This window comes from Cypionkella sp., assembly GCF_030652235.1.
Lineage (GTDB): Bacteria > Pseudomonadota > Alphaproteobacteria > Rhodobacterales > Rhodobacteraceae > Cypionkella.
In genome coordinates, this window is sequence record NZ_JAUSBA010000022.1 from 1 (window position 1) to 57,671 (window position 57,671).

Below are 57,671 nucleotides of genomic sequence, written 5' to 3' on the forward strand. Positions count from 1 at the left end.
AAAGGACGCGTTACTCATGCCGTGCGCGCGGCACAACTCGGCCACCGGCATCCCGCCTTCAGCCTGACGCAGGATCGCGAGGATCTGCGCCTCAGTGTATCTGCTTGTCTTCATTCGGAATCTCCTCATGCATCTTGCCGAGAAAATTCTACTTATGCAGCCCCTTACTTTCGGGGGGGATTACCGGATAACAAGAGCTTGGTCCATCACTCTGACCGCCCCTCTCACGGTTTGAAGGCAAACCGTTGCCGGGCAACGGGATCACAATACCTGTCGATCAAGTATACCGAGCGTCTGGCCGAGGCAGAAATCGACCTTTCAGTCGGCACCGTCGGTGACGCCTATGACAACGCCTTGGCCGAATGCGTCATCGGTATCTTCAGAACTGAGGTCATCAACCAGATCGGCCCCTGGAAATCAACGCGCGAAGTCGAATGGGAGACCCTCAAATGGGTCGATTAAGCCGTTTCCTAGAAAACGGCTCTGTATAACAACCGCCGACTTCTTGGCCCCATCGGATACATCCCGCCCGCAGAAGCAGAGGAGGCGTTCTATGCAAACCTGAACTCAATCGATATGGTCGCTTAGTCGTTGAACAAACCACCCTCCGGCAAACCCGGGTCGGTTCATAACTGCTGGGCGGACTGCGGATCGACAGGCCCAACCAGGTCTGGTGTGCCGACATCACTTACCTGCCGATGCGGAAAGGCTTCCTCTATCTGGTGGCCATCCTTAGGCCGGTAGGCGATTGCCTTCAATCGCCGTAAGACATGGACTGGTTCACCCGCAAGGTGCTGGCCTGACGCATCTCCAACACGCTGGAGGCCGAGTTCTGCCTCGAGGCGCTGAACGAGGCGATCCACAAGTTCGGCCCGCCCGAGATCATGAACACCGACCAGGGCAGTCAGTTCACTTCCTTCGACTGGACCGACCGGCTGAAGCGGGCCAAGACCAAGATCTCCATGGACTGCAAAGCCCGATACCTCGACAACCCTCGGGTATTCACTCGGACCAATGGCGATCATGCCCTCGACATGTCACGTCTCTGGCGGTCGCTGAAGTATGAATGCGTCTACCTGCGCGTCTGGGAAACCGGGTCACAGGCCAAGGCCGGCGTCGGGCGCTGGATCACCTTCTACAACCACTTGCGGCCCCACGCTGCCCATGGCGGACAACCACCCGCCGTGGGCAACTTCAACAACATCGAAACCGATCAGCAGGTGCAGGCAGTAGCTTAAATCACCCGGAAATCTGTCCAAGAGTTGGGGAGTAGCTCAGTACAAACGACATTTTGTAATCCATTAATTTCATTGACGTTAGAAAGCAATTGGCAGAACATGCACATATGCGTGCCGCATGTCTATCAGATGGCGGCTTTGGCAACTCTGGACTGTGTAGAGGGGAAGCAGGCTAATCGTGCGGCCCGTGCCGAGCAGCGTCGGCTGATGCTGGAAGGTCTGCCGCTTGCGGGGCACGATAAGATCGCACCCCTGAATAGGATGCCCTACATCTATGCCGATGTCAGCGATTTCACCGATGATACTTTGGGTTTTGCACGCGATGTTCTGCACATGGCCGGGGTGGCGGTGACCCAAGGGTTGAATTTTGAGCCAGTGCAGCGCACGCAGACCTTGCGGTGTTCCTATGCAAGCGGCACGGCGGATATTGTCGAAGGGCCGGAGCGATTGGCCGCGTATTGGGCGCCGTTGGGCTTAAAAAGAGCCTCCGGCGGGAGTATTTAGGCCAAGATGAAAGCGCTTTTTAGTCTTGTTTTAGTGATCTGCGCACTTGCCTTCGCTGGGCAAGGCCGGGCGCAGCAATTGTCGGGTTTGGCGAAATTTAATCCCGGTGCGTCTGAAATTGTCGACGCGGGATCAGGCGTGCAGATTGATCTGGGCCTGTCGCAAGCGGTGCCATGGCGGGTGCGGGTGCTGGATGATCCGGCGCGGCTTGTGGTGGATTTCCGCGAGGTCGATTGGACCGGGCTGGCCGATATGCCCTTGGACAGCGAAGCGGTTGTGGCCTTGCGCGCCGGGGTGTTTCGCCCCGGCTGGTCGCGCTTGGTGATCGAACTTTCGGGGCCGATGCAGGTGGCGTCTGCCGAGATGCGCACCAGTGATGGGGTCGGTGTGCATCTGCTGTTGGAGCCCGCGACCCAAACAGCCTTTGCGGCATTGGCCGCGCTGCCAGAGCCTGCAGATTGGACCTTGCTAAAGCCGGTCGACGTGCCCGCAGCGCCTGTGAAAAAGGCTGGCAAGCTGGTGGTGGTGCTGGACCCCGGCCACGGCGGCATTGATCCGGGGGCCGAGAGCGACGGGCAGAACGAGAAAACCTTGGTGCTGAGGTTCGCGCGAGAGTTGAAAGAGTCGCTGCTGCGCGATGGCGGTTTTGCGGTGGTGATGACGCGCGACGCGGATGTGTTTGTGCCGTTGGAAACCCGGATTTCGATTGCGCATCAGGCGGGTGCAGATGTGTTCCTCTCGCTGCACGCTGATGCGATTGCGCAAGGAGATGCGGTGGGGGCGACGATCTATAGCCTGTCTGCGGATGCCAGCGATGCGGCCTCGGCGGCTTTGGCCGAACGTCATGACCGCGATGATTTGCTGGCTGGTGTTGATCTGACGCAAGCTGATGATCTGGTGGCCGAAGTGCTGATGGATATGGCGCGCACCGACACCAGCCCCCGCACCGAGCGGTTGGCGATGGCGTTGGAGGTGGCGATCAAAGCGCAGGGGCTGAAAATGCACCGCCATCCCCGGCAGCAGGCGAGCTTTTCGGTGCTGAAGTCGGCGGATATCCCGTCAGTTTTGTTGGAGCTGGGGTTTTTGTCGTCCGAGCGTGATCTGAAACGGTTGAACGACCCAGCATGGCGGGCGAAGATGGCAGAGGCTTTGGTCTCGGCGTTGAAGACTTGGGCCAAGCAGGATGCGGGCTTGCAGGCTTTGCCGCTGAAGTGACGGCAGCACTTCGCCCGGTTTGAAAAATCGCAGCGGAGTGTTTTGACCTTTCCGCCCACCCGCGTGTATAAGCGCGCGTGCGCTGGCAAAGGGTCGGACGCTTTGACGGGAATGACAGGCGTGCTCAGGTTTATCGGCTCTTTCCTTGGGGGCATTTTCACGACGATCACGCTTGGTCTGTTGTTCGGCGCTTTGACGTTGGGCGCGGTGTTCTGGATGTATTCGGCGGACCTGCCGAGCCATGAGAGCCTTGCGCGCTATTCGCCGCCCACGATCAGCCGAATTTATTCCGGTGAGGGCCGGATTATTGACGAATTCGCCAAAGAACGCCGCTTGTTCGTGCCGATCGAGGATATTCCAGTGCTGGTGCGCGATGCGTTCATCTCGGCGGAAGACAAACATTTCTACACCCATCGCGGCTATGACGTGCAGGGTATGATTTCGGCGGCGTGGGATGCGATCAAGTCGCGCGGCAAGAACACCCGGGGCGCGTCGACCATCACCCAGCAGGTGATGAAGAACTTCCTGCTGGATGGCTCTCGATCTGTCGAGCGTAAGGTCAAGGAATTGATTCTGGCCTCGCGGTTGGAGCAGACTTTGTCCAAGGATAAGATCCTTGAGTTGTACATGAACGAGATTTTTCTGGGGCAGAACAGCTATGGCGTGGCCGCTGCTGCGCAGACCTATTTCAACAAATCGCTGGATCAGCTGAGCCCTGCTGAGGCCGCAACTTTGGCTTCGATGCCGAAGGCGCCCAGCGATTACAATCCGGTGACGCAGAAAGAACGCCTGACCGCGCGGCGGAACTATGTGCTGAATGAGATGTTCCAGAACGGTTATATTGACGAGCCGACCTTTATTGCCGCCAAGGATGAGCCGCTGAAATCGGTACAGAACGGTGATTATCCGGCGTTCCGCGAGGCCCTGCCGCCGCGCGATTACTTCACCGATGAGATAAGGCGTCAGTTGTCGGGCACCTTCGGCGAGGAAGAATTCTTCGGCGGCGGTCTGTCGATCCGCGCCACCGCTGACCCCGAATTGCAGGAAATCGCCGCCGTGGCTTTGCGCCGCGGCCTCGAGAAATACGACCGCAGTCAGGGCGTTTGGCGTGGCACTGGCAAAGTGCTGCCGATCGAGGTTCTGGGCAATGAGGCCGCATGGCGCAAGGCGCTGTCCGAGGTCAAGGACATGCCGCGCGATGTGTCAGGTTGGCATGTGGCCGTTGTGCTGGCCTTGGGCGATAAGACCGCCGAGGTCGGGATTGAAAGCGTAGATGGCACGCAGGAAATTCCCGCTACGGACGTGACTTGGGCGCGCAAGCGGCTTGAGGGCGGCAAGCTGGGCAAGAAAGCCCGCGTGCCTGCCGACCTGGTTTCTGTCGGCGATGTGGTTCTGGTGCGCCAGATCACCGATGACAAAACCAATGAATTCGTCCGCTGGTCGCTGCGGCAAATACCGGAAGTACAGGGCGGTTTCATGGCGATGGACGTGACCACGGGCCGCGTCATGGCGATGCAGGGCGGGTTCAGCTATCAATCTTCGGTGTTCAACCGCGCCACCCAAGCCACCCGCCAGCCGGGGTCTTCGTTCAAGCCGTTTGTCTATGCCGCCGCCTTGGATTCGGGCTTTACCCCCGCCACGATCATCGTCGATGCGCCGATTGAGGTCGAAACCCCGCAAGGGCTGTGGACGCCGAAGAACGCGACCAACAAATTCTACGGCCCTACGCCGATGCGGACGGGGATCGAGCAATCGCGCAACCTGATGACGGTGCGGATCGCACAGGAAATCGGCATGCCGCTGGTCGCGACTTATGCCGAGAAATTTGGTGTCTACAAACCGATGCAGCCCTTCCTCGCCAATGCGTTGGGCGCGCAGGAAACCACGCTGTACAAGATGGTTGCGGCCTATGCGATGTTCGCCAACGGCGGCGAGCGCGTCGAACCCACGCTGGTTGACCGCGTGCAAGACCGCTACGGTAAGACCATCTACCGCCACGATCAGCGCAAATGCGAGGATTGCAACTCTCCGCGCCTGCCGCAAGGCGACGGTGTGAAAATTGACAGCAACCGCGAACGCGTGATGGATGCGATCACGGCCTATCAGCTGACCTCAATGATGCAGGGCGTGATCCAACGTGGCTCTGGCACCGGGGTCAAACTGCCGGTGCCTGTGGCGGGCAAGACCGGCACCACCAACGATGCGAAAGATGTGTGGTTTATTGGCTATACCTCGAACACCGTGGCGGGTTGCTATATGGGCTTTGATCAGCCGCGCACACTGGGGCCGGGGGCGTTTGGCGGCACCCTCTGCGTGCCAATTTTTCAGGAATTTATGAAAGAAGTCGTCAAGCGCCGCGGTGGCACCACCTTCAAAGTGCCGCCGGGCGGCTATTTCCAGAATATCGACCGCTTTACCGGCGCATTGCTGGGCCCCGATGCCTCGGGCGCCAATGTGGTCGCTGAATACTTCCGCGAGGGTGTGGACTCTCTGTTTGCCTTGGGGGAAATCATCGACGGCGGCTTTGCGATGGGCTCGAACCTGCCGCTGTTTGCCAATGGCGAAAGCGATGGCGGCGGGACGGATACGGTGATCACCTCGGATGGCCAACAGAAATCGGTGCCGAAGAAGGCGAACTTCGGCACGCTTTCCTCGGGCGGGCTGTATTAGCGGCGCTTGCCGCTTGCCGCTGACCGCGCTATCACCGCCGCCAAATGACGATCTGTTAGGGACTCCGCCTCATGCGCACCGAGACGCAATACAATGTCGATGCCATCACCAAATCTCTGCGCCTTTTGGGCCAGCGGATGGATTGGGAGACGGCTGCGCATCGGTTGGAAGAATTCGACGCGATGATTGAGGCCCCCGATCTGTGGAACGATCCCGCCCGCGCGCAAAAGCTGATGCGCGCGCGGCAGGGGCTGTTGGACCAGATGTCAACCTACCGCTTGATTGAGCAGGGCTTGCGCGACAATGTCGAGTTGATTGAACTGGGTGAGGCCGAGGCCGATGAGGAAATCATCACCGAGGCCGAGGAGGCTTTGAAGGCGCTGGTAGAGCTTTCGGGCGCGAAAGAGTTGGAGGCTTTGCTGAATGGCGAGGCCGATGGCAACGACACATTCTTGGAGATCAACGCGGGCGCGGGCGGTACCGAGTCGTGCGATTGGGCCTCGATGCTGGCGCGGATGTATGTGCGGTGGGCCGAGAAGAAGGGCTACAAGGTTGAATTGCAGTCGGAATCGGCAGGCGATGAAACCGGGATCAAATCGGCGGGTTACAAGATTTCCGGTCTGAACGCCTATGGCTGGCTGAAATCTGAATCCGGTGTGCATCGCTTGGTGCGGATCAGCCCTTATGGGTCGGCTGACAAACGGCAAACCTCATTTGCCTCGGTCTGGGTCTATCCAGTGGTCGATGACAATATCGAAATCGACATCCCCGACCGCGATATCCGCATCGACACCTATCGGTCTTCCGGCGCGGGCGGCCAGCACGTCAACACCACCGACTCGGCGGTGCGGATCACCCACTTGCCGACCAATATCGTGGTAACCTCGTCGATGAAATCGCAGCACCAGAACCGCGAGGCCTGCATGAACGCTTTGCGTTCGCGGCTGTATCAGGTGGAACTCGACAAGCGCAACGCCAGCATCAACGCGCAGCACGATGCCAAGGGCGATGCGGGCTGGGGCAACCAGATCCGGTCCTATGTGTTGCAGCCCTATCAAATGGTGAAAGATCTGCGCACCGGGCATGAAACCAGCGATACCGGCGGTGTGCTGGATGGCGATCTGGACAAGTTCATGGCCGCGACCTTGGCGATGGACGTAGCCGGGAAATCCCGTGCAGAGGCAAATGCCGAGGATTAAGGCCTGATCTTCTCAGGTTAAGATCGACGCTTAATGCCCTGTCAAAAATACATCTTTCTTAAAATGACCTTCCCCGCATAGGCTGCTTAAAAAGCAGGGGAGACGCATGGAACAGCTGCCAGCCGACAGGCCAGAGGTGATGCATGTGGAACTCAGTGATCTGAGGGCCGCCTTGCGCGCGGGTTGGCGGGATTTTTTGGCTGCTCCGCAGTATGGGCTGCTATTTGCCGGTATCTATGTGATCGGCGGCTGGCTGATCTATTTCGCGCTGACCGGAACGGGCCAGTTGTGGTGGACGCTTGCTGCCGCCGCAGGCTTCCCGATTCTGGGGCCGTTCATCGCCTGTGGGCTTTACGATGTGTCGCGCAGGCTCGAGGCGGGGCTGCCGATGGATCGACACGCGACCTTGCTGGTGATCTTCCGGCAGAAAGATCGGCAAATCCCCTCGATGGCGGCGGTGATTGTGGTGTTCTTTCTGTTTTGGAATTTCCTATCGCATATGATCTTCGCACTATTTTTGGGCACTGCGGTGATGACCAATGTGTCGTCGTCGCTGGCGGTGTTTGCCACGCCTGCAGGGCTGACCATGCTGGCTGTGGGCACGAGCGTCGGGGCGGTGTTCTCGACTTTGCTGTTCAGCCTGACGGTGGTCAGCCTGCCGATGCTGCTGGAGCGCGAGGTCGATTTTGTCACCGCGATGCTGACCTCGTTTGCGGTGGTGATGGAAAGTCCGCTGGTGATGCTGGGCTGGGGCGCGTTCATTGCGGTGGCGCTGTTTGTGGCGATGTTGCCGGGGTTTCTGGGGTTGTTTGTGGTGCTGCCTGTGCTTGGCCATGCCAGTTGGCATCTCTATCGCAGCGCGGTCAGTTGGAACGTCTGAGACCCCAAGCCGACACAAGCGCCGAGGCAAGAGAGGCTACGGCGGCCAGCGCTGAGAGACGCGCAAAGCCCACGCTGGTCGCCGCGATATGCGCAGGGCCGTGGGCTATCACGCCAAAGCCCGGGGTCTCTGCCCCAATCGCGCCATAGCCCGCCGCAGCCATCCGCCCCATCAAGGCAATCGCCAGCAGGCTCGCCGCGCGTGCGACGGCATTGTTGATCCCCGAGGCAGCGCCCTGATCGGCGTCACTGGCCGAGGTCATCACCACGGTGGTCAATGGGGCCACCAGCAGCGCCATCCCAAAACCAGACAGCCACATCAGCGGCACAGCGCGGGTCCAATACAAAGCTTCATGCGCGGTGATCGCCAAGCCGGCTTGCGCCAAGCCCACCAGCACCGCGCCCCAAATCAGAAACGGCGCAGGGCCGATGCGATCCGCCAGTTTGCCCATCCGCGTGGACAAAGTGGCGATCATCAGCGCCCCCGGCAGGAACGCCGCCACCATTGCCAAAGCATCCGCGCCCCAGGCTGAAACGGCGGTCATTGGCAGATAAAATCCGATGCCGGTCACCGCGAAATACAACAGGAAGGTTGCAAGGTTGATGGTGGAAAACCTGCGCACCCGGAACATGCTCAACTGGATCATCGGGGCAGGGCAGCGGGCCTCCCATGCCAGAAAACCCGCCAGAACAACAAATCCCGTCGTCATCAGTGCCAGCGATTCTCCGGTCTCGGCGCTGAGACCATAGGCGACCAATCCGAAACCTAATGTTGCCAGAGCAGCCCCGATGAAATCAATCGGCACGCCGGGGCGACCATGATCTGCCAGCGCAAAGCGGGCGAGCAACCACAGCGACACGCCACCCAGGGGCAGGTTCAAAGCGAAAATCCAGCGCCACCCCGACAACGGGTCAACCATCAAACACAGCCCCGCGAGGATCGGCCCCGCCGAAGCGGTGGCGATGGAGGCCGCCGCCCAAAGCCCCAGCGCCGCGCCACGTTCCTCGCGCGGGAAGGCGCGACCGATGATTGCCATCGAGCCCGGCACCATCAGCGCCGCCGCCACGCCTTGCAAGCCCCGCGCCACGATCATCCCCATCGGGCTGAACGCCAAAGCGCAGCCTAACGAACTGACCACAAACAAAATAATCCCCAAGCCAAAGCCGCGCGCGGTGCCAAAACGGTCGCCCAACGCGCCACCGACCAAGATCAGCGAGGTCAGCGCCAACAAGTAAATCCCGCTGAACCATTGCGCCTGTGGCAACGATGCCGCCAAAGACGCGCGCATCGCGGGCAGGGCGTTGGCGGTGACTGATGAGTCAATAAACCCCATCGACGAGGCCAAAATCGCCGCCCATAAAATCGCGCGTCGATGTTCAGGCGCACAAATGGCAACGGGCACCAAGGTTTCCCCCGATGCCCGTGCTGTCATTTCCGTCTTGGACACTTGTGCGAAAACTTAGGAGTCTTCGCTGGAGGCCGGAGCCTGCACGATCCGACTGGTCGGGGTCGCAACCCGCCCGGTCGACAACGGATCATCCTGACGCTGCACCGAGCCTTCAAAATGCGCGCCCGACTCGATTGCGATGGTCTTGTGAATGATGTCGCCTTCCACCTTGGCGGTCGAGGTCAGGCGCACTTTCAAACCACGCACCCGGCCAATCACCCGGCCATTGACGACGATATCGTCAGCGACGATCTCACCACGGATCGTCGCGGTTTCGCCCACGGTCAACAGATGTGCGCGGATATCGCCTTCAACCGTGCCTTCGACCTGAATATCACCGGTGGTGCGCAGATTGCCCACCACGGTCAGATCGGCGGACAGCACCGAGGCCGCCACTTTGCCCTTCGGCGCCGAAGGGGTGAATTCCATCGAGGGTTTGCTCACAGGGGCCTCCGGGGCTTTGGGTTTATCGCTCTCGCCAGCCTTGGGGCCCGGTTCGTTGATGCGGCTTTTAGAAAACATTGGTCGCTGCCTTTATGAAGGTCATCGGATTTATCGCAGATCCACCGATGCGGATCTCGTAGTGAAGATGTGTGCCAGTCGAGCGGCCCGAGTTGCCCATATCACCGATCCGGTCGCCGCGCGATACCTTTTGGCCGACTTCAACGCGGATCTGCGACATATGAGCGTAACGGGTTTCAATACCAAAGGCATGCTGTACCTTGACCAGCCGACCATAGCCGTTTGACCAGCCAGCAAAAGTCACAACGCCGTCAGCAGTGGAATAAATTGGCGCGCCGTAGTCGCCCGCCAAATCTTGACCCTCATGCATCCGCGGGCCTCGGCCCAAGGGATCATCCCGCCCGCCAAATCCCGAAGTGTAGCGCACAGTGGTTTTCACTGGCATCCCGAACGGCGCTTTGAAAGCGGCAATGCGGTATATGTTCATGTTATCAAGGCTTTTCAGAATAGCATTGGCGCGCAGTTCATCCATCGACGCCGTTTGCCCCGAGGTCGACAGCGAGATCGGCATCAGCGGACCACCTTGGCCACTATAGCCTTTGCGCACGTCTGAGAGCAGCTTGTCAGGCGACAGCCCCGCGTCACGGAACATCTTGTCCAGAGGCTCTACGGAAACCGTCAGTGCTTGTTCCAAAGAAGCAAAAATTACATCATTGCTGGCTTGAAGCTGTTGTTTTTCTTGGGTCACCTTCGCTGTGCGCGCGTCGGCTTTCTCGGCTTCGGTCTGCATCACATCGCGGGCTTGCGCGGTTTCACCCAAGCTGGCGGTCATCATTTCCAGCGTGGCATCGGCATCTGCCAGCTTTTCTGCCTCAGTCCGGCCCGCTGTGGGGGCAGTGGACAAGGAGGCTACCTGATCGCGTGCAGAATCGCGTTCCTTGATCACGCCGCGCAGGGTGTTTTGGATGACGTCGATGCCGGTTTCCAACTCGCGCCGGCGATCTTCCGAGGCCAGCAGTCGCGCCTGCATCTGGGACACTTGTGCAAGAGCCAGATTGAACCGCCCTTGGGCAGAGGCCGCTTCATCCGCGCGCAGATCGCGGTCGGCCGACAGATCATTCAGGCGTTGTTCGTAAAGCCCCTGCTGGCGTGCCACTTGCTGCCGCGAGGTGCCGGCCGAAATGGAATCCAGCAGCAGAACAGCGGTTGCCAATATCGTCCAAGCCAAGGCCAGCGAGCCGAACACCAAAGCGATCGCTTGCGTGCTGGGGCGCAACCGGATGAAACGCGTCTCGGTTTCCGATTTCAGGAACAGACGTTGTTCCGGAAGATACCGCTCCAACGTGGTGTGAATCCGATAGGTGAGGCGTGTCAGCACAGCGGCATGTTCCGGTTCTTTAGGCACAAAGGGCGGTGGGGTGCCCATTTGCCGGGCTCATGCCTGATTAGCCAGCGCTTGGGTCCCTCGCAACAAATTTGACCTAATCGCTGGGAACCGGGGCGGAATCTCGCCAATCTCGGCGAGATTCCGCCGATAACTCTTACGCCTAATCGACGAGGGGCCAATAGAAATCAGGCGGCAATCCGGCCTCGGCGCGCTTTTCTTCGTTGAACGGCGGCTTCAGATTGCCGTGGAAGTACTTGCGTACAAGCGTGTGGAATACCTCCTTAGGATCATCGCCGGCGCGGCCGCACAGCCAGTTGAACCATTTCGCGCCATAAGCCACGTGTGCCACTTCCTCGGCGTAGATCGTGTTCAGCGCCGCGATGGCTTGAGTTTCTTTGGCTTGAGTGAACAACGCGATCATCCCTGGCGTCACATCCAGCCCGCGCGCCTCCAGCACCATCGGCACCACGGCGAGGCGGCCCAGCAGATCAGCGGCGGTATCCTCGGCGGCTTGCCACATGAAAGCATGCGCGGGCATCGCGCCATAATGGCTGCCCATCGTTTCAAGACAATCACACAGCAGATTAAAATGCTTCGATTCGTCATCCGCCGCCTGCACCCAATCGTCATAAAAGCCCAAGGGCATCACGGTGTCGGTGAAGCGGGCAATGATATCCCAATGCAGATCAACGGCGTTCAACTCAATATGCGCCACCGCATGCAGCAAAGCGATGCGACCCAAGGGCGAGCCGGGACGGCGGCGCGGCACTTCGCGCGGGTCAAGAAGATCCGGCTTTTCGGGGCGGGCAGGGCGCTGCGGTGGGCTGGCTTGCCCGACGGCCAAAGGCGCACCCGCCGCCCGTGCAGTCCGCCAACGCGCGGCATGGGCATGGGACAAAGCGGTTTTCGCGCGCCCGTCAGCGGTGGTCAAAACCTCGACCGCCATCTCGGCCAAAGTCATCACAGCGCCCGCACCGCCGTCAGAACCGCATCGGCATGCCCCTTGACCGAAACCTTGTTCCAGACCTGCGACACCTGACCTGCGCCGTCGATCAGCACCGTGGTCCGCTCAATCCCCATATAGGTCTTGCCGTACATGCTTTTTTCCAGCCAAACGCCATAATCTTCGCAGGTGGTCCCCGCCTCATCTGACGCCAGCACAATCGACAGCCCATGCTTTTTGCAGAACTTGTCATGCGCCTTCACCGAATCCTTGGAAATCCCGATCACGGTGCAGCCCGCAGCGGTGAAATCCGCCAGATGCGCGTTGAAATCCTGCGCTTCCAGCGTGCAACCCGGCGTGTCGTCTTTGGGATAGAAATACAGCACCACTTTGCTGGGGCGCAGGCCCGATAGCGTCACGTTGCCACCGCCATCGCGCGGCAAGATGAAATCGGGGGCGGTTTGGCCAGAGGTTATCATGCGCGGCTCCTTGCTATTTGAATATCAACCCTTTGCGATCTAGTTGCCTTTGGGCAAAGATAAAGGCAAGCCCCAGCGAAGGAACGGCCAGCATCCGCATCGGCGGTATGGGTCGGCATTGGGAAAGGCAGCGGCAACGATGACGACCGATCAGCAGAGCGAGGCTGCCCCCGATCCGGGTCATGCTTCTGTTGTGTCGGATGTACCGGCCACTGCAACCGCCGCAGCCAAGGAAACCAAAAAACGCCACCGCACCGGCCTTGGCGCGCGGCTGTTCAGTCTGGCGCTGATCTTCGGGGTTATTTTTGGCATCTTCGCGCTCTCTGGCAAACCCATCCCGATGCCGACCTGGGTGGTGGCCGAGATCGAGCAGCGCGCCAACAAATCCCTCGCCAAGGCCCTGCCGGAAGCCGCTATCGCTATTGGCGGGGTTGAGATCACCGTCGAAGATTGGGTGCCCCGCCTGCGCCTGGACGATCTGCGCTTGCTGAAAACCAACAACCAAGCGCTGCTGACCCTGCCAGATCTGCGCGTCACACTGGACCCCGGCGCTTTGCTGCACGGCCAATTCCGCGCCCGCAGCCTGAAAATCGTCGGAGCACACCTGCAAGTCATCCGCGACCGCGATGGCAATTTTGATCTGTCGCTGGGCGGCACCGAAATGCAGCCGAACATTCGCAGCCTACCGGAACTTTTCGATGCGGTGGACCGCGCCTTCGCCAGCCCCGTCGCCGCCCACTTGACCACGATTGAGGCCGAGGCGCTGACCCTCACATTGCAAGACCAAAAGTCGGGCCGGCAGTTTGATCTGGGCGATGGCCGCTTGCAGTTGGAAAACCGCGCCACGGAAGTTGCAGCAGAGGTCAGCCTGTCGCTGATCAGCAGTGCGACGCCTGCGCGCGCGGTGCTGACCATCGTGTCACAAAAGACCGATGATCAGGCGCGGATTTCGGCGCAGATTGACGGTGTGGCCGCCAAGGATGTCGCAGCCCTTGCCGCCCCCTTTGCCTTTGCCGGGGTACTGGATGCGCCAATCTCGGGCGAGATTCACACCACTCTGCGCGCCGAAGGCATCTCGGCGCTGGAGGCCAGCTTAAGCTTTGGCAAGGGCGCTTTGCAGCCCAACCCGGAAGCCCGCCCGATCGCCTTTGACAGTGCCAGCATGGCGATGCGCTTTGTGCCCGACCAAGGTCGGATGGATCTGACAGCACTTTCGGTGCAAAGCCCGACGTTGCGGGTGAAAGCCTCGGGCCACAGCTATCTGATCCGCGCCGATGGCAGCCGCATCTTTGGCGCTTTGGCGCGTGAGGTGCCGGACGCATATCTCACTCAGTTGGAATTCAGCCAAGTGATGATTGACCCCGAAGGTTTGTTCCAAGAACCTGTTGAGTTCAGCCATGGCGCGCTGGACACGCGGATGCGCTTGCAGCCGTTCTCGGTCGAGATCGGCCAACTGGCGCTGACCGAAGCCGGGCGGCGGCTGACGGCTTCGGGGAAGATTGGTGCCGATCAGCAGGGCTGGCGCGCGGCGATTGATCTGGCGCTGAACGAGATCCAGCATGATCGACTGGTGGCACTGTGGCCGGTGACTTTGCTGCCAAACACCCGGCTTTGGGTCGACAAGAACGTGCTCAGCGGCTCGCTGACCGACGTGCGCGCGGCGTTGCGGATCGAGCCAGGCCAAGCCCCGCGCCTGCATCTGGGCTATAATTTCAATGACGCCGATGTGCGGTTTCTGGCGACGTTGCCGCCGATCAAGGCGGGCGATGGCTATGCTTCGGTTGACGGGCAAACCTACACGATGGTGATGTCGAGCGGCACGGTGGCCCCGCCCGAGGGGGGAGAGATCAATGTCGCAGGCTCGGTTTTTGCCATCCCCGATGTGACACAACGCCCTGCCACGGCTGAAATCACCCTGAAAACCCAATCCAGCCTGACCGCCGCTTTGTCGCTGCTGGATCAGCCGCCGTTTCACTTCATGTCAAAAGCCGACCAGCCGGTGACCTTGGGGCAGGGCACCGCCGCGATCGAGACTCATCTGAAGATGCCATTGCAAAAGAAAATCGCGCTGAAAGATGTGCAATATCAGGTGGCGGGCACGGTTTCGGGGTTTTCCTCGGACACCGTCGTGCCGGGGCGCAAGATCACCGCCGATAGTTTGGCCGTCTCGGCCGATACCACCGGACTGACCATCGCAGGCGCGGGGTTGATTGGGGCGGTGCCATTTGACGTGACTTACCGTCAAGGCTTCGCGCTCGATCAGAAGGGCAAGGCGCGGATCGAAGGCGCTGTCACGCTGTCGCAGAAAACCGCGTCAGAGTTCGGTCTGGGCCTGCCGGATGGCATGGTGTCGGGGCAGGGCCGCGGTCAGGTCAAGATTGACCTCGTGCGCGGCCAACCGGGGCATCTGTCGCTGGTGTCCGATCTGACCAATATCGGTCTGACCATCCCCGAGGTGGGCTGGTCGAAGCCGAAAGCCGCCAAGGGCCAGTTGACCGCCGAAGTCCGCTTGGGCAAGCCGCCTTTGGTGGAAAGCATCAGCCTGAAAGCATCTGGCTTGGATGCGACGGGTTCTGTGACACTGAAAGCCGGGGGCGGCTTGGATGTGGCGAAGTTCAACCGGGTGCGCTTGGGGGGGTGGCTGGATGCGCCGGTGGAAATTCGCGGACGCGGGCAGGGCAATTCCGTGGGCTTGGCGGTGACGGGGGGATCGGTGGATATGCGCCGGATGCCTTCGGCGTCCGAGCGTAAATCAAGCGGCAAATCCGGCGGCAGCCCGCTTGCACTGCGGCTGGACAGTTTGCAGGTGTCGCAGAGCATCGCTTTGACCAATTTTCGCGGCGATTTTTCGCTGACAGGTGGCCTGAACGGCAATTTCATCGCGGCGGTCAATGGCACAGCGCAGGTGAAAGGCACGGTCGTACCTGCCCGCAACGGCACGGCGGTGCGGCTGGTGTCAGAGGATGCGGGGGCGGTGATGGCGGCGTCAGGCATTTTCGCCTCGGCGCGGGGCGGGTCTTTGGATCTGACGCTGCAACCCCGACCCGAGGCGGGCAACTATGACGGCGTGGTGAAAATGGGCGCTCTGCGGGTGCGCAACACCAATGTTCTGGCCGAGCTTTTGAACGCCATCTCGGTGGTGGGGATACTGGAGCAGCTCAATGGCGAGGGGCTGTTGTTCAACAACGTCGAGGCTGCCTTCCTGCTGACGCCAAATGCGATACAGGTGCACAATGGATCGGCAATTGGTGCCTCCTTGGGGGTGTCGATGGCGGGGGTCTACAAAAGCGCCAGCGCCGAGTTGTTCATGCAGGGCACGATCTCGCCGATCTATCTTCTAAACGGCATTGGATCTGTGCTGACCCGGCGCGGCGAGGGGCTGTTTGGCTTCAACTATGCACTCAGCGGCACCGCCGCCGATCCGCAGGTCAGTGTAAACCCGCTGTCGATCTTGACGCCGGGGATGTTCCGCGAGATTTTCCGCAGCCCCGCGCCGGTGATCGGCAGCAAAAACACAGAAGGAAATGGCGGATGAAGCTGTCGGATTTTGACTTTGATCTGCCTGAAGCTCTGATCGCCACCCGCCCGGCACGCCCGCGCACGGCGGCGCGGTTGCTGCTGGCGCAAGGTGATCAGATCACGGACCTGCATGTCGCTGATCTGATCGACATCTTCCGCCCCGGTGATCGCATGGTGCTGAACAACACCCGCGTAATCCCGGCGCGTCTGTTCGGGCACAGACAGCGCGGCGAGGCGGTGGCCAAAGTCGAAATCACCCTGCTGGAACCACAAGCGCAGGGCTGGCGTGCGCTTGCCAAACCTCTGCGCAAGGTCAATATTGGCGAGGTGATCCGGTTTTCCGATCAGCTTTCCGCAACTGTCGCCGCCAAATCCGAAACCGATCTGCGGCTGGAATTCAACCTGACCGGCGATGACTTCGACGCCGCCTTGAACGCCGCCGGAGCCATGCCGCTGCCGCCCTATATCGCCGCCAAACGTCCCGCCGATGCGCAGGATAACACCGATTATCAAACCGTTTTCGCCCGCCATGCCGGGGCCGTCGCCGCCCCCACCGCAAGCCTGCATTTCGACGCAGAGTTGCTGGCAGCTTTAGCAGCGAAAGGTGTGGCGTTCACCGAAGTCACCCTGCATGTCGGCGCAGGCACCTTCCTGCCCGTCAAAGTTGAAGACGTCACCACCCATAAAATGCACGCCGAATGGGGTCAGGTCAGCCCGCAGGCGGCCTCTGAGATCAACGCCACCAAAGCCGCAGGCGGTCGGGTGATCCCGGTCGGCACCACCGCGCTGCGGCTGATTGAATCGGCAGCGGTGACGGGCCGGGTTGAGGCGTGGGAAGGCACCACCGACATTTTCATCTATCCCGGCTACCAATTCCGCGTCACCGATGCGCTGATGACCAACTTCCATCTGCCGAAATCGACGCTGCTGATGCTGGTTTCGGCGCTGATGGGCAAGGCGCGGATGGACCGGATCTATGCCCATGCCGTGACCCATGAGTATCGTTTCTTTTCCTACGGCGATGCTTCGCTGTTGATACCGTAGCGGTGCACGCAAGCGCACCCTACACATTGTCACGCTGTCGCAAATCAATCACTCAGCACGGTTTACTATGCTAACCTTGTCCCAGACACCCGGAGCCTCTGAATGCTAAAAGTTCTCGCCCATTCCTGGCCCTTGCTGCTGGGCGTCATGCTGCTGATGGTTGGCAATGGCGTGCAAAGCTCGCTGCTTGGTATCCGGGGCGCGCTGGAAGGCTTTAGCACCTTCCAGCTTTCTATCGTGATGTCGGCCTATTTTCTCGGCTTCCTCGGGGGCTCTCGGCTTGCGCCCGAAATGATCCGTCGCGTCGGCCATGTCAGGGTGTTTTCCGCCCTAGGTTCGATGATTTCCGCCGTGCTTGTGCTGTATCCGCTGATGCTGGATTGGCAGGCTTGGGCGGTGATGCGGGTGCTGATCGGGTTTTGTTTCTCGGGCATCTATGTGACTTCTGAAAGCTGGCTGAACAACACCGCCAGCAATGAAACCCGTGGTCAGACCCTATCCGCCTATATGATCGTGCAAATGCTCGGCATCATCGCGTCGCAGGGGCTTTTGGCGATGGGCGACCCCAACGGATTTGGGCTCTTCATCATCCCATCCGTCCTCGTCTCGCTGGCTTTCATGCCAATCCTGTTGGCCGACACCCCCGCGCCCACCTTCGCCACCATCAATGCCATGAGTTTTACGCAACTGTTCCGCATCTCACCGCTTGGCTGCGCCGGGATGCTGCTGACGGGCGGCGTGTTCGCCGCGATGTTTGGCATGGCCTCGGTTTATGGTGCGATGTCGTCGATGAGCCTCGGCCAGATCGCCATTTTCGTCGCCGCGATGTATGTTGGCGGCCTTGTGCTGCAATACCCGGTTGGCTGGCTGTCTGATCGCGTCGACCGCCGCGTGCTGATCTTGTGGATGTCCACCGCCGGGGCTGTGGTGATGGCCGTCGCCGCCGCCACGCCCTTGCCCTTCACGCTGGAGGTGCTGGTGGCAGCCCTGCTGGGCGGCATCATCAACCCTTTGTATTCGCTGCTGATTGCCCACACCAATGACTTCCTAAGCAAAGAAGACATGCCCGGTGCATCGGCTGGCCTGATCTTCCTCAACGGGTTCGGCGCAATCTTTGGCCCGCTTTTGGCAGGCTGGCTGATGAGCGTGATCGGCCCGGAAGGCTATTTCCTGATCATCGGCGGCTTTTTCGCGGCCCTTGCTGGCTATGCCGCTTACCGGATGACCAAGCGCGACGCCCCGGTGCACACCAACACCTACGCAGGCCTGACGCCGACCGCTTCGGCGCTGACGGTGGATGCGGTGCTGCAGGAAGAGCCGCGCCGCTGAAGGTTTCCAAAGCGGTTGCGGGGACTGTGTGAACCTGCCACCTTGCTGCAAAGAGGGATGCTTATGTCTGATCCGATTGAGATTCTTGACTTCTGGCTGGGCGAGATCGGCCCCGAAGGCTGGTATGCGGGCGGCGACGAGATTGACGCCAGCATCCGCGAGCGTTTCGCTGAAATTTGGCAAGCCGCCTTCGATGGCGGGCTGGAACATTGGGTCGAAGGCACCGTAGGCTCTCTGGCCTATTTGATCCTATGCGACCAATTCTCGCGCAACATGCACCGCGATACGGCGAAGGCCTTCGCGACCGATCCGCAAGCACTGGCTGCCGCAAAAAAGGCGGTCGCAGAGGGCTGGGATCTGGATGCTCCCGAACCCGAGCGCCAATTTTTTTACATGCCGTTTGAACATGCCGAGGATATCGCCGATCAAGACCGCGCGGTAGAACTGCTGACCGAGCGCATGGCGTCAGATCCCGAAATGGCGCTGCACGCTGAAGCCCACCGCGAAATCATCACGCGCTTTGGCCGTTTTCCCAACCGCAACGCTGCTATGGGCCGGGAAAATACCGCAGAGGAGGCTGAATTTCTGGCTGTTGGCGGCTATGGCGCGGTGGTCACCGCGCTGAAAGCCAGCCATGCAGCCAGCGCATAGGCCCGCAGCGCTGCCAATGTTGCTTGAGTTTTGAAAATAGTTTAATGGCAAACTACTTTTTCTGAGGAGGGAAAGATGGCTGCTCAAAATTTTGACGTGATCGTAATCGGCGCAGGTCCGGGGGGCTATGTTGCCGCCATAAGGGCCAGCCAGCTTGGCCTGAAAGTGGCGATCATCGAGCGTGAAAACCTCGGCGGCATCTGCCTGAACTGGGGCTGTATCCCGACCAAGGCGCTGCTGCGCAGCGCAGAAGTGTTCCACCTGATGCACCGTGCCAAGGAATTTGGCCTGTCGGTGACCGGGTTGGATTTCGACTTGAACGCCGTGGTCGCGCGCTCGCGTGGGGTCGCCAAACAGCTGTCGGGCGGCATCGGCCATCTGATGAAGAAGAACAAAGTCACCGTGTTTATGGGGGCTGCGACGCTGCCGAAAGCCGGAACCGTGACGGTGAAAACCGATAAAGGCACCGATGAGTTGACCGCCAAGTCGATCATCCTTGCCACGGGTGCGCGCGCCCGCGAACTGCCGGGGTTGGAGGCGGACGGCGATCTGGTCTGGACCTACCGCCATGCTTTGCAGCCAAAACGGATGCCGAAAAAGCTGCTGGTGATTGGATCTGGGGCCATTGGTATCGAATTTGCAAGCTTCTTCAACACCTTGGGCGCGGATACCACTGTCGTTGAAGTGATGGACCGCGTGCTGCCCGTAGAAGATGCCGAGGTTTCCGCCTTCGCCAAGAAAGCCTTCGTCAAGCAAGGCATGAAGATTCTCGAAAACACCACGGTGAAGAAACTTGATCGCTCTCCGGGTAAAGTTGTCGCCCATCTGGAAGACGCCAAAGGCACCACCACCCAAGAATTTGACACTGTGATTTCTGCCGTTGGCATCATTGGCAATATCGAAAACCTGGGCCTTGAAGCCTTGGGTGTGAAAATCGACCGCACTCATGTCGTCACAGACGAATTTTGCCGCACCGGAGTCTCCGGCCTTTACGCCATCGGCGACATCGCAGGCGCGCCATGGCTTGCGCACAAAGCCAGCCATGAAGGCGTGATGGTGGCCGAACTCATCGCGGGCAAACACCCGCATCCGATCAAGCCGAATTCTATCGCGGGTTGCACCTATTGTTACCCGCAAGTTGCCTCCGTTGGTCTGACCGAAGCCAAAGCCAAAGAGGCGGGTTTTGAAATCAAAGTCGGCCGCTTCCCCTTTATCGGCAACGGCAAAGCGATTGCTTTGGGCGAGGCCGAGGGTTTCATCAAGACCATCTTCGACGCCAAAACCGGCGAGATGCTGGGCGCGCATATGATCGGTGCCGAAGTCACCGAACTGATCCAAGGCTATGTCGTGGCACGCGGGCTCGAGTCCACTGAGGAAGACCTGATGAACACCGTCTTCCCGCATCCGACCCTGTCGGAAATGATGCACGAATCCGTACTGGACGCCTATGGGCGCGCTTTGCATATGTAAGAGCGATCTCTTGCGAACAATCAGGGGGGCTTCTGCCCCCCTCGGCTTGGCCCAACGCCCTGAGGATATTTGGGCACAAAGGATGACCGATGCGCGCCATATTAACCGTTCTGGCGCTTTGGGCGGCAGGTCTTGGGGCGGCGGCGCAGTTCGGTAAAATTTCCGTTCTCTATCAAACGCTTCAAACCACCTACGCCGCCCATGCGGGCGTCGGCATTGGGCTTATGGTATCCATCGTTGGCATCGTTGGGCTGATCTTTGGCACCACGGCGGGTCTGCTGGTGGCCAAAATCGGCCCGCGCCGTGCCATCCTGTCGGCCTTGGCTTTGGGCGCTGCGGTCAGCCTGATCCAATCGAGTTTTCCCAGCTATCCGCTGATGATGCTGACCCGCGTGCTAGAGGGCGTGTCGCATTTGACCATCGTCGTCGTCGGCCCCACCGCGATTGCGGGCGTGACGTCACAGCGGCATCAAGGCTTGGCGATGACTTTGTGGTCGTCATTTTTCGGTGTGACCTATGCGGCGCTGGCGTTTTTCGCGCCCAGTTTGATCGCATTGCATGGCCCGGGCGCGCTGTTTCAACTGCATGGGCTATGGATGCTGCTGTGCTTTGGTGCCCTGTTTGCCCTGCTCCCGCCTGACCCCTCGCACCGTCCAACACCGGGTCAGGGCAACCTGCTGGCCCAGCACGCGGCGATCTATGCCTCACCCTATCTCGCAGCGCCAGCGATGGGTTTCGTATGCTATACAGTGACTTACGTCGCGGTGCTGACCCTGTTGCCCGCCGCCGTCACGCCCGGTTGGGGCCCGTTCATCGGCATTTTCATGCCCTTGGTGTCGATCACCGTCTCGCTGACCCTCGGCGTCTGGCTGCTGTCGAAAATCGCGGCCTTCCGTCTTGTGCAAGCGGGTTTTGCGGTGGCCATGCTCGCCAGCCTCGGCCTTTGGGCAACATGGGGGCAGGGCGCGCCAGAGGCCGCGTTTGCGCTGTTGATGGCTGCCGCTTTGGGCGTGGTGCAGGGCGCAAGTTTCGCCAGCCTTGCGCAGATCAACCCCTCGGCTGAAGATCGTGCGCGTGGCGCCGGGGCAATTGCGCAACTGGGCAATCTCGGCACCACCACTGGCACGCCCTTGCTGGCGCTGATCATGGTGCAGGCGGGAGCTGCGGGTTTTGCGCTGTTTCTGATCGGATTTTCGGCTTTGGGCATCGCGATCCATGCGTGGCAGGCCCGTCGCAGGCAGCAACAACCGCGTTAACCCTAGAAAATATGCTGCACCCCGGCGATTGTTCACACTTCGTTCACATTTTGCAGTTGGAGACCCACCACATTCACACTATCTATACGGCGTTAATTGAGGTGGGTCATGGCCGAACATAAGTTTATCGAAGTGCGCGGCGCGCGCGAGCATAACCTGAAAAATGTCGATGTGGATATTCCGCGCGACCAGTTCGTGGTGATCACCGGGCTGTCGGGTTCGGGCAAATCCAGTCTGGCGTTTGATACGATCTATGCCGAGGGCCAGCGCCGCTATGTCGAAAGCCTGTCGGCCTATGCGCGGCAATTCCTTGATATGGCAGGGAAACCTGATGTGGATCACATCAGCGGCCTCAGCCCCGCGATTTCCATCGAGCAGAAAACCACCTCGAAAAACCCGCGTTCCACCGTCGGCACCGTGACCGAGATTTACGATTATCTGCGCCTGCTGTTCGCCCGCGTCGGCACGCCGTTCAGCCCCGCCACAGGCCTGCCGATCACCGCGATGCAGGTGCAGGATATGGTCGATGCGGTGATGGCGATGCCCGAGGGCAGCCGGGCTTACCTGCTTGCCCCGATCATCCGCGACCGCAAGGGTGAATACAAGAAAGAATTTATCGACCTGCGCAAGCAAGGCTTCCAGCGCATTAAGGTAAACGGCGAGTTTTATGAATTGGAAGAGCCGCCAACCCTCGACAAGAAATTCCGCCACAATATCGACGTGGTGGTTGATCGCATCGTGGTGCGCGAAGGCCTTGAAACCCGTCTGGCCGACAGCTTCCGTACCGCCTTGAACCTTGCCGATGGTATCGCGGTGATTGAAACTGCCCCTGCCGAGGGCGAAGGCGACCCGCAGCGCATCACCTATTCCGAGAAATTCGCCTGCCCGGTGTCCGGTTTCACCATCGCCGAAATCGAACCCCGGTTGTTCTCGTTCAACGCCCCCTATGGCGCGTGTCCGGTCTGCGATGGCTTGGGGATGGAGCTGTTTTTCGATGAACGCTTGGTCGTGCCTGACCAATCGTTAACCTTGCTGGGTGGTGCCATCGCGCCGTGGTCCAAATCGAAAAGCCCGTATTTCACCCAGACCATCGAGGCGATCTCAAAGCACTACGCCTTTGATAAGAAGACCAAATGGAAAGATCTGCCCGAAAACGTCAAGCAGGTGTTTTTGCGCGGCTCGGGTGGCGATGAGATCTTGTTCCGTTATGACGAAGGTGGCCGGGTTTACCAAGTCTCGCGCGTGTTTGAAGGCGTCATCCCCAATATGGAACGCCGCTACCGCGAAACCGACAGCTCGTGGAGCCGTGAGGAAATGGAGCGGTTTCAGAACAACCGGCCCTGCGGCGCTTGCGGCGGTTACCGTCTGAAACCCGAGGCCCTCGCGGTGAAAATAGGCGGCTTGCACGCGGGGCAGGTGGTGCAGATGTCGATCTCGGAAGCGCATGATTGGATCAGCACCGCCCCCGAACATCTGACCAAACAAAAGAATGAAATCGCCAAGGCGATCCTCAAGGAAATCCGCGAGCGTTTGGGTTTCTTGGTGAACGTCGGGTTGAACTACCTCACACTGTCGCGCAATGCGGGCACGCTTTCGGGCGGCGAAAGCCAGCGAATTCGCTTGGCCTCGCAGATCGGCTCTGGCCTGACAGGTGTGCTCTATGTTCTGGATGAACCCTCTATCGGTCTGCACCAACGCGACAATGACCGCTTGCTCACCACGCTGAAAAACCTGCGCGATGCAGGCAATACGGTGCTGGTTGTCGAGCATGACGAAGATGCCATCCGCGAGGCCGATTACGTGTTTGACATGGGGCCAGGGGCCGGCGTGCACGGCGGTTTTGTCGTCAGCCACGGCACTCCGGCGCAGGTGGCCGCCGACCCTAACAGCCTGACAGGCCAGTATCTTTCCGGCGCGCGCGAGGTCCGTGTGCCCAAAGCCCGCCGCAAGGGCAATGGCAAGAAACTGACCGTTGTCGGCGCTACCGGCAACAATCTGAAAAACGTCACCGCCGAATTTCCGCTGGGGATGTTCGTCTGCGTGACAGGCGTTTCGGGCGGCGGTAAATCCACTCTGACGATTGAGACGCTGTTCAAAACGGCTGCTACCCGCCTCAACGGTGCGCATGAAACGCCGGCACCTTGCGAGACGATCAAGGGCTTTGAGCATCTCGACAAGGTGATCGACATCGACCAGCGCGCGATTGGCCGCACGCCGCGTTCCAACCCCGCGACCTATACCGGCGCGTTTACGCCGATCCGCGATTGGTTTGCCGGTCTGCCCGAAGCCAAAGCCCGCGGCTATCTGCCCGGTCGTTTCAGCTTTAATGTCAAAGGCGGGCGCTGCGAGGCGTGTCAAGGCGACGGCGTTCTCAAGATTGAAATGAACTTCCTGCCGGATGTGTATGTGACGTGCGAGACATGCAAAGGCGCGCGCTATAACCGCGAGACTTTGGAAGTTAAGTTCAAAAACAAGAGCATAGCCGACGTTCTTGATATGACATGTGAAGATGCGCAGGGGTTTTTCCAAGCCGTGCCCAGCATCCGTGAGAAGATGGATGCGCTGTGTCAGGTTGGGCTTGGCTATATCAAGGTTGGCCAGCAGGCGACAACTTTGTCAGGCGGCGAAGCACAGCGGGTGAAGCTCTCCAAAGAACTTTCCCGCCGCGCCACCGGACGCACTTTGTATATTCTCGACGAGCCGACCACCGGACTGCATTTTGAAGATGTACGCAAGCTGTTGGAAGTGCTGCATGAATTGGTCGATCAGGGCAATACCGTGGTGGTCATTGAGCATAACCTCGATGTGGTGAAGACCGCCGATTGGGTGATCGACATTGGCCCAGAGGGTGGCGATGGCGGCGGCCAGATCGTTGCCACAGGCACCCCGGAAGCCATCGCAAAGGCTGCGCACAGCCACACCGGGCATTACCTGAAAGACCTGCTTACTCCACGCCGGGCGGCGGCGGAGTAAGCAGGCCCCGGTCTAAGTTACCGGGCCTCAGTTAGCGGCCAGAACTTGCAAAATCGTCAGGATCGCGCGGGTTTGCGGATCAATCCGCAGCAGCCGGTCTTCATAGCGGCAATAGGTGCCAGCGGGCAGCGATCTGTAACGGGTGTATGAGACGGTCATGCAATCGTCGCGCACCACATCACCGACGTGGTAGTAGATTACGTGGTCGTCATGATTATCGTGATCGTCATGCCCCATCTTCTTGGCCTGACCCGGCGGGCGGCAAGCGGGAGATTTCTTCGCCAGGCCTGGCGGGCAAAACTGCGCGGAGTGATGCGCTTTGGGTTTTTTACCATGGCCCTTGTTGCCGTGGCCTTTGCCCTCTGCCAAGGCCGCGCCCGTCGAAAGCGCAAGAACGGTGAGGGGGATACAAAGCAATTTGAGCATGTTCATGGCGGATTCCTGCGAATTTTATTCGATACGGTTGCATCTCTAGCGCCGATCGCGGTCTTATGTTCCTGCGCTATCCTCGCCTCGGCGGTTCGGCGCGCATTGGGCGGGTCAGCGCACTGCGGTGGCGCGACGACAAATCACCGCAAATCCCGTTCTATTTTCTCCCAAAATCAGGGCAATTCTGCGGGCTTACCCGAAACATTTTCAAAAAAATCCGAAAGGTCCATTTGAGATTAGCCTAATTGTGCGGCGGCGCGATCGGGCGCACCTTACGCGCGGGATTGATCCGGCAAAAGACCGGACCCACGACCGATCGCCTCACAGCCATTCGGTAAACCAGCACAGGCCAAAACGGCCATCACGGTTTCGCAAGATGCGGGGCGCACTTTTGCGTCCACAAAGCGTATCTGCGCCATAGGATAGGGACAGCACGATGCAATTGACCAACCCGTCACCCTCGCTTCACAACGAGGATCTGGCGCCCGCGACCGAGCGAAAGTGGGGCGCATTTTCTATTTTCAACGTTTGGACCTCGGACGTCCACAGCCTTTGGGGCTATTATCTTGCCGCCAGCCTGTTTCTACTCTGCGGCAGTTTCGTCAACTTTGTAATCGCGATTGGTGCGGGGTCTTTGGTGATCTTCGTGCTGATGAGCATGGTCGGCAACGCAGGCGTCCGTACCGGCGTGCCGTTCCCGGTGCTGGCGCGGGCCTCGTTTGGCACCTTTGGCGCCAATGCTCCGGCCTTGGTCCGGGCGATTGTCGCCTGTTTCTGGTACGGCGCGCAGACCTCGGCGGCCTCGGGGGCCATCGTCGCCCTGCTGATCCGCAGCCCCGGCATGTTGGAGTTTCACCAGACAAGCCAGATGCTCGGCCATTCGACACTTGAGGTGATCTGCTTCTTCGTCGTCTGGTGCTTGCAACTTCTGATCATCCAAAGTGGCATGGAAACCGTGCGCAAGTTCCAAGATTGGGCAGGCCCTGCGGTCTGGATCGCCATGCTGTTGCTTGCCGTCTATCTGGTGGTCAAGGCTGGCACCTTCTCGTTTGGCGCGGAAATCCCGCAAGACGTGTTGCTGAAAGCCACTGCGGATGCAGGCGTTCCCGGAGTGCCCGGTTCCACCGCAGCCCTCGCCGCTGTCGCAGCCACCTGGATCACCTATTTCGCCGCCCTCTACCTGAACTTCTGCGACTTCTCGCGCTATGCCACCTCGGAATCCGCCCTGCGCAAAGGCAACCTCTGGGGCCTGCCGATCAATCTGCTGGCGTTCTGCTTGGTGGCCGGCATCACCACCACCGCTGCCTTTACCGTCTACGGCGAGGTTCTGCTGCACCCCGAGCAAATCAGCGCCAAATTCGACAGCTGGTTCTTGGCGGCTTTGGCAGCGCTGACCTTCGCCGTCGCCACCTTGGGCATCAACGTGGTGGCCAACTTCGTCTCTCCGGCTTTTGATTTCGCCAACGTGTTCCCGCGCCACATCAGCTTTAAACGTGGCGGCTATATCGCCGCAGGCATCGCGCTGATCCTGTATCCTTGGGCCCCGTGGGAGACCGGTGCCGCGCATTTCGTCAACTTTATCGGCTCTACCATGGGCCCGATCTTTGGCATCATGATGGTCGATTATTACCTGATCCGCCACGGCAAGATCGACGTCAACGCGCTCTATCAAGAAAACGGCGAGTTCCGATTTGAGGGCGGCTGGCACGTCAAAGCCTTTGTCGCCTTGGGCATCGGCATGGTGTTCTCGTCTATCCTGCCGACCTTCACCACCCTGCTGCCCACATGGTGGGGCACCTATGGCTGGTTCTTCGGCGTCGGCATCGGCGGCGGGGTGTATTTCCTACTGCGGATGGGAGATCGGTAAAAGACAACGGCAGGGCTGGGGTTTCCCGGCCCTGCCTTTACAGGTCAGCGTTTCATCTCACATGTGCTGACGCCAAGCAGCGTGTAGGCCGGACAAGTGCCGAACACCCCGGTCAGTAAAGGAACGAGACCGATCAGCTTGGCAAAGTGCCAAAACCCTGTTCCTTGATCCAGAAGAAACCACAACAGAAGTGCTGCACCGACAACCACGCGCAGGATGCGATCAACACTTCCGACATTGGTTTTGAACATGATGGCTTCCTTTCAGATTTGGCTGCGAAATAGCAGCATTACCTGAAATCTAACCCATATCCGCCACATCGACTTTGATCTGACCCCAGATTTCTGGGGTCAGATCAGCGTTTTTACTCCATCTGCTTGAAGTTAAACTCGCCACCTTCTTTGATCCCCGACGGCCAACGCGCGGTGATGGTTTTGGTGCGGGTGTAGAAGCGGAAGCTGTCCGGCCCGTGCTGGTTAAGATCGCCGAACGAAGATTTCTTCCAGCCGCCGAAAGTATGATACGCCAAAGGCACCGGGATCGGCACGTTGATGCCGATCATGCCGACATTGATCCGGGCGGCAAAGTCACGCGCGGTGTCGCCGTCACGGGTATAGATCGCGGTGCCGTTGCCATATTCATGATCCATCGCCATGCCAAGCGCCTGCTCATAGCTTTCCGCGCGCACCACCGACAGCACTGGGCCGAAAATTTCCTTACGGTAAATCTCCATATCCGTGGTCACGTTGTCGAACAGATGCGGCCCCACAAAGAAGCCGTCCTCATAGCCCTGCAGTTTGAAATCGCGGCCATCGACCACCAGATTGGCGCCCTGCGCCACACCGGATTCAATCAGCTTCAGGATGTTGGCCTTGGCAGCCCCGGTCACAACCGGGCCGTAATCCACATCATTGCCCGCCGTGTAAGGGCCAACTTTCAGCTTCTCAATCCGGGGGATCAAGCGCTCGATCAACGCATCCGCCGTGGCTTGCCCCACCGGAACCGCCACCGAAATCGCCATGCACCGCTCGCCTGCCGCGCCAAAACCTGCGCCAACCAAAGCATCTGCCGCCTGATCCAAGTCAGCATCCGGCATGATGATCATGTGGTTCTTGGCACCGCCAAAGCACTGCACCCGTTTGCCGTTCGCCGTGCCGCGCGCATAGATATATTGCGCAATCGGGGTCGAGCCGACAAAGCCCACACCCGAAATCGTCTCATTGTCCAGGATAGCGTCGACCGATTCCTTGTCGCCATTGATCACCTGCAACACGCCATCGGGCAGGCCAGCCTCTTTCATCAACGCCGCCAGCATCAAGGGCACCGTCGGCGCGCGCTCGGACGGCTTCAGGATGAACGCGTTGCCGCAAGCCAGCGCAGGCCCCATTTTCCACATCGGGATCATCGCCGGAAAGTTGAACGGGGTGATCCCCGCAGCCACGCCAATCGGCTGGCGCATCGAATACATGTCAATGCCGGGGCCAGCAGAATCGGTGAACTCGCCCTTCAGCAAATGTGGCGCGCCGATGCAAAACTCGATCACTTCCAGCCCGCGCTGAATGTCGCCCTTGGCATCCGGGATGGTCTTGCCATGCTCGGACGAAAGCGCTTCCGCCAGCTTTTCCATATCGCGGTTCAGAAGACCAACCATCGCCATCATCACCCGCGCGCGGCGCTGTGGATTGGTGGCGCCCCATTTGACCTGCGCTTTGGCCGCATCAGCGGTTGCCGCATCCAGCTCTGCTTTGCTGGCCAAAGCCACCCGCGCCTGCACTTCGCCCGTCGCCGGGTTGAACACATCGGCAAACTTGCCCGAAGTACCCGCAACCAGTTGGCCGTTGATCCAGTGACCGATCTCTCTCATCATATCTCTCCCAAAAGTTGCCTTCACAATAGCCTTGCGAAATCGCCAAGGGTAGCGGTAAGATTTCAAATACGCTTTGCGTTTTTGCATGGGTCTGCGGGAATGCTTTTAACACGAGCACAACATCTGGTGCAAAGCTGCACTTTTAGCCGCCCAAAACACAAGTCGTTCCCCGCGGGGAATGAATACCGCGAAAGGTCGCAGCAATGGATTGGGATGATCTGCGGGTATTCCTTGCCGTGGCACGCTCTGAAAGCCTGTCCGGGGCAGGGCGGCGGTTAAAGATCGACCCCGCCACCGTAGGCCGCCGCATCGCACGTTTGGAAGAATCGATCGACGCGCGGCTGTTCGCCAAAACCCCGCAAGGCTATAGCCTGACCGAACAAGGCACCCGCCTGTTGACCCACGCTGTTCGCACTGAAGCGGCGGTAGATGGTGCGTCCGAGGCGCTGAGCGGCCCCGAAGGCCTCACGGGCCAAATCCGCATTGGTGCGCCCGATGGCTGCGCCAACTACCTGCTGCCGCAAGTCATCGCCCGCATCTGCGACGCCAATCCAGGGTTAGAGGTGCAGATCGTGGCACTCCCACGCGTGTTCAACCTGTCAAAACGCGAAGCTGACATGGCCATCGCGGTCAGTCGCCCCGAGGCTGGCCGTCTGACCGTGCAAAAGCTGACCGATTACCACCTGCACCTCGCAGCCTCCCGCGACTACCTTGCCGCCCACCCGCCAATCCTGACGCCGCAAGATCTGAAATCCCACCGCCTTGTCGGTTATATCCCTGATATGATCTTCGACAAAGAACTCGACTATCTGACCGAAATCGGTGCCTCCGCCCCGCCTTTGGCCTCGAACTCCGTCTCGGTGCAACTGAACTTCCTGCGTCATGGCGCGGGCATCGGCGTGGTGCATGACTTCGCTTTGCCCGCCGCGCCCGAACTCGCCCGCATTATCCCCGATCAAATCCACCTCTCCCGCGCCTTCTGGCTGATCCGCCACGCCGATGATGGCCGGGTCGAACGCCTCAATCGCTTCGCCGCACAACTTATGCTTGAGGTGAAGAAAGAAATGCAAAGGCTTGAAGCAATTCCTTGACAGAATCTTACGCTGCCCTGACGCTGTTCCTGACAGATAGGGAGGAATCTTCATGCTTGTCAGCCAAATCCTGAAATCGAAATCCGATGACGGGGTCGTCACTCTGCCACCCGGCACCCTCATTGCCCGCGTCGCCGAAGTGCTGTCCGCCCGTCGCATCGGGGCGGTGGTGATCTCGCCAGATGGCAAGAAACTCGCTGGAATCGTCTCGGAACGCGACATCGTGCGTGAAATCGGCCGTCGTGGTGGGGCCTGCCTGACCGAAAATGTTGATACGATCATGACCGCCAAAGTCGTCGCCTGCGCGCGTGGCGACAATGCCGATGATGTGCTGCAAACGATGACCGACGGTCGCTTCCGCCACATTCCGGTGCTGGAGGGGGATGAACTGATCGGCCTGATCTCGATTGGCGATGTGGTGAAAGCCCGGCTGTCCGAGTTGCACATGGAGAAAGACGCGCTGGAAGGCATGATCAAAGGCTTCTAGGAATCCGCTTGCATCCCGACACGTAATATTGTTGCGTGTCGGGGACTTAGGCGAGGAACCTGCCATGCGTATCGGTCTTTATCCCGGCACTTTTGACCCCATCACCTTGGGGCATGTCGATATCATCCAGCGCGCGATGGCACTGGTGGATCGTTTGGTGATTGGTGTGGCCATCAATCGTGACAAAGGCCCGGCCTTCCCGCTGGAAGAACGCGTGGCGATGGTGGAAGCCGAATGTGCCGGTATCCTCGCCAAAACCGGCGGTGAGATTATCGTGCATCCGTTTGAAAACCTGCTGATCGACTGTGCCCGTGATGTGGGCGCAAGCGTGATCGTGCGCGGCCTGCGGGCTGTGGCAGATTTTGAGTATGAATTCCAAATGGTTGGCATGAACCGCGCGATGGATGCGAGCGTAGAAACCGTGTTCCTGATGGCCGATGCACGCAGGCAGGCGATTGCCTCGAAACTGGTGAAAGAAATTGCGCGCTTGGGCGGCGATATTTCCAAATTCGTCACCCCCCCGGTGGCCGAGGCTTTGGCGCGACGCTATCCTAGGCCGCAGAAATAACTGTTGGAATGTTTGTTCCACAGCGTTACCCTGCGATCACTCACAAGAAACTCCGCAGAATGATCGCAGATATATGACCGCCTTGGATTCCGACGACCTTGCCGCGCCCGCCACGATCGAGGAATTCCGCGAGCGTCTGGCCGCGATCAGCGAAGGCCTGCCACGCCGCCTGCGGCAATGCGCTGATCATATCGCCGCCAACATCGACCGGATTGCGGTGTCCACCGTGGCCGAACTCGCCGCCGGGGCCGATGTGCCGCCCTCGGCGTTGATGCGTTTTTGCCAAATCCTCGGCTATTCCGGCTTTTCTGAAATGCAAAAGCTGTTCCGTGACGCCTATTCGCCCGGTTTTCCCGATTACTCCACCCGGTTGCAAAATCTGAAAGATGGCGGCACGGGCACCCCCTCAGCGCTGCTCGGTGAGTTCATCGAAGCCGGGCGACTGTCGCTGGAAGCCTTGGCGAAATCGGCGGATGAAGCCGCCCTCGCCCAAGCCGTAGACCTGCTTTCCGCCGCCGATACCATCCATGTCATTGGCCTGCGTCGTGCCTTTCCAGTCGCCGCATATCTCGCCTATGTCTTTGATAAAATGGCGGTTCCGGCGATGCTGCACGAAGGCACAGGCAAGCTCGATCACCGCCACGCCCTGCGCCCCGGTGATGCGGTGCTGGCGATCACCTTCGCGCCCTATTCCGAAGAAACCATCGCCTTGGCCCAAGACGCCCGCGCGCGTGGCCTGCCGGTGGTGGCGCTGACCGACCGTATCACCAGCCCGCTGGCCCGCGCCTCGGACGCGATCCTGACTGTGCCCGAGGTCGATTTCGGCGCGTTTCGCTCGCTTTCGGCCACCCTCGCGCTGGCGATTGCGCTGGCCGTGGCGGTTGGATCGGTGCGCGGTTAGATCGGCAAAGAAAATGCTTTTGCTTCGCGTAAAAATGGAATAAATATTCCAAAACGCTTGCGCAACTGAGTCTTGCCGCAGCGCCTGTCCCCGGAGGAGCCTGCCATGAAAACGCTCGACACCATCACCATCGGCCGATCCTCGGTGGATCTTTACGGCGCGCAGATCGGTGGGCGGCTGGAAGATATGGCGAGTTTCCAGAAATATATCGGCGGCTCGCCGACCAATATCGCCGCTGGCACCGCGCGTCTGGGCCTGAAATCGGCGTTGATCACCCGTGTCGGCGATGAGCATATGGGCCGTTTCATTCGTGAAGAACTGGCGCGCGAAGGCGTCGATGTGCGCGGCGTGAAAACCGACCCCGCGCGGCTGACGGCGCTTGTCATCCTTGGTATCCGTGATGAAACTCAGTTTCCGTTGATTTTCTACCGTGAAAACTGCGCCGATATGGCTTTGTGCGAAGACGATATCGATGAGATTTTCATCGCTGAAACCCGTTCGATCATCGTCACAGGCACGCATCTGTCGCATACCAATACCGAAGCCGCCGTGCTGAAAGCCTTGAAACTTGCCCGCAAACACGGGGCGAAAACCGCCTTAGACATCGACTATCGCCCGAATCTTTGGGGTCTTGCGGGCCATGGCGATGGCGAATCGCGCTTCATCGAATCCGCCGCTGTGACCGCTAAGCTGCAGGCCAGCCTGCATTATTTTGACCTGATCGTCGGCACCGAGGAAGAATTCCACATCGCAGGCGGTTCGACCAACACCATCGAAGCCCTGCGCGCGGTGCGCAAAGTCTCAAACGCCACCTTGGTGTGCAAACGCGGTGCGGTAGGGGCTGCCGCTTTTGAAGGCGCGATCCCTGACAGCCTCGATCAAGGCCAAACCGGCCCCGGCTTTCCCATCGAAGTCTTTAACGTCTTGGGCGCAGGCGACGGTTTCATGTCGGGCCTGATCAAAGGCTGGCTTGACGGCGAAAGCTGGCCCACAGCCCTGAAATACGCCAACGCCTGCGGTGCTTTCGCGGTGTCGCGCCACGGCTGCACCCCGGCTTACCCGTCGTTGGAGGAACTTAATTTCTTCTTGAGTCGCGGCGTGAAAGCCCCAGCCTTGCGCAAAGATGCCGAGTTAGAGCAAATCCACTGGTCGACCAACCGCCGCAAACAATGGTCTGAAGTGCGCGCCTTCGCCTATGACCACCGCTCGCAACTGGAAGAAATTCCCGGCGCCAATCCCGAAAACATTGGCCGTTTCAAAGAGTTGTGTCTGGAAGCTACAATGGCGGTTTCCCAAGGCCGCGAAGGTTACGGCCTGCTCTGCGACAACCGCCTCGGCAAATCCGCACTGCACAAAGCCTCGGGCCAAGGCCTGTGGATCGGTCGCCCGGTCGAATGGCCCGGCTCACGCCCGCTGATGCTAGAGCCTGAAATTGGCCCCGATTTCGGCGGCCTCTCGGAATGGGCGCTGGAGGACGTGGTTAAGGTTCTGTGCTTCTGCCACCCCGATGACAGCGCAGAAATGCAAGCGGAACAAGAGGCCGTCGTCACCCGGCTGTTCCACGCATGTCGCCGTAACCGCTTGGAAATGCTTCTGGAAATCATCCCGTCGAAAGTCGGTCCGGTGGATGACCACACCAACGCCAAGCTGATCAGCCGCTTCTACGATATCGGCATCTACCCCGATTGGTGGAAGCTGGAGCCGATGCAAACCCGCGAAGCTTGGGCGGCCACCTGCGACGCCATCACCCGCCGCGACGCGCATACCCAAGGCATCGTGATCTTGGGCCTCGGTCAATCCGAAGCCGAACTGGCGTCTGCGTTCAAACTCGCCGCCGATTTCCCGCTGGTCAAAGGCTTTGCGGTCGGGCGCACCATTCACGCCGATGTTGGCCGCCAATGGATTGCAGGCAAGATCGACGACGCCAGTGCCGTGGCCACCATGGCCGAAAATTTCCGCCGCCTCTGCGGCATCTGGGACGCTGCCCGAACTGGGGCCCGCGCAGGAGTGAAACCATGAACACCATCCGTTTGACCGCCGCCCAAGCCATGGTGCGCTGGCTTTCCGTGCAGATGACCGAAGACGGCGAGCGGTTTATCGAGGGCATATGGGCGATTTTCGGCCACGGCAACGTGGCAGGAATCGGCGAAGCTTTGCACGGCGCCAAGGATACATTCCCGACTTGGCGCGGCCATAACGAGCAAACCATGGCCCATGCCGCCATCGCTTTTGCCAAGGCACACAAACGCCGCCGCGCGATGGCGGTGACAACCTCGATTGGGCCGGGTGCGCTGAATGTGGTCACGGCTGCGGGCGTGGCCTATGCCAACCGCTTGCCTTTGCTGATCATTCCAGGCGATGTTTTCGCCAACCGCGCGCCGGATCCGGTGTTGCAGCAGCTTGAAGATTTCAACGACGGCACGGTTTCCGCCAATGATTGCTTTCGCCCGGTTACCCGCTATTTCGACCGGATTTCCCGCCCCGAACATATCCTGACGGCTTTGCCGCGCGCCTTCCGGGTGATGACCGATCCCGCCGATTGCGGCCCGGTGTGCCTGGCGTTCTGCCAAGACGTACAAGCCGAAGCCTTTGATTATCCTGAAAGTTTCTTCGCACCAAAGGTCTGGAAAATCCGTCGCCCCGCAGCCGATGCGGATGAACTCGCCGCAGCGATTGCCGCGATCAAGGGCGCGAAATCTCCGGTGATCGTGGCAGGTGGTGGCGTGATCTATTCAGGGGCCGAAGCGGAATTGGCGGCTTTCGCCTCTGCGCATCATATTCCGGTGGTCGAAACCCAAGCCGGTAAATCCAGTCTTGATTTCGACCATGCTTTGAACTTTGGCCCGGTGGGTGTGACGGGGGCTGCGAGTGCCAACACAATCTGCGAAAACGCTGATCTGGTGATTGGGCTTGGCACGCGGTTTCAGGATTTCACCACTGGGTCATGGTCGCTGTTCAAGAACCCGAACCGTCGTATTCTGTCGATCAATGTGGCGGCGTATGATTCCTACAAACACGGCGCAATTAACTTAACTTCGGATGCGAAGATCGCCTTGCAAGCCCTTGCAAAAGCTTTAGGAAGCCAGAAATGGCCCAGCATTCCCAGCCTGCAAGCCGATTGGGCCGTTGCCACCGCAGCGGTGAAAGCCGCACCCACCAGCAACGCTTTGCCGACCGATATGCAGGTGATTGGCGCGGTGCAGCGCACGGCCTCTAAGGCCACCGTGGTAATGTCTGCCGCTGGCACCATGCCGGGCGAGCTTCACAAGATCTGGGATGCGCCGACAGGCGGTTACCACATGGAATATGGGTTTTCCTGCATGGGCTATGAGATTGCCGGAGCCATGGGGATCAAAATGGCGCGGCCTGCGGCCGATGTGATCTGTATGCTGGGCGATGGCAGCTACATGATGGCGAACTCAGAACTTGCCACTGCCGTGATGATGGGCGTGCCGTTTACTGTGGTGATTACCGATAACCGTGGTTACGGCTGCATCAACCGGCTGCAAAAAGGCACTGGTGGGGCAGGGTTCAACAACCTGCTCGATGACTCCTACCATGTTAACCCGTCCCATATCGACTTTACCGCTCATGCCGCCGCGATGGGGGCCAATGCTGTCAAAGTCACCACGATTGCCGAACTAGAGGCAGCTCTCGCCGCCGCCAAGGGCGCAAAAATTCCCCAGGTGATCGTGATCGACACCGATCCGTGGCCCGGCACGCAGGCGGGTGGCACATGGTGGGACGTCGGCATCCCGCAAGTCTCGCCGCGTGCAGAAGTCAATCAGGCCCGCGCCAGTTATGAAGAAAAACAAAAAGATCAGCGGCTTGTCGACTGATCTTCGCGCTACCTTTAAAAATTTGAGGAAATAATGATCCACTACGGCACCAACCCGATCGCTTGGACCAATGACGACGACCGCAGTCTTGGCGCGCATATCTCGCTTGAGCAATGCTTGGATGAAACCGCCGCAATCGGCTTTGATGGCATTGAAAAGGGCCATAAAATGCCGCTGACGGTCGAAGGGCTGAACGCCTTGTTCCAACCGCGCGGGCTGAAATACATCTCGGGTTGGCATTCGACTAATTTGCTGCTGAACTCGGTCGAAGACGAAAAGACCGCGATGCAGCCCTACCTCGACCTGTTGAAAGCCATGGGTTGCAAGGTCATCATCGTTTGCGAGACCTCTAATGCCATCCATGGCGCTGACGATAAAGCGGTAAATGATCGCCCGCATCTGCCCGATGCAGACTGGAAGAAGTTCGGCCAAGGCATTGAAGCACTGGCAGAATTCAGTGCGGCCCAAGGCGTCAAGTTGGTCTACCATCACCACATGGGCACCATTGTTGAGGCCGAGTGGGAGATTGATCGTCTGATGGCCGAGACCGGGCCACATACCCATTTGCTGCTTGACACCGGCCATTGTTATTACGGCGGCGGCGATCCGCTGCGGGTGGCAAAAAACCACATGGCGCGCGTCGGTCATATCCATGCCAAAAACGTCCGCCCCGACATTATGAAACAGGTGCGCGAGCAGGGGCTGTCGTTCTTGGAAGGCGTGCGGCGTGGCTCTTTCACCGTGCCGGGTGATGCCGAAGGGGCTGTGGATTTCTTCAGCGTTCTCGAAGTGGCGGCGCAGCACAATTATTCCGGCTGGCTGGTGATTGAAGCCGAGCAAGACCCATCTGTGCGGATTCCGATGGATTATCAAAGCCTTGGTTTGCGCAGTCTGAAGGGCTTTGCCAAGCGGGCTGGCCTCGACAAATAAAGGTTGGGGGCACGCCCCCCAGACCCCGTATCTGGGAGAAGAACATGGCCGATCTATTGCGTAAACCCAAGGGCACCTCAGGCAAGGTGCATGACATCACGCCCGAAAGCGCGGGTTGGGGCTATGTCGGTTTCGGTCTCTATCGTCTGCAACCGGGTGAAACCGCTGCCGAAGTCACTGGCGACCGCGAAGTCATCCTCGTGCTGGTCGAAGGCAAAGCCCAAATCCATGCCGCAGGCCAAGATTGGGGCGTGCTCGGCGACCGTATGGATGTGTTTGAGAAAACCCCACCGCATTGCCTGTATATCCCCAACGACTCTGATTGGTCTGCCACAGCCACCACCGCCTGTACCTTGGCGATCTGCACCGCCCCCGGCACATCCGGCCACAAGGCCGCGCAAATCGGCCCCGCTGGCATCACCCTGACCCAGCGTGGCACCGGCGCGAACACCCGTTTCATCAACAACATCGCGATGGAAGGCTTGGATGTGGCCGACAGCCTGCTGGTCACCGAAGTCTTCACGCCCTCCGGCAATTGGTCGTCCTATCCCAGCCACCGTCACGACGAAGACGATTTCCCCCGCATGACCTATCTTGAGGAAAGCTATTACATGCGGCTGAACCCTGCGCAGGGTTTCGGCATCCAACGCGTCTATACCGAAGATGGCAGCCTTGATGAGACGATGGCGGTGAAAAATCACGATGTCACCCTGGTGCCCAAGGGCCATCATCCTTGCGGGGCGCCTTACGGTTATGAGATGTATTATCTGAACGTCATGGCAGGCCCCCGCCGCAACTGGCGGTTTCAGAACGACCCGGATCATGACTGGATCTATCAGCGCGACACCACTGCGGTCTAAACCCTAGTATCGCGGCGCGTCCGATGTCAAAAGCTCCACCTGCATGGCGCCCTTGTAGCCGCGCAACTCGGCCTCGATCAATTGCGGTTTTGGCAGGCGAGGCGTCAGCACAAGGCAGCGGCCACAATAACCCAATGCGTTCAGCCGGGTCAGCACCACGATTGCATCCAAACTGGCGTTGAACAACGGAAACACCACCAAATCGGGGGCGATACGGGCCAGTTCTTCCGGGCAAAGCTGCGTGAAGGGCAGCGAGAAGATCATCGCATCCTGCGACACCGGCACAGCCTCGCCCCCCGCCAGATACAGGATTCGGCGACTTGGCGGCTTTTGGTTTGGCAAAGGTTCCGTCTGCGGTGGCACACCCGCCTCCCACTGTTTTTTTGCGCTTGCGGGGAAAATACGCGTCAATCACATGCGCCTCTACACCCGAAGCGCGAATTTTCGTTACGACAATCACCTAATGTTATGCAACCCCGGCCGCTTCGGCAAGCTCGAACTGGCATGATCAGGGACGGCGGGGTAAAGATTGGCAAAGCGCAAAGGGCCGGGTGATGGATCAAGAAGCCACTAAAGCATTGCTGGGCGGGCTGCCGCTGCCAGTGATCCTGATCGCGTCAGATGAGCGGATCGTGCAGGCCAATGCGCCCGCCGTGGCGCTGTTTGGTGCGGCGATCTTGGACCGGCACCATGCGCTCAGCTTTCGGCAGCCCGAGTTTTTGCGCGCGATTGCGGCAGTGATGCAGCACGCCGAGACTGGTCGGGTGCGCCTGACCCTCGCCGGGGCCGCGCAGGACACCACCTACGAGGTTTCTGTCAGCCCGGTGCCGCAGGGTGTGCTCTGCGCCTTCGAGGATCGCTCGGCATGGGAGCAGATGGATCTGATGCGCCGCGATTTTGTCGCCAACGTCAGCCACGAGCTGCGCACGCCGCTGACCGCCTTACTGGGCTTTATCGAAACCCTGCGCGGCCCGGCTCGCAATGATGCCCCGGCCCGCGAACGGTTCCTTGGCATCATGGCAAGTGAAGCCGAGCGGATGAACCGTCTGGTGCGCGATCTGCTGCACCTTAGCCGAGTCGAGTCTGAAGAACGCGTGCAGCCCTCGGATGAGGTTGATATTGCAGCACTTTTACGCAGATCGGTGGCCAGCCTGCGCCCGGTTGCCGAAGCTGCGCGCGTCACAATCTGCATCGAGGGCGCCGATCAAACGATGACCATCCGCGCCGATGCCGATCAGATGACGCAGGTGCTGACCAACCTTGTCGAGAATGCGGTGAAATACGGCAGCCCAGCGGGGGCAGAGGTGCGCATCGCCTTGACCCTTGAGAAAGGCCCGCGCGGCCAGCAGTTGCGCCTGTCCGTCACCGACCAAGGCGAAGGCATTGATCCGTTCCATATCCCGCGCCTGACCGAACGCTTCTACCGCGTCGACGGCCACCGCTCGCGCGAAAAGGGCGGCACCGGATTGGGCCTCGCCATCGTCAAACACATAGTCAATCGCCACCGGGGTAGGCTGGTGATCGAAAGTGCCAAAGGCAAAGGCAGCCGATTCTCGGTGCTGTTGCCGTACGAGGCGCGCTGACCAGGATTGCGCGAGAAGGGCTTTCCTACGGGCCTAAATACTCCTGCCGGAGGCTCCCCCACCTCGTCATGCGCCCTATTTCTGACCATTTCACCCCAGCCCCTCCATCCTGTCATATATTCGTTACAAAACTGTCGCAAAACCATAGGATAACCTGCCTAGACGGGGCGGTGAAGGGCAGGCCATCCGGGCAGCCCTCGGGAATTAACTGGAGAGCACAATGTCTCTGATCAAACTGATCCCTTCTGCTGTGGCGATTCTTGCCGCTACGACCGTCATCGCCTCGGCGCGTGACCAGCTGCAAATCTCGGGTTCTTCGACCGTGCTGCCGTACTCGACCATCGTGGCCGAAGCGTTTGGCGAAAACGGCGATTTCAAAACGCCTGTCGTTGAAGGCGGCGGTTCGGGCGCAGGCCGTAAGAAGCTTTGCGAAGGTGTTGGCGAAGCCACCATCGACATCGCGAACTCGTCCTCGCGCATCAGCCAGTCCGACATCGACCTGTGCAACACCAATGGCGTCACCGACATCATGGAAGTGCGCATCGGCTATGATGGCATCGTGTTTGCCTCCGACATCAACGGCCCGGATTTCGTGCTGACCCCGGTTGACGTGTTCAACGCCATCGGCGGCACCGTTGTCAAAGACGGCGCTCTGGTCGCCAACACCGCCAAGACCTGGGCTGACGCCAATGCGTCGTTGCCAGCTCAAGACATTCTGGCCTTCATCCCCGGCACCAAGCACGGCACGCGCGAAGTGTTCGACACCAAGGTCCTGCTGGAAGGTTGCAAAACCGCCGGCGCTTATGATCTGTTCTTGGCTGCTTCCACCGAAGCTGATGACGGTGCCAAGAAAAAAGACGCTGAAAAGCAGTGCTTCACCACCCGGACGGATGGCACTTCGGTCGACATCGACGGCGACTACACTGAAACCCTGTCGCGCATCGCGGCCAACAAGAACGCCATGGGCGTGTTCGGCCTGTCGTTTTACGAGAACAACACCGACAAGCTGAAAGTTGCCACCATGAACGGCATCAGCCCAAGCGTGGAGACGATCTCGAAGGGCGAATACCCAGTGTCGCGCCCGCTCTACTTCTACGTCAAGAAAGCCCATATCGGCGTGATCCCCGGCCTGAAAGAATACATCGCCTTCTTCGTGTCCGATGAAATGGCTGGCCCGGGTGGCAAATTGGCAGATTACGGTCTGGTTCCTGATCCGGAACTGGCAGCAACCCAGTCGGCTGTTGAAGCCGAAACCGTAATGGGTCCGTTGCAGTAAGACTTAGAAAGGCGGCGCGAGATTTCTCGCGCCGCTTGTCTCTTCAGCGCCTGTCCCTCTCATTGGTAGGATCCCCATGAGCATCGGCCTTCTCTCTTTGATTATTCTCGTCCTTGCCGCCCTGGGCTATGTTATTGGCCGCCGCAAGGCTGTCGGCCAAGTCGAAGGCGACATTCGCAAATTGCATTCCCTGCCGCCGTTTTATGGCCGCATCACCGCTTTGCTCACCGCTGTGCCTGCGTTCTTTCTGATCGCCGCATGGCTTTTGGCGCAACCTTTGTTTCTGGAAAACAAAGCGATCAGCTTGATCGACCCTGCAGAGCTGCCCGCAGGCAAATCGGCAGAACTGATGATGGCCGATGTCCGCCGCGTGGCCGCTGGCCTGAACATGTTGGAAGCGCGCGGCGATGAAGTCGGCCCCTTGCTCGCCAGCCCAACCGCGCTGAAAACCGCATTGAATGGTGCGGGAGTGGTGCTTGAAACCGAACCCACGCCCTCAACTCTCGCCGCAACGGCGGCTTTGCGTGACGCAGGCGATACCTCTCGCCTTGCCATGACGGGGGCCGCGCTTTTGCTGGCGCTGGCTGGTCTGGCCTTCGGCTTCAGTCGCATCAACCCCGAATACCGTGCCCGCAATGCCACCGAGCAATTTGCGATGTGGCTGCTGATGACCTCAAGCCTGATCGCGGTGCTGACAACGGTGGGCATCGTTGGCTCCTTGCTGTTCGAGTCGATCCACTTCTTTCGCCTCTACCCTGCATCCGAGTTCTTCTTCTCAACCACTTGGAAGCCGCAGTTCGGCGGCGGCTCCAGCCTTGGCATCCTGCCGCTCTTGTGGGGCACACTCTATGTCTCGGTGATCGCTCTTGTCGTCGCTGTGCCAATTGGCCTGATGTCCGCGATTTATCTTGCCGAATACGCCTCACGCTCGACCCGCGCTTGGGTGAAACCCGCCATCGAAATCCTCGCGGGTATCCCAACCATCGTTTACGGCCTGTTCGCGCTGATCACCGTCGGCCCCTTGCTGCGCGATTACTTTGCCTCGCCGCTTGGCCTTGGCACCTCGTCGTCCTCGGTGATGACCGCTGGCCTTGTGATGGGCATTATGGTGATCCCCTTCGTCTCATCTTTGTCCGACGACATTATCAACGCCGTACCGCAGTCTTTGCGCGATGGCTCGCTCGGCCTGGGCGCCACCCCGTCTGAAACCATCAAACAGGTGGTGATCCCCGCAGCGCTTCCTGGCATTGTCGGTGCAGTCTTGCTGGCAGCCTCCCGCGCGATTGGCGAAACCATGATCGTCGTCTTGGGGGCAGGGGCAGCCGCCCAACTCTCGATGAACCCGTTCGAGGCGATGACGACGGTGACCGTGAAAATCGTCAGCCAGTTGACCGGCGATACCGAATTCGCCAGCCCAGAAACCTTGGTCGCCTTCGCTTTGGGTCTGACATTGTTCTGCCTGACCTTGGCCTTGAACATCATCGCCCTCGTGATTGTGCGTAAATACCGGGAGCAATACGAATGACAGCCCGCCCGCTGAACCCCCGCGCAGCGCTTGACACCCGCGAGTCGCTGCTGGTGCAAGACCCGCGCACCAAAGCCCGCAACGCCACCGAGAAACGCTTCCGCGCCTATGGCCTAACGGCCATTGTTGTAGCCCTTCTCGCGCTGGTCTGGCTGCTGGTCTCGATCTTCGGAAACGGTCTGCCTGCCTTCCGCCAAACCTTCATGACCTTCCCGGTGACGCTGGATGCAGCCCTGCTGGACAAGGGCGGCAAACGCGATCCGGCTGATCTGGCGAAGGCTACAACGTTCACCTATGGCAAGGTGCTGGCCACCTCGCTTGGGGCCGAAGTCACCGCGAAAGGCATCGACCTTGGCGCGGTGCAGCCCAAAGATCTGATCAAAATGATCTCCGAGGAATCCCCGGCGACCTTGCGCAACCTTGTGCTGGCCGATCCGTCTTTGATCGGCACCACCATCGATTTTACCGTTCTGGCCTCGGGCCGCATCGACGGCTACTACAAAGGCCGTGTGACGATGGAATCGGCGGCATTGGACAAAAACATCTCGCCTGACCAACTTGCTTTGGCAGATCGGCTGAAAACCGCAGGCGTGCTTGGCATGAAGTTCAACGCGGGCTTCCTCACGATGCCCGACGCGTCGGACAAACGCCCCGAAGCCGCAGGGCTTGGCGTTGCCATCGTAGGCTCGCTTTACATGATGTTCGTCGTGCTGATCCTCGCACTGCCGATCGGCGTCGCCACCTCCGTCTATCTGGAAGAGTTTGCCCCGCAAAACAAGTTCACCGACTTGATTGAGGTCAACATCGCCAACCTCGCTGCTGTGCCCTCTATCGTCTATGGCATCCTCGGTTTGGCGATTTTCATCAACTTTGCAGGTCTACCGCAATCCGCCCCCATCGTCGGCGGTCTGGTGCTGACCCTGATGACCCTGCCGCGGATCATCATTCCGACGCGCGCAGCCCTCAAGGCCGTGCCGCCCAGCATAAGGGACGCGGCCCTCGGCGTGGGCGCAAGCCGCCTGCAAACCATCACCCACCATGTGCTGCCGCTCGCGATGCCCGGCATCTTGACCGGCACCATCATCGGCCTCGCGCAAGCCTTGGGCGAAACTGCCCCGCTCTTGCTGATCGGCATGGTCGCCTTCGTGCGTGACTTCCCCGGTGCCCCGCCCGACGGCCTGTTCGACCCCGCCGCGGCTCTGCCTGTGCAAATCTACAACTGGACCCAACGCGGCGACCCCGGCTTTGTCGAACGCGCCTCTGGGGCCATCATCGTGCTGCTGGTCTTCCTGATCGCAATGAACGCCGTGGCGATCTACTTCCGCCGCAAATTTGAACGCCGCTGGTAAGGGAAAATCACATGAAAGACCAAAGATTGGAGACCCGCGTGGACACCCAGACCATCAAGATTGAGGCCCGCAAGGCGCAGGTCTATTACGGCACCAACCACGCCATCATAGACGTCGATGTTGACATCATGGACAAGACGGTAACGGCTTTCATCGGCCCGTCGGGTTGCGGCAAATCCACCTTCCTGCGCTGTTTGAACCGGATGAACGACACCATCCCGTCCTGCCGGGTTGAGGGCAGCATCACGTTGGAAGGTGAAAACATCTACGACCCCCGCGTCGATCCGGTGCAACTGCGCGCCCGCATCGGTATGGTGTTCCAAAAGCCAAATCCGTTCCCGAAGTCGATCTATGACAACGTCGCTTATGGACCAAAAATCCACGGCTTAACCCGCAACAAGGCCGAACTCGACGAAGTGGTCGAGACCTGCCTGCGCAAGGCAGCCCTGTGGAATGAGGTGAAAGACCGCCTGCAATCCCCGGGTACCGGGCTTTCGGGTGGCCAACAACAGCGCCTGTGCATCGCCCGCGCCATCGCGACCTCGCCCGAGGTTCTGCTGATGGACGAGCCTTGCTCGGCGCTTGATCCGATTGCCACCGCACAGGTCGAAGAACTGATCGACGAGTTGCGCAGCCAATTCTCGGTGGTCATCGTCACCCACTCGATGCAGCAAGCAGCCAGGGTCAGCCAACGCACCGCGTTCTTCCACCTCGGCTACCTTGTCGAATTTGGCGAAACCGGGCAGATCTTTACCAATCCGAAAGATCCGCGCACGGAATCCTATATCTCTGGCCGGATCGGTTAAGGAAGAAACACATGTTGAATGATCCCCATATCGCCTCGGTTTTCGACCGTGATCTTGAAGCGGTGCAAGCCATGATCATGAAAATGGGCGGGCTTGTTGAAGCCGCCCTGTCCGATGCCGCCAAGGCGCTGGACACCCAGGACGAAAGCCTCGCCGAACGGGTGCGCAACAACGACACCGCGATTGATCAACTGGAAGAATTGATCAACACCGAATGTGCCCGGCTGATCGCTTTGCGCGCGCCGATTGCCACCGATCTGCGCACCGTGCTGACCGTGATGAAAATCGCCTCCAGCCTCGAGCGTTGCGGCGACTATGCCAAAAACCTTGCCAAACGCGCGCTGGTGCTGAACGCGATGACGCCAATTCCGGGTGCCGCAGGCTCGATCCGCCGCATGGCGCGTCAGGTTGGTCTGTTGCTGAAGGACGCGCTCGATGCCTTCGTGTCGCGCGATGCGGGCCTTGCGGCCGAAGTGCGCCTGCGCGATGAAGAAGTCGATCAGATGTATAACGCTTTGTTCCGCGAATTCCTGACCCATATGATGGAAGACACCCGCAACATCTCGGCCTGTATGCACCTGCATTTCATCGCCAAAAACATCGAACGCGTTGGCGACCATGCCACCACCATCGCCGAACAGGTGATCTACCTGACCACCGGATCGCTGCCCGATGAGGCCCGCCCGAAAGCCGAACTTGCTGGGGGTAATGCCTGATGGCACCGCGGCCATCGGTTCTGCTGGTCGAGGATGAACCAGCACAACGCGCAGTCCTGTCCTATAACCTTGAAGCCGAAGGCTTCGAGGTGCGCACCGCAGACAACGGCGAAGACGCACTGGCTTTGATCGGCGAGGAAGCCCCCGATCTGATCCTGCTCGACTGGATGATGCCGCATGTCTCTGGCATCGAAGTCTGCCGCCGCCTGAAAGCCCGCCCCGAAACCCGTGGCATCCCGATCATCATGCTGTCGGCACGCTCGGAAGAAGTCGATAAGGTGCGCGGCTTGGAAACCGGGGCGGATGATTACGTCATCAAACCCTATTCCGTGGTCGAGCTGATGGCCCGCCTGCGCGCACAACTGCGCCGCGTGCGTCCCGCCACCGCAGGGTTGCTGCTGGAATGGGGCGACATTCGCCTCGATACCGAAACCCACCGCGTCTACCGCAGCGATAAAGTTCTGAAACTTGGCCCCACCGAGTTTCGCCTGCTGGCCACTTTTATGGAAAAGCCGGGCAGGGTGTTCTCGCGTGAAAGCCTGCTCGACCGCGTCTGGGGCCGCGATATCTACGTCGATACGCGCACGGTAGACGTTCACATTGGCCGCCTGCGCAAATCGCTCTGCACCTTTGGCGGCGACGACCCTTTGCGCACGGTGCGCGGCGCGGGCTATGCGCTGGGGTGAAATCGCGGGCCAAACCCCGAATTGGCCTATCGCTTCGCATATAATTTCTCATTGGTATAAATATTCCGGGGGGCCGGGGGCTGGCCCCCGGTCCGACGCATCATCGGCGAAACCTTAACAATCCCTTACCGCTGCCCCATAACCCCCTGATTTCGCTAACCCCAAAAACGGTCCCAACTCGGGACCGCGCTAATTTCACAACCGCGCCAACCTTTCCGTCAGCAAATCAAAGAACCCCTGCGCGTCCACATCCCCGATAAACAGCGCATTTTTGACCCGGTCCGTCACCCCCCACCAATCCGCCACCGTCATCCCCAAGGTCAGCTCTGACTGGGTTTCAATCTCGACATTGATCAGCCGCCCCGAGAACAACTCCGGCTTGATCAAATAAGCCACCACCGTCGGATCATGCAGCGGCCCACCCTCGCTGCCATATTTCACCACATCAAACCGCTCAAAGAAATCCGCCCAGTCCGCCGCCACCCGACCGACCTCGGTGCCCATCGCCCGAAACGCCTGAACCCGCGCCTTGGTGGTCAACACCTTATGGGTCACATCCAGCGGCATCACCACCAACGGCACCCCGGATCGGAACACGATCTCTGCCGCCTCGGGATCAACATAGATGTTGAACTCGGCGGCAGGCGTGATGTTGCCACCCTCAAAATAGCCCCCGCCCATCAGCACGATCTCCTGCACCCGCCCCACCACATCGGGGGCCTGCAAGAACGCTTGGGCTATGTTGGTCAGCGGCCCCAGCGGGCACAATGTCACCGATCCAGCAGGCTCGCGCCGCAAGGTCTCGATGATGAACGCCACACCATGTTGGGTCTGCAATGGCATCACAGGTTCAGGCAGCACTGGGCCATCCAGACCAGTTTTGCCATGCACATGCTCGGCGGTGACCAGCTTGCGCTTCAAGGGCCGATCACAGCCTGCGAAAACTTTCACATCCGACCGCCCGGCCAGCTCACAAATCATCCGGCTGTTCTTCTGGGTCAAAGCCAGCGGCACATTGCCTGCAACGGCGACGATGCCCAACACCTCGATATCTTCCGGGCTGCCCAAAGCCAGCAGGATCGCAAAAGCGTCGTCTTGGCCGGGGTCGGTATCGATGATGATTTTGCGTGCGGGATGTAGCATGGTCTGCTCCTCATTTTTCGGCCAGAAAACGCCATTCCCCCGATCTTGTCCACCTGGTCAAAAAAGAAAAAGGCGCGGATGCGCCTTTTTCAACTCTTAAACAGATCGCTGGTTCGGATCAGTTGTCGAAATCGACTTCCTCGATCAGTTTCAACGCCGCCGGCCGCTGCGCCGCGACATCGGCTAAAGCCAAGCTGTCCGGTGTGAATTCACCCCAGCCTTTCACCAAGGCCGAACGTTCCACCCCCAGCTCGACCGGGAATTCGTAGTTGGTTTCGGCGTAGATCTTCTGCGCCTCATCCGACGACAGCCATTCCATCAGCTTGAGCGCCGCATCATGGTTCGGCGCCGCTTTGGTCATCGCCACACCCGAGATGTTCATATGGGTGCCGCCGTCTTCAAACACCGGGAAGATGATGCGGACGGCGTTGGCCCAGTCTTTCTGCTCGGGGTCAGCCAGCATTTGCCCGATGTAATAGGTGTTGCCGATGGCAATGTCGCATTCGCCTGCCCAAATCGCTTTGACCTGATCGCGGTCGCCGCCATTGGGTTTACGGGCGAGATTAGCCTTCAGCCCCCCTAGCCAGGTCTTGGTGTAGGCCGCGTCGTGATGCGCCAGCATCGCTCCGGTCAGCGCCACGTTATAATCGTTGGTGCCCGAGCGCATACACAGCCGACCCTTCCATTTCGGGTTGGCAAGGTCTTCATAGGTGGTGACTTCGCCATCCTTCACCCGGTCTTTCGCGGCATAGACGATGCGCGAACGCGCCGTCAGGCCGAACCATTGCTTGCCCGGATCGCGGTATTCTGCCGGAATGTTCTTTTCCAGAACCGCCGAGTCCACCGGCTGCGTCACGCCTGCATTGACCACTTCCATCAGCCGCGCGATGTCCACCGTCAGGATCAAATCGGCAGGAGAGCGATCACCTTCCGCCACCAAACGCTCGGCCATGCCCTTGTCGACAAAAGCGATATTCACCGTGATTCCGGTTTCCTTGGTGAAGGCATCGATCAGCGGCTGAATCAGTTCGGGCTGGCGGTGCGAGTAGATATTAACCTCCTCGGCCAGTGCAGGCAGAGCGGTGCTGGCGAGGGCAAGCGCGAATAGGGAAAAGCGCAGCTTCATGGTTGAGTCCTTTTGTCAGGTATCTGCCCGCGCTTAAAGCGCAAGCATCAGAGGGCGTCAATACCTGAGTAAATAACTTTGACGGCTGCGCGCGCCGTCGCTCAGCCCAATTTCGCGGCCTTCTCCTCGGCCTTGGCGCGATTCCACAGAGCATCCATTTCCGCCAGATCGCTGTCGGCGGGGGCGCGGTCATCCTCGGCCAACCAATCCTCAATCCGGCCAAAGCGGCGGCTGAATTTGGCATTGGCACTGCGCAAAGCGGTTTCGGGATCTACATCCAGATGCCGCGCCAAATTGGCAATCACAAACAGTAAATCGCCAAATTCTTCAGTCACTTCGGCGTGGCTCAACGTATCGCGCGCCTCGACCAATTCGGCGGCTTCCTCGGCAATTTTGGCCACCACCTCATCGGTTGAGGGCCAGTCAAACCCCACTCGCGCCGCCCGCTTTTGCAGCTTGACCGCTCGGGTCAGCCCCGGCAATCCCAGCGCCACACCATCCAGCACGCGGGCGTTCTGTGCACCGCGCTCGGCTGCCTTGATCCTCTCCCAATCCACGGTCTGCTGCGCGGGCGTTTTGTCGCGGCTTTCGGTGCCAAATACATGCGGATGCCGTGCGACCATCTTGTCCGATATCGCTTGCACCACCTCTTGAAAGCCAAACAGGCCTTGATCGCTGGCCATCTGCGCATGAAACACCACCTGCAACAGCAGATCGCCCAACTCTCCCGGCAACTCGTGCCAGGCCTGCCGCGCGATCGCATCGGCGACCTCATGCGCCTCCTCAATCGTGTAAGGCACAATGCTGGCAAAATCCTGCGCAATATCCCACGGGCATCCCGCAACCGGGTCGCGCAACCGCCGCATAATCTCCAGCAAACGCGCGATCCCGCCGTCTGGGTCAGGCACAAGTTGATCAGACAAGTCGTCAGAATGGGGCAGGGGCATTGCCGATCCCTTCCAGATAAGATTTGATCAAAGGCCAGCAAATCAGGAGACCGCCATGCCCGTCCTCAACCGTATCGCCGCTTATGCCGAGGAAATGAAGGGCTGGCGCAGGCATTTGCACGCGAATCCCGAACTGTCTTTCGACTGCTTCACCACCGCCGCCTATATCGTTGATCGCCTGAAAGAGATTGGCGTTGATGAGATTCACCCCGGCATCGCCAAAACCGGCATCGTCGCCATCATCAACGGCCAAGATTACGATGCCAAGGTGGGGGGGCCCACCATTGGCCTGCGCGCCGATATGGATGCGCTGCCGATCCTAGAGATCACCGGGGCCGAATATGCCTCGACAGTTCCAGGCAAAATGCACGCCTGCGGCCATGACGGCCATGTGACGATGCTTCTGGGTGCTGCAAAATATCTGGCCGAGACCCGACGTTTCAAAGGCCGCGTCGCGCTGATGTTCCAACCCGCCGAAGAAGATGGCGCGGGCGGCCGTGAGATGGTGAACGAAGGCGTGATGGACCGTTTTGCGGTCGAGCAAGTCTATGGCATCCACAATGCGCCCAACGTGCCGTTCGGGCATTTCCTGACAACGCCGGGCGCGCTGATGGCCTCGGTCGATACCGCCTATGTCTATCTCACCGGCAAAGGCGGCCACGGTGCCACCCCGCATGATTGCGTCGATCCTATCGTGGCTTTGGTCGGAATGATCTCGGCAATCCAGACCATCATTCCGCGCAATATCTATGCGTTAGACGAGGCGGTGTTGTCGGTCACCATGGTAAACTCCGGCACCGCCAGCAACATCATCCCCGAAGAGGCGATGTTCGCCGCCACCATTCGCTGCTTTAAGCCAGAGGTGCGGGCGTTGTTGAAAAAGCGTTTTCATGAAATTGTTGAGGGTCATGCCAGCGCCTACGGCGTGCAAGCGCGGATCGACTATGACTGGGGCTACCCCGCCACCATCAACCACGCTGATCAAGCAGCCTTTGCGGTAGAAGTCGCCGCAGAAATCGTTGGCGAAACCTCGGTGAACGGCAATTCGGTGCGCGAAATGGGCTCGGAAGATTTCTCCTACATGCTAGAGGCGCGCAAGGGCGCCTATCTGTTCATGGGCACCGGGCCGGGGGCTGGTCTGCACCACGCGGCTTACGATTTCAACGATGAAGCCGCCCCGATTGGCGCATCCTTCTTCGCAAGACTGGTCGAGCGCGCGCAGCCTTTGAACTAACAGATCACAACGCCCTAGCGCGGCCTCCACTTGCTGCGCTAGGCTGGTTCCACCCACTTGATAGGAGCCGTTATGATCCGCCTGATGATTGCCCTGTGCTTGCTCGCTGGAGCCATGCTGCCGAACGCGGCAATGGCCGATGATTACCTCGCCTTCCATTCGCCCTCGGGCAATATCCAATGCGCGATCATGACCGGAGACTACGCACAAGCGCGGTGTGATATGTCGGCGCTTTCACCGACCTACCGCCAAGCCCCCGCCAACTGCGAATTCGACTGGGGCAGCAGCTTTGCGGTCGATGCCGGCGGCTCGGGCTATCTCGCTTGCGTTTCCGATTCAGTCGCCGATCCGGGCGGGGTGGAATTGGACTACGGCAAGTCGATCTCACTGGGGCCATTCACCTGCACGTCTGAGAAGTCGGGGATGGAATGTAGCAACCTTGGCGGGCATGGCTTTAAGCTGTCAAAGGCCATGCAAAAGCTGTTCTGAAATTTGATCAAATACCCTCTGGTGTTTTTATGCGCTTTGGCTATCTTGGCTAAATCATATTGACTGGAGATTCAAAATGAACGCGCCCGCAAGCCTGCCCAACACTTCCGCCTTCGAGATGGACCGCGCCCATGTCTTGCACCCTTGGGCGAACTTTGGGCCGTTTGAAAAGGCCGGTTCCTTGGTGATCGCGCGCGGGCAGGGCGCAAAGCTGTGGGATGAACAGGGGCGTGAATATTTCGACGCCGTGGGTGGCATGTGGTGCACCAACATCGGCCTTGGTCGTCGGGAAATGGCCGATGCAATTGCCGAACAAGCCGAACGCCTCGCCTTCGCCAACCATTTTGTTGATATGACCAATGATCCCGCCGCGCGTCTGGCCGCCAACCTGGCAGACCTCGCGCCGGGCGATCTCAATCGCGTGCATTTCACCACAGGCGGCTCTACCGCCGTCGATACAGCCGTGCGCGTTGTCAGCTATTACCATCACGCGCGCGGCAACCCGGATAAAACCGACATCGTCGCACGCGAAAACTCTTACCACGGCTCGACTTACCTCACCCAATCGGTCGGTAAGCGCAATGGCGACCGCATTGAGGAATTCCGCTACAAGACCGAAGGCATCCACCACCTCAGCTGCCCCAACCCCTATCGCCGCCCCGATCATCAGACCGAGGCGCAATTCTGCGATGATCTGATCGCCGAATTTGAGGCGCTGATCGCAAAAGTCGGTGCTGACCGTATCGGTGGCTTTATCGCGGAACCGATCCAAGCTTCTGGCGGCATCATCATCCCGCCACAAGGCTATCTCAAACGCATGTGGGAGGTCTGCAAACGCCACGACATCCTGTTTATCGCTGATGAAGTGGTCACCGCCTTTGGACGCATCGGCCATTGGTTCGCCTCGGAGGATGCCTTCGGGGTGCAACCCGACATGATCACCACCGCCAAAGGCCTGACCTCGGGCTATCTGCCCTTGGGCGCGCTGATCCTGTCGGACCGGATTTGGGCCGCGATGGCAGACGGTGGCCACCGCTGGTTCACCACTGGGCTGACCTATTCCGGCCATCCGGTGTCTTGCGCCTGCGCTTTGAAAAACATTCAAATCCTTGACCGCGAAGACCTGCTCGGCAACGCGACAAAGGTCGGTGCCTATTTCAACACCCGTTTGAAAGCGCTGGAAAACCTGCCGCTCGTCGGCAATGTGCGCGGGCAGGGCTTGATGCTGTGTGTCGAGAACGTCGCCAACAAGACCACAAAAGAATTGCTGCCCGATGAGGTCAACGAAAGCAAACGCATCTCAAACGTGGCGGAATCCTTGGGCTTGCTGGTGCGCCCGATCGGCCATCTGAACGTGATGTCGCCGCCACTGATCATCACCGAGGCGGAGGTGGATTTTGTGGTCGACACGCTGGAGCAAGCCATCCGCCGGGTCAGCGATGATCTGGTGCGCGAGGGCTATCGGTTGGGGTAACATTGTTACCTGTTACGACCAGCGGCGGATGCGCTCCGCGCTGGAGTATTTTGGAAAGAGCAATTTCATCTTGGCCTAAATACTCCCGCCGGAGGCTCCGGCCTTGCCGCATATTCACCGCATCAGGCTTGACATCCCCACAAGCCTGCCTTCCTTTGAACTACCCGGATCCGCGCGTCTCCGGCTTGGGCTGTGGACCAAGGATAAAGACGCAAGCGCCGTTATCTCCGAGAGAATCATGGCCTTAGAAGACGCTAAAACCGAAATCGACACCGCTTTCAACCGCACCACCCAGCGCGGTTATGCCTTTGAGAATGCGTTCTCTGGCGCGACCTCGTTCCTGCGCCGCACTTACAGCAAAAACCTCACCGGGGTTGATCTAGCCATCACCGGCGTGGCCTTTGATCAAGCCGTCACCCACCGCACCGGCACCCGCTTTGGCCCCCGTGCGATCCGCGAGGCGTCGACCTTACAACCCTATGATCCGCCCTACGGTTGGCCCACCAACCCACTGGAAGACCTCAACATCATCGACTATGGCGACTGCGCCTTCGACTATGCCAAGACATCAGATTTCCCCGAAACCCTGACGGCGCATATCCGCAAAATCTTGGCGGCAGGGGCGGGCACGATCACGCTCGGCGGCGATCACTACATCACGCTGCCGATCCTGCGCGCCTATGCCGAGAAGTTCGGTCCCCTCAGCGTGATCCATTTCGACGCCCATTCTGATCTCTGGCCAGATGACGACATGACCCGGATCGACCACGGCACCATGATGTATAAGGCGGTCAAGCAGGGCTATGTTGACCCCACACGCTCGGTGCAGATCGGCATCCGCACCACGACCGAGGATTACCTTGGCTTCAACGTCATCGACGCCCGCTGGGTGCATGAAAAAGGCACGGCGGCGGTGGTGGCAAAGATCAAAGACATCGTTGATGATCACCAGACCTATCTGACCTTCGATATCGACGCGCTCGACCCCTCGGTTGCCCCCGGCACCGGCACCCCGGTCTGGGGAGGGTTGCATTCGTGGCAAGCTGCAGCCATCTTGCGTGACTTGGCGGGGATCAACATGGTCGGCGGCGATATTGTTGAAGTCTCACCACCCTATGACACCACGGGGGCCACCGCGATTGCAGGCGCGCATGTCGGCTACGAATTGATCTGTCTCTATCATTGGGCGAAAACACAAAGATGACCAAACTCATGACCCTCGCCGTTTTGATCTTGATCTTTGCGGCGGGGGCCATGGCGTTTATTCGCCTTGCCCCGACCCATCCATCCGTGTGGCATGTGCCGCTTGATCCGCGCCCTCTGGATATCGCGACCCCCAGCCCTGACCAGGTCACCGTCTTTGCGAATGGGGCCTATGTTGATCTGACAGCAGCACTCGATCAGACCCAAGCGCTGCTGGCCAAATTGGATGGTATCGCGCTGGCCACCCCGCGCACCCTGCGCATCGCAGGCAGTGCGGAAACCGGGCGGATCACCTGGCAAACCCGCTCGGCATTCTGGGGCTTTCCCGACTATACCACCGCCGAATCGACCCCCGACGGCGTGACGCTCTATGCCCGCCAGCGCTTTGGTGCAGGCGATTGGGGTGTCAATGCGGCCCGTTTAACGGCGTGGATCAGAGCATTAGACGCCTGAAACTGCGTTTGGTTCCCTGCAATCGCCAATAATGCGCCGATTTCGCAGAAACCTGCGGCGGTTTCTCGCCCACAGATATTTCAGTTTGTTGAACTTTGTCACGGATCAGTGAATGTCTGCCGCAGTGCAGAAACAACTTGGGCGAACCAAGGCCTCTGTGCGGAATAGAACACAAAAAGACTTGGGACATTCACATGGCTGTAACCTTCCTTAACTTGCCGCGCTTGGCCGCTTTGTGCGGCGTTCTGGCCCTCAGTGCCGCCTGCGTGCCAAGCACTTCGGAAGTGACGATGCTGTCAGCCCACCCCGATCTGATCCAGCCGGGGCTGAACCCGAACTTCGTTTCGAAAGCCATTGGCAATGCCAAAGCGCTGAAGGCCCGCGGTAAAAAAGTCTGGTGTGTGCCATTTGCCCGCGATGCGAGTGGCGTTGAGATCAAGGGCAATGCGGGCACCTGGTGGGATCAGGCCAAGGGCAAATTCATACGTGGCCACGCGCCCGTGGTCGGCGCGGTGATGGCGTTCTCTTCGACCCGCAAACTGCCGAAAGGCCATGTCGCTGTGGTGTCAGAAGTGGTGTCGGATCGCGAGATTCTGATTGACCACGCCAACTGGAAGCCCAGCCAGATTTCTTTGGGTATGACCGTGGTGGATGTCTCGACCAAGAACGATTGGTCGGTGGTGAAAGTCGCAAGCGCGGGCGACACTTTCGGCCACCCGTACCAGATTGACGGCTTTATCTGGAACCCGCCGGCACCGCGGGCTACGTTGCTTGCGACCACGCCCTAAGTGGGTGCACCAAAGATGCAGGTGTCGCTCTTGGACTTGACCAAAGCCGCTGAACTCTGCAAACCCCCTTCATGGTTCCGTTAGAAAAACTCGCCCAGATCACCCAGCGTTTCGAGTTTCTCGAAGCCAAGCTGAACGCAGGTGCCTCGCCCTCCCAGATTGCGATTCTGTCGCGCGAATACTCCGATCTGAAGCCCGTGGCCGATGAAATCGTCGCCTATCGCCGCGCCTTGGATGATTTGGCCGAGGCTGAGATCATGCTCGCCGATCCCGAAATGAAGTCTTTGGCGGAAGATGAGATGCCGCTGCTGAAAGCCCGCATCCCCGAGATGGAATCCCGGCTTCAAATTGCGCTTTTGCCGAAAGATGCCGCCGACGCCCGCCCTGCAATTTTGGAAATCCGCCCCGGTACGGGCGGCGACGAAGCCGCCTTGTTCGCAGCCGATTTGCTGCGGATGTATCAGCGCTATGCCGAGAAAATGGGCTGGACGTTTGAGGTTCTCGAACAGCAAGACAGCGAACTCGGCGGTATTAAGGATGTGCAGGTGCATATCGCGGGCGAGGGCGTTTTCGCCAAACTGAAGTTTGAATCCGGCGTGCATCGCGTCCAGCGCGTGCCGGAAACCGAAGCCCAAGGCCGCGTGCATACCTCTGCCGCCACAGTCGCCGTGCTGCCCGAGGCCGAGGAGGTTGATCTGGTGATCCCGGCATCCGACATCCGCATCGACACCATGCGGGCGTCTGGGGCAGGCGGCCAGCATGTCAACACCACAGACTCAGCCGTGCGGATCACCCATATTCCCACTGGTATGATTGTGGTTTCGGCGCAGAAATCGCAGCACCGCAACAAGGAAATCGCGATGCAAGTGCTGCGCGCCCGCCTTTTCGATCTGGAACGCGCCCGCGTCGACAACGCCCGTGCAGCGGAACGAAAATCTCAAGTAGGCTCGGGGGATCGCTCTGAACGCATCCGCACCTACAACTTCCCGCAAGGGCGGATGACCGACCACCGCATCAACCTGACGCTGTATTCTTTGGGCCAGATCATGCAGGGCGATCTGGGCGAAGTGGTCGATGCTTTGGTCGCCCATGACCAGGCCAGCAAACTGGCCGAGATGGAAGGATGACGGCGCAAGACGCCCTGCGCTTGGCCATCCGCCGCCTGACTGCCGCAGGCATCGACAACGCCCCCCGAGATGCCCGCCTGCTGCTCGCCTATGCGATGGGCATCGCCGCTGATCGCCTTACCCTACACCTGCCAGATCCACTGACCGAAGCCGCAGCCATCGCTTACGCCAGCGCCATAACTGCCCGCACAACCCACCAGCCCGTCTCGCAGATCACCGGACAACGCCAGTTCTGGGGCCGCAGCTTCAAAATCACCCAAGACACCCTCGACCCGCGCCCCGAAACCGAAATCCTTGTCGCCGAAGCCCTAACCCGCCCCTTCCTGAAACTGCTAGACCTCGGCACTGGCACCGGTTGCATCCTGCTGTCCTGCCTTGCAGATATGCCAATGGCGAGCGGTCTGGGCTCTGACCTGTCCACCAAAGCCCTCGACGTGGCCAAAGAAAACGCCGCCGCCCTGAACTTGACCACCCGTGCCAAATTCCAACAATCCGACTGGTGCGCCAATATCCACGGCCGCTTCGATCTGATCACCTCGAACCCGCCCTATATCGCCGCCGCCGAGATGCCTGGCCTTTCCCCCGATGTGCTGCAATGGGAACCCCACGCAGCCCTCACCCCCGGCGGTGATGGCTTGGATGCCTACCGCAAAATCGCCGCCCAAACTCCTGCCCGCCTGATGCCCCAAGGTCGCCTGCTGCTCGAAATCGGCCCGACCCAAAGCGCCGCCGTCACCGCCTTGCTGCACGCCCAAGGCCTGATCAACATCCGCACCTTGGCTGACCTTGATGGTCGCGACCGCGTCATCTGCGCCCAAAAGCCGCAGGACGTGGATTCTAGCGGCAATCCATAGCCGTTTTTGCGCGAAAACCGTAAAATCTGCTTGTCAGAACGCCCCCCCTGTGATTATTCCTACTGACGCGATATTCGGTGCAATTCGGCACTGACACGCGCAAACCCGGTCATTGCTGCCATGCCCCATGGGCTGACGATCCCCGAAAGGATCAGGCGCAACCTCCCGGACCATCTGGATCAAAGGACAAGATGCGCTCTTCCAAGTCCCGTTCGCGTTCAAAGACGAATCGCCCGCGCACCCTCGGCAATATCATCAACCGCGTCTTCGACAGCTCTGGCCCCGAAGGCAAAGTGCGCGGTACGCCGCAACAGATCATCGAGAAATATCAAATGCTGGCGGGTGACGCACAGCGGTCCAACGACCGTGTGGCCGCTGAAAACTTCAGCCAACACGCCGAGCATTACACCCGCATGTTGGCCGAAGCCACGCGTGAGATGGCAGCCGAGCAAGAAAGCCGCCAGCAGTTTCAGGGCGGTCAAAATAATCAGAACGCCCAGAATAACCAAAACAACCAAAACGGCGGCCAAAATGGCAACCGTGATCGGCAAGACTATCGCAATGAGCGTGGCGATTACCGTCCCGAACGCAGTGACGCGGGTGATGCCGAACAGCCCTACACCGGCGGCTTTAGTGCGGTCGATGAAGAAGAGCACAGCCTCGTCGATCTGCCCGAGGTGAGCCGCCCGCAGCCGCGCCAAGACAATACCCGCCGCGACAACCACCAGCGCGATCACCAGCAGCGCGACAACAATCAGCCGCGCGACGGTACTCAGCAGAATAACCAACAGCGTGATCACAATCAGCCGCGCGACAACAACCAACAACGCGATAACAATCAGCCGCGCCGCCAAGACAACAACCGCCCGCGTGATGACAAAAACCGCGAGCAACGTGCGCCGCGCAACGATCAGCCACGCGCCGAGCAACCGCGCAACGATCAGCCACGCGTCGAGCAAACGCGCAACGATCAGCCACGCGCCGAGCAACCGCGCAACGACCAGCCACGCGCCGAGCAACAGCGCAATGATGCCCCGCGCAGCGAAAAACCGCGCGCTGAGGCACCACGTTTCGCAACCACGCGCGAAGATGCCGCCGTTGAGACGCCCCGCGTCGACACCCCCCGTGTTGAAGCCCCGCGTGTTGAAGCCCCGCGCACAGAAGCACCGCGCTTTGAATCGCCTGCTGCGCTGGTTGCCCAAGTTGAAGCCGCTGCTGCTGCTCCGGTGAAAGCCCGCGCGCCGCGTGCGCCTAAACCAGTGGCCGAGACGTTGCCCGGACTGGAAGCCGCGCCAAAAACCACCCGCGCGCCCCGCCAGAAAAAGCCTGCCGCTGCGGAATCCACCCCGGACAAATCCGAAGCCGCAGAATAAACGCTCAACAAATC

Annotated in this window: 50 protein-coding genes and 2 pseudogenes; 39 read left to right on the forward strand and 13 right to left on the reverse strand. The window is 59.7% G+C overall.

Features of this window, described 5'->3' with window-relative positions; translation table 11 throughout:
• The coding region (locus Q7V03_RS05805) for a transposase (protein WP_304924763.1) at positions 1 to 114 on the reverse strand (114 nt) is incomplete at its 3' end.
• A gap of 78 nt (positions 115 to 192) precedes the next feature.
• Between Q7V03_RS05805 and Q7V03_RS05810 the strand changes: the two are divergent.
• From Q7V03_RS05810 to Q7V03_RS05840, 7 genes and pseudogenes are all read left to right on the forward strand, one after another.
• Positions 193 to 588, forward strand: a pseudogene (locus Q7V03_RS05810) (hypothetical protein); the annotation flags it as partial.
• A 44-nt stretch (positions 589 to 632) separates the two neighbouring features.
• Positions 633 to 1,238 (forward strand): annotated as a pseudogene (locus Q7V03_RS05815) (transposase); the annotation flags it as partial.
• A 111-nt stretch (positions 1,239 to 1,349) separates the two neighbouring features.
• Complete coding sequence (locus Q7V03_RS05820; protein WP_304924664.1) at positions 1,350 to 1,742, forward strand: hypothetical protein; 393 nt, start codon at positions 1,350 to 1,352, stop codon at positions 1,740 to 1,742.
• A gap of 6 nt (positions 1,743 to 1,748) precedes the next feature.
• A complete protein-coding gene (locus Q7V03_RS05825) occupies positions 1,749 to 2,957 on the forward strand; it encodes an N-acetylmuramoyl-L-alanine amidase (protein WP_304924665.1) in 1,209 nt (402 codons plus the stop codon).
• 120 nt (positions 2,958 to 3,077) lie between these two features.
• Positions 3,078 to 5,627, forward strand: a complete 2,550-nt coding sequence (locus Q7V03_RS05830) for a penicillin-binding protein 1A (RefSeq protein ID WP_304924764.1) — start codon at positions 3,078 to 3,080, stop codon at positions 5,625 to 5,627.
• A 71-nt stretch (positions 5,628 to 5,698) separates the two neighbouring features.
• Entirely contained in the window at positions 5,699 to 6,826 is a 1,128-nt protein-coding gene (prfB, locus tag Q7V03_RS05835; RefSeq protein ID WP_304924666.1) for a peptide chain release factor 2, read from the forward strand.
• 106 nt (positions 6,827 to 6,932) lie between these two features.
• Positions 6,933 to 7,706: a DUF2189 domain-containing protein gene (locus Q7V03_RS05840; protein ID WP_304924667.1), complete on the forward strand. Its 774-nt coding sequence runs from the start codon at positions 6,933 to 6,935 to the stop codon at positions 7,704 to 7,706.
• Here the strand turns inward: Q7V03_RS05840 and Q7V03_RS05845 are convergent.
• From Q7V03_RS05845 to Q7V03_RS05865, 5 genes are all read right to left on the reverse strand, one after another.
• Positions 7,690 to 9,108 (reverse strand): MFS transporter, encoded by a 1,419-nt coding sequence (locus Q7V03_RS05845; RefSeq protein ID WP_304924668.1) that lies wholly within the window; start codon positions 9,106 to 9,108, stop codon positions 7,690 to 7,692. The genes Q7V03_RS05840 and Q7V03_RS05845 overlap by 17 nt on opposite strands.
• A 57-nt stretch (positions 9,109 to 9,165) precedes the next feature.
• A complete protein-coding gene (locus Q7V03_RS05850) occupies positions 9,166 to 9,675 on the reverse strand; it encodes a polymer-forming cytoskeletal protein (RefSeq protein ID WP_304924669.1) in 510 nt (169 codons plus the stop codon).
• Entirely contained in the window at positions 9,665 to 10,993 is a 1,329-nt protein-coding gene (locus Q7V03_RS05855) for a M23 family metallopeptidase (RefSeq protein ID WP_304924765.1), read from the reverse strand. The genes Q7V03_RS05850 and Q7V03_RS05855 overlap by 11 nt, the downstream gene beginning before the upstream one ends.
• 169 nt (positions 10,994 to 11,162) lie before the next feature.
• Positions 11,163 to 11,963 (reverse strand): ferritin-like domain-containing protein, encoded by an 801-nt coding sequence (locus Q7V03_RS05860; RefSeq protein WP_304924670.1) that lies wholly within the window; start codon positions 11,961 to 11,963, stop codon positions 11,163 to 11,165.
• Positions 11,963 to 12,424 (reverse strand): peroxiredoxin, encoded by a 462-nt coding sequence (locus Q7V03_RS05865; RefSeq protein ID WP_304924671.1) that lies wholly within the window; start codon positions 12,422 to 12,424, stop codon positions 11,963 to 11,965. Before Q7V03_RS05865 ends, Q7V03_RS05860 begins: the two co-directional genes overlap by 1 nt.
• Before the next feature lie 139 nt (positions 12,425 to 12,563).
• Here Q7V03_RS05865 and Q7V03_RS05870 point away from each other — a divergent pair, with 139 nt between their 5' ends.
• From Q7V03_RS05870 to uvrA, 7 genes are all read left to right on the forward strand, one after another.
• Positions 12,564 to 15,959 carry a DUF3971 domain-containing protein gene (locus Q7V03_RS05870; protein WP_304924672.1) on the forward strand — a complete coding sequence of 1,132 codons (3,396 nt, stop codon included), beginning with the start codon at positions 12,564 to 12,566 and terminating at the stop codon, positions 15,957 to 15,959.
• Entirely contained in the window at positions 15,956 to 16,987 is a 1,032-nt protein-coding gene (gene queA / locus Q7V03_RS05875; protein WP_304924673.1) for a tRNA preQ1(34) S-adenosylmethionine ribosyltransferase-isomerase QueA, read from the forward strand. The genes Q7V03_RS05870 and queA overlap by 4 nt, the downstream gene beginning before the upstream one ends.
• 102 nt (positions 16,988 to 17,089) lie before the next feature.
• Positions 17,090 to 18,316 (forward strand): MFS transporter, encoded by a 1,227-nt coding sequence (locus Q7V03_RS05880; protein WP_304924674.1) that lies wholly within the window; start codon positions 17,090 to 17,092, stop codon positions 18,314 to 18,316.
• Between the two features lie 63 nt (positions 18,317 to 18,379).
• Positions 18,380 to 18,967, forward strand: a complete 588-nt coding sequence (locus Q7V03_RS05885) for a DUF924 family protein (RefSeq protein WP_304924675.1) — start codon at positions 18,380 to 18,382, stop codon at positions 18,965 to 18,967.
• 75 nt (positions 18,968 to 19,042) lie between these two features.
• Positions 19,043 to 20,437: a dihydrolipoyl dehydrogenase gene (gene lpdA / locus Q7V03_RS05890; protein WP_304924676.1), complete on the forward strand. Its 1,395-nt coding sequence runs from the start codon at positions 19,043 to 19,045 to the stop codon at positions 20,435 to 20,437.
• Positions 20,438 to 20,526: 89 nt separating this feature from the next.
• A complete protein-coding gene (locus tag Q7V03_RS05895; protein ID WP_304924677.1) occupies positions 20,527 to 21,693 on the forward strand; it encodes an MFS transporter in 1,167 nt (388 codons plus the stop codon).
• Between the two features lie 108 nt (positions 21,694 to 21,801).
• Positions 21,802 to 24,666, forward strand: a complete 2,865-nt coding sequence (gene uvrA / locus Q7V03_RS05900; RefSeq protein WP_304924678.1) for an excinuclease ABC subunit UvrA — start codon at positions 21,802 to 21,804, stop codon at positions 24,664 to 24,666.
• A 27-nt stretch (positions 24,667 to 24,693) separates the two neighbouring features.
• On the opposite strand, the gene Q7V03_RS05905 is transcribed toward uvrA, so the two are convergent.
• Positions 24,694 to 25,098 carry a hypothetical protein gene (locus Q7V03_RS05905; protein ID WP_304924679.1) on the reverse strand — a complete coding sequence of 135 codons (405 nt, stop codon included), beginning with the start codon at positions 25,096 to 25,098 and terminating at the stop codon, positions 24,694 to 24,696.
• A 433-nt stretch (positions 25,099 to 25,531) separates the two neighbouring features.
• Here Q7V03_RS05905 and Q7V03_RS05910 point away from each other — a divergent pair, with 433 nt between their 5' ends.
• Positions 25,532 to 26,962, forward strand: a complete 1,431-nt coding sequence (locus Q7V03_RS05910) for an NCS1 family nucleobase:cation symporter-1 (protein WP_304924680.1) — start codon at positions 25,532 to 25,534, stop codon at positions 26,960 to 26,962.
• Between the two features lie 44 nt (positions 26,963 to 27,006).
• On the opposite strand, the gene Q7V03_RS05915 is transcribed toward Q7V03_RS05910, so the two are convergent.
• Together Q7V03_RS05915 and Q7V03_RS05920 are read right to left on the reverse strand one after the other, a co-directional pair.
• Complete coding sequence (locus Q7V03_RS05915; protein ID WP_304924681.1) at positions 27,007 to 27,213, reverse strand: DUF2892 domain-containing protein; 207 nt, start codon at positions 27,211 to 27,213, stop codon at positions 27,007 to 27,009.
• Between the two features lie 113 nt (positions 27,214 to 27,326).
• Positions 27,327 to 28,826: a CoA-acylating methylmalonate-semialdehyde dehydrogenase gene (locus tag Q7V03_RS05920; protein WP_304924682.1), complete on the reverse strand. Its 1,500-nt coding sequence runs from the start codon at positions 28,824 to 28,826 to the stop codon at positions 27,327 to 27,329.
• Between the two features lie 206 nt (positions 28,827 to 29,032).
• Here Q7V03_RS05920 and Q7V03_RS05925 point away from each other — a divergent pair, with 206 nt between their 5' ends.
• The 8 genes from Q7V03_RS05925 to iolB all read left to right on the forward strand — a co-directional run bounded on the left by Q7V03_RS05925 (position 29,033) and on the right by iolB (position 37,505).
• On the forward strand, positions 29,033 to 29,920 hold the full coding sequence (locus tag Q7V03_RS05925) for a LysR family transcriptional regulator (protein WP_304924683.1): 888 nt from the start codon (positions 29,033 to 29,035) through the stop codon (positions 29,918 to 29,920).
• Positions 29,921 to 29,972: 52 nt separating this feature from the next.
• The gene (locus Q7V03_RS05930; protein ID WP_304924684.1) at positions 29,973 to 30,407 is read left to right on the forward strand and encodes a CBS domain-containing protein; all 435 of its coding nucleotides are present in this window, start codon (positions 29,973 to 29,975) and stop codon (positions 30,405 to 30,407) included.
• Between the two features lie 64 nt (positions 30,408 to 30,471).
• Positions 30,472 to 30,975 (forward strand): pantetheine-phosphate adenylyltransferase, encoded by a 504-nt coding sequence (gene coaD / locus Q7V03_RS05935; protein ID WP_304924685.1) that lies wholly within the window; start codon positions 30,472 to 30,474, stop codon positions 30,973 to 30,975.
• A 73-nt stretch (positions 30,976 to 31,048) separates the two neighbouring features.
• Positions 31,049 to 31,876, forward strand: a complete 828-nt coding sequence (locus Q7V03_RS05940; RefSeq protein WP_304924686.1) for a MurR/RpiR family transcriptional regulator — start codon at positions 31,049 to 31,051, stop codon at positions 31,874 to 31,876.
• 105 nt (positions 31,877 to 31,981) lie between these two features.
• Positions 31,982 to 33,895, forward strand: a complete 1,914-nt coding sequence (gene iolC / locus Q7V03_RS05945; RefSeq protein WP_304924687.1) for a 5-dehydro-2-deoxygluconokinase — start codon at positions 31,982 to 31,984, stop codon at positions 33,893 to 33,895.
• Positions 33,892 to 35,715, forward strand: coding sequence for a 3D-(3,5/4)-trihydroxycyclohexane-1,2-dione acylhydrolase (decyclizing) (gene iolD / locus Q7V03_RS05950; protein ID WP_304924688.1), 1,824 nt, complete (start codon positions 33,892 to 33,894; stop codon positions 35,713 to 35,715). The genes iolC and iolD overlap by 4 nt, the downstream gene beginning before the upstream one ends.
• A gap of 33 nt (positions 35,716 to 35,748) precedes the next feature.
• A complete protein-coding gene (gene iolE / locus Q7V03_RS05955; protein ID WP_304924689.1) occupies positions 35,749 to 36,645 on the forward strand; it encodes a myo-inosose-2 dehydratase in 897 nt (298 codons plus the stop codon).
• 44 nt (positions 36,646 to 36,689) lie between these two features.
• A complete protein-coding gene (gene iolB, locus Q7V03_RS05960; protein WP_304924690.1) occupies positions 36,690 to 37,505 on the forward strand; it encodes a 5-deoxy-glucuronate isomerase in 816 nt (271 codons plus the stop codon).
• Positions 37,506 to 37,508: 3 nt separating this feature from the next.
• Here the strand turns inward: iolB and Q7V03_RS05965 are convergent, their stop codons facing one another.
• On the reverse strand, positions 37,509 to 37,868 hold the full coding sequence (locus tag Q7V03_RS05965; protein WP_304924691.1) for a hypothetical protein: 360 nt from the start codon (positions 37,866 to 37,868) through the stop codon (positions 37,509 to 37,511).
• A gap of 191 nt (positions 37,869 to 38,059) precedes the next feature.
• Here Q7V03_RS05965 and Q7V03_RS05970 point away from each other — a divergent pair, with 191 nt between their 5' ends.
• The 7 genes from Q7V03_RS05970 to phoB all read left to right on the forward strand — a co-directional run bounded on the left by Q7V03_RS05970 (position 38,060) and on the right by phoB (position 45,446).
• Positions 38,060 to 39,088, forward strand: a complete 1,029-nt coding sequence (locus Q7V03_RS05970; protein ID WP_304924692.1) for a cell wall metabolism sensor histidine kinase WalK — start codon at positions 38,060 to 38,062, stop codon at positions 39,086 to 39,088.
• A 220-nt stretch (positions 39,089 to 39,308) separates the two neighbouring features.
• Positions 39,309 to 40,364 (forward strand): substrate-binding domain-containing protein, encoded by a 1,056-nt coding sequence (locus tag Q7V03_RS05975; RefSeq protein WP_304924693.1) that lies wholly within the window; start codon positions 39,309 to 39,311, stop codon positions 40,362 to 40,364.
• Positions 40,365 to 40,440: 76 nt separating this feature from the next.
• On the forward strand, positions 40,441 to 41,889 hold the full coding sequence (gene pstC / locus Q7V03_RS05980) for a phosphate ABC transporter permease subunit PstC (RefSeq protein ID WP_304924694.1): 1,449 nt from the start codon (positions 40,441 to 40,443) through the stop codon (positions 41,887 to 41,889).
• Positions 41,886 to 43,238 carry a phosphate ABC transporter permease PstA gene (pstA, locus tag Q7V03_RS05985; RefSeq protein ID WP_304924695.1) on the forward strand — a complete coding sequence of 451 codons (1,353 nt, stop codon included), beginning with the start codon at positions 41,886 to 41,888 and terminating at the stop codon, positions 43,236 to 43,238. Before pstC ends, pstA begins: the two co-directional genes overlap by 4 nt.
• Positions 43,239 to 43,249: 11 nt before the next feature.
• Positions 43,250 to 44,044 carry a phosphate ABC transporter ATP-binding protein PstB gene (gene pstB / locus Q7V03_RS05990; protein WP_304924696.1) on the forward strand — a complete coding sequence of 265 codons (795 nt, stop codon included), beginning with the start codon at positions 43,250 to 43,252 and terminating at the stop codon, positions 44,042 to 44,044.
• Between the two features lie 11 nt (positions 44,045 to 44,055).
• Positions 44,056 to 44,760, forward strand: coding sequence for a phosphate signaling complex protein PhoU (gene phoU, locus Q7V03_RS05995; protein ID WP_304924697.1), 705 nt, complete (start codon positions 44,056 to 44,058; stop codon positions 44,758 to 44,760).
• A complete protein-coding gene (gene phoB, locus Q7V03_RS06000) occupies positions 44,760 to 45,446 on the forward strand; it encodes a phosphate regulon transcriptional regulator PhoB (protein ID WP_370651078.1) in 687 nt (228 codons plus the stop codon). Before phoU ends, phoB begins: the two co-directional genes overlap by 1 nt.
• A 195-nt stretch (positions 45,447 to 45,641) precedes the next feature.
• Here phoB and Q7V03_RS06005 read toward each other — a convergent pair whose 3' ends face one another.
• From Q7V03_RS06005 to mazG, 3 genes are all read right to left on the reverse strand, one after another.
• Positions 45,642 to 46,589, reverse strand: coding sequence for a nucleoside hydrolase (locus Q7V03_RS06005; RefSeq protein WP_304924698.1), 948 nt, complete (start codon positions 46,587 to 46,589; stop codon positions 45,642 to 45,644).
• A gap of 118 nt (positions 46,590 to 46,707) precedes the next feature.
• Positions 46,708 to 47,715 (reverse strand): Fe(3+) ABC transporter substrate-binding protein, encoded by a 1,008-nt coding sequence (locus Q7V03_RS06010; RefSeq protein ID WP_304924699.1) that lies wholly within the window; start codon positions 47,713 to 47,715, stop codon positions 46,708 to 46,710.
• A gap of 101 nt (positions 47,716 to 47,816) precedes the next feature.
• Positions 47,817 to 48,662 (reverse strand): nucleoside triphosphate pyrophosphohydrolase, encoded by an 846-nt coding sequence (gene mazG, locus Q7V03_RS06015; protein ID WP_304924700.1) that lies wholly within the window; start codon positions 48,660 to 48,662, stop codon positions 47,817 to 47,819.
• A gap of 55 nt (positions 48,663 to 48,717) precedes the next feature.
• Here mazG and Q7V03_RS06020 point away from each other — a divergent pair, with 55 nt between their 5' ends.
• The 9 genes from Q7V03_RS06020 (at position 48,718) to Q7V03_RS06060 (ending at position 57,657) form a co-directional block, all read left to right on the forward strand.
• Complete coding sequence (locus Q7V03_RS06020) at positions 48,718 to 49,896, forward strand: M20 aminoacylase family protein (protein WP_304924701.1); 1,179 nt, start codon at positions 48,718 to 48,720, stop codon at positions 49,894 to 49,896.
• A 72-nt stretch (positions 49,897 to 49,968) separates the two neighbouring features.
• Positions 49,969 to 50,385 carry a DUF6636 domain-containing protein gene (locus Q7V03_RS06025; RefSeq protein ID WP_304924702.1) on the forward strand — a complete coding sequence of 139 codons (417 nt, stop codon included), beginning with the start codon at positions 49,969 to 49,971 and terminating at the stop codon, positions 50,383 to 50,385.
• A gap of 76 nt (positions 50,386 to 50,461) precedes the next feature.
• The gene (locus tag Q7V03_RS06030; protein ID WP_304924703.1) at positions 50,462 to 51,859 is read left to right on the forward strand and encodes an aminotransferase; all 1,398 of its coding nucleotides are present in this window, start codon (positions 50,462 to 50,464) and stop codon (positions 51,857 to 51,859) included.
• A gap of 238 nt (positions 51,860 to 52,097) precedes the next feature.
• Entirely contained in the window at positions 52,098 to 53,063 is a 966-nt protein-coding gene (speB, locus tag Q7V03_RS06035; protein WP_304924704.1) for an agmatinase, read from the forward strand.
• Positions 53,060 to 53,515: a DUF1499 domain-containing protein gene (locus Q7V03_RS06040; protein WP_304924705.1), complete on the forward strand. Its 456-nt coding sequence runs from the start codon at positions 53,060 to 53,062 to the stop codon at positions 53,513 to 53,515. The genes speB and Q7V03_RS06040 overlap by 4 nt, the downstream gene beginning before the upstream one ends.
• A 194-nt stretch (positions 53,516 to 53,709) precedes the next feature.
• Positions 53,710 to 54,303 carry a CHAP domain-containing protein gene (locus Q7V03_RS06045; protein ID WP_304924706.1) on the forward strand — a complete coding sequence of 198 codons (594 nt, stop codon included), beginning with the start codon at positions 53,710 to 53,712 and terminating at the stop codon, positions 54,301 to 54,303.
• A 71-nt stretch (positions 54,304 to 54,374) separates the two neighbouring features.
• Positions 54,375 to 55,430, forward strand: a complete 1,056-nt coding sequence (gene prfA, locus Q7V03_RS06050; RefSeq protein ID WP_304924707.1) for a peptide chain release factor 1 — start codon at positions 54,375 to 54,377, stop codon at positions 55,428 to 55,430.
• A complete protein-coding gene (gene prmC, locus Q7V03_RS06055; RefSeq protein ID WP_304924708.1) occupies positions 55,427 to 56,284 on the forward strand; it encodes a peptide chain release factor N(5)-glutamine methyltransferase in 858 nt (285 codons plus the stop codon). Before prfA ends, prmC begins: the two co-directional genes overlap by 4 nt.
• A 191-nt stretch (positions 56,285 to 56,475) precedes the next feature.
• Positions 56,476 to 57,657, forward strand: coding sequence for a DUF4167 domain-containing protein (locus Q7V03_RS06060; RefSeq protein WP_304924709.1), 1,182 nt, complete (start codon positions 56,476 to 56,478; stop codon positions 57,655 to 57,657).
• Positions 57,658 to 57,671 lie beyond the last annotated feature (14 nt).

Bases quoted from the DNA above. Each gene is read 5' to 3' on its own strand.
- Q7V03_RS05825 (WP_304924665.1), top strand. From the start codon at position 1,749: ATGAAAGCGCTTTTTAGTCTTGTTTTAGTGATCTGCGCACTTGCCTTC.
- prfB (WP_304924666.1), top strand. From the start codon at position 5,699: ATGCGCACCGAGACGCAATACAATGTCGATGCCATCACCAAATCTCTG.
- Q7V03_RS05840 (WP_304924667.1), top strand. From the start codon at position 6,933: ATGGAACAGCTGCCAGCCGACAGGCCAGAGGTGATGCATGTGGAACTC.
- Q7V03_RS05850 (WP_304924669.1), bottom strand. From the start codon at position 9,675: ATGTTTTCTAAAAGCCGCATCAACGAACCGGGCCCCAAGGCTGGCGAG.
- Q7V03_RS05860 (WP_304924670.1), bottom strand. From the start codon at position 11,963: ATGACTTTGGCCGAGATGGCGGTCGAGGTTTTGACCACCGCTGACGGG.
- Q7V03_RS05865 (WP_304924671.1), bottom strand. From the start codon at position 12,424: ATGATAACCTCTGGCCAAACCGCCCCCGATTTCATCTTGCCGCGCGAT.
- Q7V03_RS05870 (WP_304924672.1), top strand. From the start codon at position 12,564: ATGACGACCGATCAGCAGAGCGAGGCTGCCCCCGATCCGGGTCATGCT.
- queA (WP_304924673.1), top strand. From the start codon at position 15,956: ATGAAGCTGTCGGATTTTGACTTTGATCTGCCTGAAGCTCTGATCGCC.
- Q7V03_RS05880 (WP_304924674.1), top strand. From the start codon at position 17,090: ATGCTAAAAGTTCTCGCCCATTCCTGGCCCTTGCTGCTGGGCGTCATG.
- Q7V03_RS05885 (WP_304924675.1), top strand. From the start codon at position 18,380: ATGTCTGATCCGATTGAGATTCTTGACTTCTGGCTGGGCGAGATCGGC.
- lpdA (WP_304924676.1), top strand. From the start codon at position 19,043: ATGGCTGCTCAAAATTTTGACGTGATCGTAATCGGCGCAGGTCCGGGG.
- Q7V03_RS05895 (WP_304924677.1), top strand. From the start codon at position 20,527: ATGCGCGCCATATTAACCGTTCTGGCGCTTTGGGCGGCAGGTCTTGGG.
- uvrA (WP_304924678.1), top strand. From the start codon at position 21,802: ATGGCCGAACATAAGTTTATCGAAGTGCGCGGCGCGCGCGAGCATAAC.
- Q7V03_RS05905 (WP_304924679.1), bottom strand. From the start codon at position 25,098: ATGAACATGCTCAAATTGCTTTGTATCCCCCTCACCGTTCTTGCGCTT.
- Q7V03_RS05910 (WP_304924680.1), top strand. From the start codon at position 25,532: ATGCAATTGACCAACCCGTCACCCTCGCTTCACAACGAGGATCTGGCG.
- Q7V03_RS05915 (WP_304924681.1), bottom strand. From the start codon at position 27,213: ATGTTCAAAACCAATGTCGGAAGTGTTGATCGCATCCTGCGCGTGGTT.
- Q7V03_RS05920 (WP_304924682.1), bottom strand. From the start codon at position 28,826: ATGAGAGAGATCGGTCACTGGATCAACGGCCAACTGGTTGCGGGTACT.
- Q7V03_RS05925 (WP_304924683.1), top strand. From the start codon at position 29,033: ATGGATTGGGATGATCTGCGGGTATTCCTTGCCGTGGCACGCTCTGAA.
- Q7V03_RS05930 (WP_304924684.1), top strand. From the start codon at position 29,973: ATGCTTGTCAGCCAAATCCTGAAATCGAAATCCGATGACGGGGTCGTC.
- coaD (WP_304924685.1), top strand. From the start codon at position 30,472: ATGCGTATCGGTCTTTATCCCGGCACTTTTGACCCCATCACCTTGGGG.
- Q7V03_RS05940 (WP_304924686.1), top strand. From the start codon at position 31,049: ATGACCGCCTTGGATTCCGACGACCTTGCCGCGCCCGCCACGATCGAG.
- iolC (WP_304924687.1), top strand. From the start codon at position 31,982: ATGAAAACGCTCGACACCATCACCATCGGCCGATCCTCGGTGGATCTT.
- iolD (WP_304924688.1), top strand. From the start codon at position 33,892: ATGAACACCATCCGTTTGACCGCCGCCCAAGCCATGGTGCGCTGGCTT.
- iolE (WP_304924689.1), top strand. From the start codon at position 35,749: ATGATCCACTACGGCACCAACCCGATCGCTTGGACCAATGACGACGAC.
- iolB (WP_304924690.1), top strand. From the start codon at position 36,690: ATGGCCGATCTATTGCGTAAACCCAAGGGCACCTCAGGCAAGGTGCAT.
- Q7V03_RS05970 (WP_304924692.1), top strand. From the start codon at position 38,060: ATGGATCAAGAAGCCACTAAAGCATTGCTGGGCGGGCTGCCGCTGCCA.
- Q7V03_RS05975 (WP_304924693.1), top strand. From the start codon at position 39,309: ATGTCTCTGATCAAACTGATCCCTTCTGCTGTGGCGATTCTTGCCGCT.
- pstC (WP_304924694.1), top strand. From the start codon at position 40,441: ATGAGCATCGGCCTTCTCTCTTTGATTATTCTCGTCCTTGCCGCCCTG.
- pstA (WP_304924695.1), top strand. From the start codon at position 41,886: ATGACAGCCCGCCCGCTGAACCCCCGCGCAGCGCTTGACACCCGCGAG.
- pstB (WP_304924696.1), top strand. From the start codon at position 43,250: ATGAAAGACCAAAGATTGGAGACCCGCGTGGACACCCAGACCATCAAG.
- phoU (WP_304924697.1), top strand. From the start codon at position 44,056: ATGTTGAATGATCCCCATATCGCCTCGGTTTTCGACCGTGATCTTGAA.
- phoB (WP_370651078.1), top strand. From the start codon at position 44,760: ATGGCACCGCGGCCATCGGTTCTGCTGGTCGAGGATGAACCAGCACAA.
- Q7V03_RS06005 (WP_304924698.1), bottom strand. From the start codon at position 46,589: ATGCTACATCCCGCACGCAAAATCATCATCGATACCGACCCCGGCCAA.
- Q7V03_RS06010 (WP_304924699.1), bottom strand. From the start codon at position 47,715: ATGAAGCTGCGCTTTTCCCTATTCGCGCTTGCCCTCGCCAGCACCGCT.
- mazG (WP_304924700.1), bottom strand. From the start codon at position 48,662: ATGCCCCTGCCCCATTCTGACGACTTGTCTGATCAACTTGTGCCTGAC.
- Q7V03_RS06020 (WP_304924701.1), top strand. From the start codon at position 48,718: ATGCCCGTCCTCAACCGTATCGCCGCTTATGCCGAGGAAATGAAGGGC.
- Q7V03_RS06025 (WP_304924702.1), top strand. From the start codon at position 49,969: ATGATCCGCCTGATGATTGCCCTGTGCTTGCTCGCTGGAGCCATGCTG.
- Q7V03_RS06030 (WP_304924703.1), top strand. From the start codon at position 50,462: ATGAACGCGCCCGCAAGCCTGCCCAACACTTCCGCCTTCGAGATGGAC.
- speB (WP_304924704.1), top strand. From the start codon at position 52,098: ATGGCCTTAGAAGACGCTAAAACCGAAATCGACACCGCTTTCAACCGC.
- Q7V03_RS06040 (WP_304924705.1), top strand. From the start codon at position 53,060: ATGACCAAACTCATGACCCTCGCCGTTTTGATCTTGATCTTTGCGGCG.
- Q7V03_RS06045 (WP_304924706.1), top strand. From the start codon at position 53,710: ATGGCTGTAACCTTCCTTAACTTGCCGCGCTTGGCCGCTTTGTGCGGC.
- prfA (WP_304924707.1), top strand. From the start codon at position 54,375: ATGGTTCCGTTAGAAAAACTCGCCCAGATCACCCAGCGTTTCGAGTTT.
- prmC (WP_304924708.1), top strand. From the start codon at position 55,427: ATGACGGCGCAAGACGCCCTGCGCTTGGCCATCCGCCGCCTGACTGCC.
- Q7V03_RS06060 (WP_304924709.1), top strand. From the start codon at position 56,476: ATGCGCTCTTCCAAGTCCCGTTCGCGTTCAAAGACGAATCGCCCGCGC.